This window comes from Afipia sp. GW822-FHT03D08 (genome assembly GCF_058801645.1).
This window is the reverse complement of sequence record NZ_JBXANK010000001.1, coordinates 2748107-2803222: the sequence shown is the minus strand read 5'-3', so window position 1 is coordinate 2803222 and position 55116 is coordinate 2748107. Positions and strand designations below refer to the sequence as shown.

Here is a 55116-nt window from a genome sequence, read left to right as displayed (position 1 = left end):
CGATCACACCGCCGATCAGGCCGGGGCCCGCGGCTGCGGCGACGGCGCTGAGATCGCTAAAGCTGACATTCGCCTCTTTCATCGCCGCACGGATAATTCCGTCGAGCATGTCGACATGGGCGCGGGCGGCGATCTCCGGCACGACGCCGCCGAACGGCGCATGTTCATCGATCTGCGAGCGCACGATGTTGGACAGAATCTTCCCCGACCCGTCGCGCTGCCGTTCGATCACGGCGGCGGCGGTTTCGTCGCAGGTGGTTTCGATCCCCAGCACCAGCTTGCCTGCCAATTTCAGTTCCTGCTTCTTCTGCTCTTGCTTTGATTGCCGATCCGGCGTTTCCCTTTACATAGGCATTGGCCTCGCGCAGGGCAAAACGTCATCCGCCACCTAGGTGTCATTCAAGGGGTTCATAACGTGGAATCGTCAGGCGGGCTATCGTGATTCAGCACAGCATCTGCCCGCGCGGAGCATCTTGAATGGCCATTCTTGTGACACGACCGGTCCCGGATAACGAGAGGACGGCGGCCGCCCTGCGGGCGCGGGGATATGACGCACTGTTGTCGCCGATGCTGCGGTTCGAGGAAATTCCGTTTCATGACGAAGACGACGCGGCCTATGACGCGGTGATCGTGACCAGCGCCAATGCGCTCCGTGCCATACTGGATCATCCCTCCCGGATGCATCTGTTCGGATTGCCGGCCTTCGCGGTCGGCGGACACACTGCGGATGCCGCACGGGAGGCGGGCTTTCGCGATGTCGCGAGTGCGCAGGGCAATGCGCAATCGCTTGTCGATCTCGTTATCAAGACGCTCAAACCAGGCGCCACACTTTGCTATCTCGCCGGCGCCGACCTCGCGCACGATCTCGCCGCCGATCTCGGGGGGCGGGGTTTCACGGTGGTGACGCATACGACCTACCGGATGATCCCTGTGACCGGGTTTGCTGCGAATATCGGCGACGCATTCCGCGCGGGCGGGATTGATGCGGTGCTGCATTATTCACGGCGCAGTGCGCGCGCCTATCTCGATGCGGCGCGGGCGGACGGTGTCGAGATTTCTGCCCTCGCGTTGCCACAATGCTGCATCTCCGAGACGGTGGCGAGCCTGCTTCGCGAAGCCGGCGCAATGCAGGTGGCGGTGGCGCGCACGCCGGATGAGAATGCCATCTTCGATGTGCTGGACAGGACGCTCAAAGCATCGTCCAACTAGCTTTCGGGTAACCGGCAGGTAACCTTCCAGAGTGCTTCTGGACGCAGCGGCGTTCGCAGAATCTGCTAGAGTCTGCGCGAGCGTGACAGGAGTGAGTTCCGATGGACGACGACAAGCAGGACAAGGCCGGCACTTCGCCCGGTAGCGATGCCGCCAAACGGCCCCCGCCGACCATCGAACTGACCGCTTCCGAGGTATCGGAAAGTCCATCTGCGCCGGAAACGCCGGACGCAGATGCCGGCGCGCCAAAGCCGGATCACTCCGAACAGCCGTCGCATCCGTCTGCTGAATCTGCTGCTGCGGCATCCTCGAATCCATCACGGGCGTCGTCGGTGTTTCTGTCCGCTGTGGCGGGTGCGGTGGCCGCGCTGCTTGCGATCGGTGCCGCCACGTTCGCGGGCTGGCCTCCGCAACCCGCACCCGTTTCAACCGCGCCGCTTACGGACGGGATCGCAGCGAACACGGCCGACATCACCGCTCTGGGCACACGGATCGCGAAGGTTGAATCGGATGCGGCAAAACGTGCGCCGCGTCCGGTTGCCGATCCTGCGATCATCGCGCGTATCGACGCAGTGGAGAAATCGCTGGCATCGTTGCGCAGCGATCTCGCCGCCGTGCGCGGACAGAACGAGAAGACGGCCGCCGCGATCAGCGAGCTCAGGTCCGCAGCGCCGCAAGGCGTCATGGGCGGCGAAGCGAAAGCACCCGCCGTCGACACCGCGGCCATCGAAGAGCGCATTGCCAGGATCGAACGCGCGACTGCGGCGCTGAGTGCGGCGGCTGCGGCACCGCCTGCCGAAGATCCGAAGGTGCGCAAGCTCGATGCGCTGATCCACCTCGATAAAGCCGTGACCCGTGGCTTGCCCTATGCCACCGAGCTTGCTGCCGCGCGTGCCGTTGCCGGTGATGCCGATGCGCTGAGGGCGCTTGATGGCTTCGCGACGGCGGGTCTCCCCACGGACGATGCGCTGAGCAAGGAACTGCTTGCGCTGTTGCCGCAACTCGCGCCGAAGCCCGAACCGCAGCCCGCGCCGTCCGGTATCGTGGAGCGTCTTCAGCAGAGTTTTGCAAAGCTGGTGCGCATTCAGCGCACCGACGCGCTGGCCAGCGGCCCGACAGGCATCGTCGCCCGGGCAACGGCCGCCGCGCAGCGCGGCGATCTCAACGAGGCGAAGCGGGAATTGCTGCAGTTGCCGCCGTCGGATCGCGTCCCGGCGCGGCCATGGATCGCAAAGGTCGAAGGCCGCGACAAGGCCCGGGCGGCATTTGAGCAGTTCACGATGGAAACATTGGCCTCGATCTCGAAATAGGCAGTTTCATGATCCGCATCATTCTCTTTCTGTTTCTGGTCGGTGTGGTCGCTCTCGGCGCTGCCGTGATTGCCGATCAGACCGGCGACGTCACGCTGTCGTGGAATGCCTGGCGCATCGACACGTCATTGCCCGTGCTTGTGCTGGCGCTGGTGCTTATCGTGTTCGCCGCGATGCTGGTCTGGGCGATCATCCGCAGCTTCCTGAATGCGCCCGAGCGCTTGCGGCGGCTCCGCCGCGAGCGGCGTCACGCCAAGGGACGCAACGCCATCACCCAGGGCCTGATCGCAATCGGCACCGGCGATCATTTCGCGGCGCGCCGCCATGCCGATGTCGCCAGGCGTCTGGCGCATCAGGATCCGCTGGCGATGCTGCTGCATGCGCAGTCGGCACAGCTCGATGGCGATCGCGAAGGCGCGCAGCGCGCGTTTCACGCCATGGCGGAACGCAAGGACACACGGCTGCTCGGCTTGCGCGGATTGTTCGTCGAGGCGCAGCGCCGTGACGATGCTTACGCCGCCGTGGCGCTGGCCGAAGAAGCCCTGAAGACCGCGCCGGCCTCGGCATGGGCGTCGCACGCCGTGCTCGGCTTCCGTTGCAGCAAAGGCGACTGGGACGGCGCGCTGAAGATTCTCGAAAACAATCTGGCGGCGGGGCTGATCGATCCTGCGCCCTACAAGCGGCAGCGCGGCGTTCTTTTGACCGCGCGGGCGCTCGATCTTGAAACTTCCGATCGCGACCGTGCGCGCGCCAGCATCACTGAAGCGGTGAAGCTCGCACCGACACTGGTGCCCGCCGCGACGCTCGCGGCAAAGTTTCTCAGCGAGAACAATCAGACCCGCCGCGCCATGCAGGTGATCGAGACGGCATGGACCGCGCAGCCGCATCCCGATCTTGCGGATGCTTACGCGCATGTGCGGCTCGGCGACTCCGCAGTGCAGCGCCTGGCGCGTGTTGAGAAACTCGCAGCCAGATCGCCCGGCAACATTGAAGGCGCGCTTGCGGTCGCGCGTGCCGCCATCGACTCCAGCGATTTCGCCCGTGCGCGGGAAGCGCTCGCGCCTTTCATCGAGGCGCCGACCCAGCGGGTCGCCATTCTCATGGCCGAGCTGGAGCGGGCCGAGCATGGCGACGGCGGCAGCGCGCGTGTCTGGATGCAGCGCGCGGTGCGCGCCGCGCTCGATCCGGCATGGACCGCCGATGGCTATGTATCCGAGCACTGGCGTCCGGTGTCGCCCGTCACCGGACGTCTCGACGCATTCCAGTGGCTCACTCCGGTCGCAGCTCTTCCTTCGGAGAAAGCGCCGGTGCTTGAGGCTGAGGTTGCCGATGAGCCTGCATTGCCGCTGGAAGCCGGTCCGGCGGTCAAGCTGCCGCCCCCGGCTGTCCCATTGCAGGATAACGAGCCCGCGCCTGTGCCTTCGGCTCCTGCGCCCGTGGAGCAGGCCGCTCCGCCGCCTGCCGCGCCGGTGATCGCCAATGTGCCGCCGCCGGTGTTTCGCCCCCGGCGCGAGATCGAGAAGCCGGATTCGCCGCGGATCCCGGCCGTCATCCCGATTGTGCGCGCTCCGGACGATCCTGGCGTCGCCGACGAGGCCAGGGACGAGGAATTCGACGATCCGGTACAGCCGGAACCGGCGCAGCGAGGCGGCTGGAAGGGATTTTTGTCCCGTCTTGTCAGTTGATTAGGAAGTCGATGGCATTTTCGTCACGGACCTGATCCAGCCTGACAAAAACGCCCCGCCATGTTGCAAAGCGGGGCGCTGGCCAGTATCAGGTGCGGATACCGATTTCGCGTTTTGCCGCCTTAGCTCAGCTGGTAGAGCACCTCATTCGTAATGAGGGGGTCGTAGGTTCGAATCCTATAGGCGGCACCACTCTTTCCAGCATCTTGCAGCACATTGGACTCGCTCGCGTGGGCGTTCGCCTGCCCGGCGCCCGTCTCTCACAGGAGGGGTCCGGCGCTATCCCGCAAACGAATTCGGCTGACCGCCATAACGGCGCAAGGGAACAACAATGACTGACAGAGAGAAGATTCTGGCCGCCCTTCGCGAGAAACCGCTGAAGATTTTCGACGTGATGAAGCGCGTCAACATCAAGAATCAGGAAGATTGCCAGTCGCTGCTGCTGAAGATGCGTGACGAGGGCCTCGTGCGCTTCGACATTCACAAGGGCGTCTGGCTCATTGGCTGATGCCGGCGTCAAGACAAGGCCGCTCGATTCTCAAATCAATCGCAGTCCGGACAATCGTCTGAGAGGCCGTCCAGCACCTCGTCGATTGCTTCCCGAGCCCGCCCCGCACTGATTCCAGGAAATGGCGAATGCTCGGCAAGCGCGTGCGCATAGTCGAGCGCCGCGTGATTGAACCGCAACCTCATATAGCCGTGGTCGGGACATGCCGCGATCAGGTTGGCGCGTAAGAGAGTATCGGTCGCCCAGTTTTCGATTTGAACTGCCTTGCGGCTTAATCTTGGGCCCATATCTCCTGCGGGAGAATCGTTGGGCGCCTCAAAGGTTCCGTGCGTCTTCGCGCGAAATGGCAGTTCGCTTACGAGAATTTCGTCCGCTCTCTTTTTGCCGCGTCATAAATCTCGATCTGCAGCATTTTGTACCGGCCTAGCAGTTCGGCCGCGGCCTTCTTGGCAGCCGCCTCATCATTATACTGCGTCTTGAAGTGGCCATCGACCACGAGCGTAAAGCCTTCGGCGGGTGCAATGTCTGCGCGCTGTATCTTCCGCGGCTCTTCTTCGGGGAGCGTGAGTGGTTTTTTCATGTTCTGCCTGTGTCTGGTTGTTTGGGTCAGTCTAGCACGACTGAACAGGTGTGTCGGATATTTCGATGACGGCTTAAACTTTCGTCAGCGGCTCCAGTTCAACGCGCGCAACACCGACCCCTAACCACCGGTCGTCTTCGCCCATGCCGAGATCGCAGGGACGGCGCGTCGCATCGACCTCAAGGGTGATCCCGAAATCGCGATCGGACGGCGGAAGATCCGTAACGCGTGCGACGGCCTCGATGACAAAACCGCCAGACAGTTTTTTCCTGATCTGGCTTTGCAGCGGCTTGTCCCGCAGCAGAACGCGAATGGTCTCGGGCGGCACCAGAGACTTGACGACAACGATACGGATCAGCAGGTCGGTCTCGAAACGCACCGGCAGGTCGATGGTGGAGCGGCGGCTCGGGCCGCTCCAGCGAAAGGTTTTGTAACGAAGATGCTTCTCGATGCCGTGCCACTCGAACGGCATGTTCTGGCGATCGAGATTGAATGCGACCTTTCGCTCGATGCGCTGCATCTCTGATGCAGCGAACCGGCTGTCGGATCCCTTGTTTCTGCGATTGAGGCGCACCGCCGAGCCGGGCTCGACGCTCTGTGTCGGCATTTCAATCTTCAGGAATTTGCCTTTGACCACGGCATCCATGATGTCGATGAATTCCCGGGACCGGAAATCGGGCTGCGACTGGATGCGTTCCAGCAGGCGCTGCTGCTCATCGGTTGACTTGATCTTGTAGGAGTCCCGCCGCCATGCGGCGTTGAACTTGAACGATGTCAGTTCGCGGGTGGAGGCGAAGCGCTTCGCGGCCATCGCCGCCTGGTTCATGAACAGCGCATCCATCGGCACTGTCACCGAGGCGGGATCCTGCCATTTGATGCCATCGCCGTAGATCGACCGCTTGTGGGCGAATGCGGACGGCGGCACGAAATCGCCGGCCGAGTAGCTGCCGGACGCGAACAGGCCGGCGATTCCGCGGACGCCCGACTCCGGCGGACCGTAAAGCGCCATCACGCTGGTGACGACTTCGGCGTCATGCTCCCGGGCCGCGCGCAGGATCGCTTCGAGATGTGTCGGATACCAGATGTCGTCGTGCCCGAGATACGCGATCCAGTCGGACGCCGCACGCTCGATCGCGTAATTGTTCGCGGCCCATTGCGAGCCGTAGTTGCGGTCGAGATTGTGCCAGCGGATGCGGCTATCGCCGAACGAGGCGACGACATCCGCCGAATCGTCGGTGCAGCCGTCGCCGACAACCATGATTTCGAAATTCTGCTCGGTTTGCAGCAGTACCGAACGGATGGCGCAGCGAAGCGCCGCGCTCCAGTTGTAGGTCGGGATGACGACGGTAATCGCGGGACGATTTACCAACGGTAAGGCACCGTCTCGGCAGCGTCCTCGGAATCCCATGGCAGGTCGAGGGCATCGGGACTTTCGTGATTGTACATTCTGTCCGGCATATTGATGATGACAGCTTCGGTCTCGCCGATGTTCTTCCAGCCGTGGTGCAGATCGGGTGCAATCGTCAGAAGGCCGGGATTGCGTTCACTAACCATGAATTCATTGAGCCTGCCGAATGTCGGAGAATCCTTCCGGCCGTCGAAGACGACGATCTTCACCAGGCCCGACACAACAAACAGCCGGTCGGTTGTTTGCCGATGCAGGCCCCAGGCACGGACGCGGCCGGGAAGCGTCGTGGTGAAGTGAACCTGGACGATCGGCGACTTGATGATGTCCCAGTTTGTCCGGGCGACCTCGCACATATAGCCGTCGTCATGCGGGACCGGACGGGATGGGCGAAATTCGACACCGCCGATCAGTGTGTCGCGCAATGCGCCCTGTGCATCGACGGCCGACTGCTTGGCCAGCATCAGGTCCATTCCGACTATCGCGTGTGTCATTGTCCACCGGCGCCGTTACTAAACGCTTTCCCGGTGGACATTATAGCGGACCGGCCGGCCCGCGCCATCAGTTGCGACAACACATCCGGGCTGACCACGATGTGATCAGCCCGTCGGGTTTAGCCTGCAATCTTGCTGAAGTCGGGCTTTCTGCGCTCGGCGAATGCGGTGAGCGCCTCGCGCGCTTCGGGGCCCTTGAGCCGTTCCTTGAGAATGGCGCCTTCACGATTGATCTGCGCGGTGATCAAGGCGGTATCGCGCATCAGCGCCTTGGTGTGCGACAGCGATCCGGCCGGCTGCCTGGCCAACTTGAGCGCGGCTTCGCGTGCCTTCTTGCGCAGTTCCTCGACAGGAACCACTGCGTTGACAAGGCCGAGCGAGACTGCGGTTTCGCCGCTCATCGGTTCGCCCAGAGCGAACATCTCGTAAGCGCGGGCATAACCGATTCGTCCCTGCAGGAGATGCGTCGAGGCCGCTTCGGGAACCAGCGCGATGTTCACGAACGGCGTGATCAGCCGGGCGGTCGGCGCGACATAAACAAGGTCGCAATGCAGCAGCATTGTTGTGCCGATTCCGACTGCGTTGCCCTGCACCGCAGCGATCAGCGGCTTGGTCGCGATGCCGAGGTTTGTGATGAACCGGGGTGAGTGGGCGACGATGCTGGGATCTTTCGATTGCGCGGCGAAATCGCCCATGTCGTTGCCGGCGGTGAAGTGATCGCCATCGCCCTGAAACACAACCGCGCGGATTGCACGATCCTTTTCGGCGGTTTCCAGCGCGTCCGCGAGAGCGGCATACATCGCGTTGGTGATGGCATTCATTTTGTCCGGACGCGCCAGGGTCAGCGTCAGCACGCCGTCCTCAAGTTCACTCTTTACGAATTCAGTCATGGTCTGCGTTTCCTTTCACATCGAATCTAGGAACTGTCCTTCGGGAATTTTGTCTGCAGGCTCGCGAGCCAGCGCGAAACCACGTCGATTTCCTTGTCCGTAAAACCGTCTGTCAGCGTGCTGTTGATGTCATGCGCGCGTGCCACCGCGCGTTTGCGAATCTTCTCTCCCGTCTCGGTCAGATAAACGCGCTGTGCGCGGCCATCTGCGCCGTCACGTTTCCTTTTGATCAGTCCCGCTCGCTCCATCCGGTCGGCAAGACCTGTGATGGCGGACGGCACGATATCGAGCGCAGCGGAGATCTCGCCGATCAGCGCGCCATCGTTCCGTCCGAGGAAGAACAGCACCCCGGATTGCGCCGAGGTCAGGCCGTCTTCCGCGAGCATGTGCTGTTCGATACCTCGCTGCAGTCTGCGATAACCCACGGTCATCAGAAAAATCAGCCGACGGTCGGTCGTCATGTCATCCCCTATATATTTCACATGTGAAATATCAAGTCTCGGCAAAGCCGGAAAGCACTTTTCATGACAGCTCTGCGCAAGCCGCGCGGGATTGCCCAACCCGCGGACTGCGCTCCGGCGGGTTCCGGCGGCATTGCGCTAGCCATCGGCCTGTGCCGAAATGGCGGCACAAAACAAGCGCGGTCAGGCAGCCGTCATCCGGCGTCATGAGCGCGCACTCAGGGAGAACCACCATGCGTTTTGCTGCCGCCGCGTTCGCGGCGTTTTGCCTTGTGCTCCAGACCGCCGCGCCTAGCCACGCCCAGGACGCCTGGCCGTCGCGCAACGTCACGATCATTGTGCCGTTCACCGCCGGCGGCACCGCCGATCTGTTCGCGCGGCTCATCGCCAGCCATATGCAGATCACATTCGGCCAGCCTTTCGTGGTTGAAAATCGCGGCGGCGCGGGCGGCAATATCGGCGCGGCGGCTGTCGCGAAGGCGCCGAACGACGGCTACACGCTGCTGCTCGGCACCGTCTCGACCCATGCGATCAATCCGACGCTCTATTCGAATCTGACGTTCGATGCCGCGAAGGATTTCCAGCCGGTCTCGCTGATCGCGCGGCTGCCGAACATGCTGGTTGTGAAAAACGCGTTGCCGGTGACGAACGTCGCCGAGTTCGTTGCCTATGCGAAAGCCAATCCCGACAAGCTGAACTACGGCTCGTCCGGCGTCGGCACCTCGATCCATCTTGCGGCGGAACTGTTCAAGATCGCGACCGGCACCCGGATGACCCATGTGCCGTATCGCTCATCCAACGAGATCATGCAAAACCTGACCGGCGGCCACATCGATCTCGCCTTCGACAACATCACGCTGGCGTGGCCGCAGGCGAAAGCCGGTACGGTGCGCGCGCTGGGCGTGACCAGTCTGCAGCGCTCCCCGACCGCGCCGGAAGTGCCGCCGATCGCCGATACGCTGAAGGGTTTCGATGCAACCTCGTGGCACGGACTGTTCGCGCCTGCCGGAACACCGCGGCCGGTGGTCGACAGGATGGCGGCGGAGGTGAAGCGCATTCTTGAAATGCCGGATACGGTGACCAGGCTCACCGACATCGGCGCGGTGCCGTCGCCAATGACGCCGGACCAGTTCACGGCGTTCATCGCGACCGAGCGCGCGAAGTGGGCGGAGGTGGTCAAGGCGTCGGGCGCAACGGCAAATTGAGTCTGAATTGATACCCGTTCTCTCCGCTCATTCCCGCGAACGCGGGAATCCAGACCTTCAGGAGCCTGGGTCCCCGCCTTCGCGGGGACGAGCGGGAATAATGACGCCCATTGATTGTGCCCGGAACGTGCCACAGTTCAGGCCGATGATCCGCCGAACGGAAGGTGACGGATGAGTATCGCCGAAGTCCTTGACGCACCGATGCAGCGGCCGCCGCTGGTCCCGCCGCGGCCTCCGCTCGCGCCGGACGATCTGTCGCCGCTCGGCCGTCTCGCCCTGATCCGGCAAAACGCCATCGCCAGTTGGGGACCGCGCGCCTACGAAGAGGATATCGTTCAAGGGCGGTTTTTCGGGCGCAGCAGTTTCATTCTCAACACGCCGGACGCGATCCGGCATGTGCTCGTTGAGAACTATGAAAACTATACCCGCACGCCCGCCGCCTTCCGCGTGCTGCGGCCGATCCTCGGCGAGGGCCTTTTGCTGGCCGAGGGCAAGGCCTGGAAAAACCAGCGCCGCACGCTGGCGCCGGCCTTCGCACCGCGGGCCATTCCGATGCTCATTCCGCACATGCTGGCGGCGACCGACGATGCCATCGACGTGTTACGGACGCAGACCGGTGTGCCGGTCGATCTGCGCGAGGCCATGCAGCGGCTGGCGCTCGATATTGCCGGGCGCACGATGTTCTCGTTTGAGATCGACAGGCACGGCCCGGCGCTGCGGGGCTTCGTCAACGACTACGGTGACCGCCTCGCGCAGCCGCGCTTCTTCGATCTGCTTCTGCCGCTGGGCTGGCCGAGTCCGAGCGATATTTCCCGCGCGCTGTTCCGGCGGCGGTGGACGCGCTTCATGCAGAAGCTGATCGCGGAGCGCCGCGCCAAAGGTGCAGGCGCGGACGTCGACGCGCCGCACGATCTGTTCGGCCTCATGGTGGCGGCGCGCGATCCGGAAACCGGCGAAGCCTTCACCGACGAACAACTCGGCGATCAGGTCTCCACCATGATCCTTGCCGGTCATGAAACCACGGCGACGGCGCTGTTCTGGTCGCTCTATCTGCTCGCGCTCGATCCGGCGACGCAGGATGAACTTGCGAACGAGGCGAAAGCCGCGCTGGCCTCCGGCGCGCTGGATGTGACGCGGCTGACCTTCACCCGCGCCGTGCTCGACGAGACCATGCGGCTTTATCCGCCGGCATTCCTGATCGTGCGGGCGGCCTCCGGCCCCGACACAGTGCCCGGCGCCGACATCGCCGCCAAAGACATCGTACTGATTTCGCCATGGCTGCTGCACCGGCATGAAAAGCTCTGGGACCAGCCGAATGCTTTCCGGCCGTCGCGCTTCCTGCCCGGCAGTCCGCCGCCGGACCGCTTCGCTTACCTGCCGTTCGGCGTCGGGCCGCGCGTCTGCATTGGCGCGCAGTTTGCGTTGACCGAGGCGACCCTGGCGTTGGCGAAACTGATCGGCACCTTCAAGGTCGAACTGCTCGACCGCGATCCGGTGACGCCGGTGGGCGTGGTGACGACGCAGCCGGACCGCTCGCCGATGTTCAGGATTGTGCGGCGCGATTGAAACGTCGGCTCGTTCGCGTGCGGTGAGGGGTGTGTTGCGGCGCGATGAATCCGGGCGCGGCATTAACAATCCACACGCGGCCTCATTCCAAAGTCGTAGATGGAATCACCAAGCGCCGCGTCGAAGAGTCGCATTCATCCGATCATTCTTGCCAAATCTCCCCGCAAGCCTTTGTCTTGCCATCAATCAAAAAAGGCCGGTTCAAAAAGAACGGGCTTAGCAGGGGAGAACGCCATGACGAAACGACACAAGGACAAGACTTCCAGCGAGAAGACCTCCAGCCGCCGCAACTTCCTGAAGGTTGCCGCCGCAGGCGCAGCCGCCACCGTTGCGACGCCCGCTCTCGCGCAGACCGGGCCGACCAACATGCGCTTCCAGAGCACATGGCCGGCCAAGGACATCTTCCACGAATACGCGCAGGACTACGCCAAGAAGGTCAACGACATGACCGGCGGCGATCTCAAGATTGAAGTGCTGCCCGCGGGCGCAGTCGTTCCGGCCTTCCAGTTGCTCGAAGCCGTGTCAAAGGGCACGCTCGACGGCGGCCACGGCGTGCTCGCCTATCACTACGGCAAGCAGAACGCCTTGGCGCTGTGGGGTTCGGGTCCGGGCTATGCGATGGACGCCAACATGCTGCTCGCCTGGCACAAGTACGGCGGCGGCAAGCAGCTGCTCGAAAAGCTCTACAATTCGATCGGCGCCAACGTCGTCTCGTTCCCGTATGGACCGATGCCGACCCAGCCGCTCGGCTGGTTCAAGAAGCCGGTGACCAAGGCCGACGACCTCAAGGGCGTCAAGTTCCGCACCGTCGGCATCTCGATTGACGTGTTCACCGGCATGGGTGCCGCGGTCAACGCGCTGCCCGGCGGCGAAATCGTCTCGGCGATGGATCGCGGCCTGCTCGACGCCGCGGAATTCAACAACGCCTCGTCGGACCGCGTGCTCGGCTTCCCGGACGTCTCCAAGGTCTGCATGCTGCAGAGCTATCACCAGAACGCCGAGCAGTTCGAGATCATGTTCAACAAGGACAAGTACAACGCGCTGCCTGCGAAGATCCGCGCGATCCTCGACAACGCCGCCGAAGCGGCCGGACAGGACATGGCCTGGAAGGCGATCGACCGCTACTCCAGGGACTACGAGGAGATGCAGTCGAAGGACAAGGTGAAGTTCTACAAGACACCGGATTCGGTTTTGCAAAAGCAGCTCGAAATCTTCGATCAGGTCGCCGAGAAAAAGTCGGCGGAAAACCCGCTGTTCAAGGAAATCGTTGAATCCCAGCTGGCGTTTGCCAAGCGCGCAACCCAGTGGGAGCAGGACACGGTCGTCAGCCGGCGTTTGGCTTACAACCATTACTTCGGGCCGAACGCCAAGAAGAAGACCTGACCCCATCATCAGCACGAGTACGGCATCATCCGGGAATGGCAACCCCGGATGATGCTTCGTATCGTTTCCACTGTTGCACTGACCTTCTTCATTACAGGTGACAGCCTCCCATGAGTGCGCAACGCGTTCTGCATACAATCGATGGCATCAGTACATGGACCGGCAAGGCCGCGGCGTGGCTGATTGTCGGACTTATGCTTCTTGTCTGTGCCGAAGTTTTCAAGCGCTACATTCTCAATATGCCGACGGCGTGGATCTTCGACGTTTCGAACATGCTGTATGGCACGCTGTTCATGATTGCCGGCGCCTACACGCTGGCGCAGAACGGCCACGTGCGCGGCGATTTTCTCTACAGTTCGATGAAGCCGCGCCGGCAGGCATCGCTCGATATCGTCCTTTATATCGTGTTCTTCCTGCCCGGCATCGCGGCGCTGGTTTATGCGGGCTGGGACTACGCGTCCGACTCCTGGCGCATCAACGAACACTCCAACGTCACCGCCGACGGGCCTCCGGTCTGGCAGTTCAAATTCATGATTCCGCTGGCGGGCGCGTTGCTGCTGCTGCAGGGCGCCGCCGAAATCATGCGCTGTGCCATCTGTCTGAAGACCGGCGAATGGCCGAGCCGTCTCAAGGACGTGTCGGAAATCGACGTCGTAGGCGAGCAGCTCGCCAACAGCGAATATGTCGACGAGGAGTCGCGGAAAATCGCGATCGAGAAGGCGCAGGACATTGAGGAAAGCGCGCGTCAGCGCGGCATGGGCGGAGACCTGTCGAAATGAGCGATCCCGCACTCGGTCTCCTGATGCTCGGCCTGATCGTGGTCGTCATCATCATGGGTTTCCCCACGGCCTTCACCCTGATGGGCCTCGGCATGTTCTTCGGCCTGTTCGCCTATCACCGGGCGGGCGAATCCTGGGCCGACAACCATATCTTCGACCTGATGGTCCAGCGCACCTACGGCGCGATGACCAACGACGTCCTGATCTCCATCCCGCTGTTCGTCCTCATGGGTTACGTGATGGAGCGCGGCGCGCTGGTGGACAAGATGTTCTACTCGATCCAGCTCGCGTTCCGCCGCGTGCCTGCCTCGCTCGCGGTGGCGACGCTGATCGTCTGCACGTTCTGGGGCATTGCCTCGGGTCTGGTCGGTGCGGTCGTGGTGCTGATGGGCGTCATCGCCTTCAATCCGATGCTGAAGGCCGGTTACGACGTGAAGCTTGCGTCCGGCGTTATCACGGCGGGCGGCACGCTCGGCATTCTGATTCCGCCGTCGGTCATGATCATCGTCTATGCCGCGGTCGCGGGCCAGTCGGTGGTCAAGCTCTATGCCGCGGCGATGTTTCCCGGCTTCTTCCTGGCGTTCCTGTATCTCGTCTACATCATCGGCTGGGCGCTGCTGAATCCGAAAATCGCGCCGAAGCTGCCGGAGGCGGAAACGCGCGTTCCGGTTCGGCCCTGGATCAGCGAGCTGCAAAAATCCTACTCGCACAAGATGTTGCCGGCGCTGCTGACCGCTGCCGTGTCCCCGGCAAGGGCGATGGCCATTACGGCGGATGGCGTGCGCGTCAGCTACAGCATGCTGCTCAGGAATCTCGGCTATGTGCTGGTGCCGCTGGTGCTCACGGCGGCGACGCTGTGGGCCGCATGGTGGTACGTCGTGATTCATCAGCAGCCGGATGCGCCCGCGCCATCGGCGGCGATCAGTCAGCAGCTTGGTTCGTCGGCGCCGTCCACCGCAGAGCCTGCGGAAGAAAAGTTGCAGGAACTCGGCGGCGCGTCTTCGGACGAGCGGAAGAGCGAGCCGGAAACCCTTCAGGAAATGGGCAATGCCGAACTGCGCGGCCAGGGCACTGCCGCGCCCGCGGAAGCCGGACCGCCGCAGGCGTTCTACACGTACTTCGCGTTCACTTGCGGCATCATGGGTCTGATCCTGCTCTACTACTACTGGACCATGGGGGCCGAGCAGTTCGAGGTTCTGCGGCTGCTGATCTCATCGGTGATGCCGCTCGGCATTCTGACCGCAGTGGTGCTCGCCGTGATTCTGCTCGGTATCACCACGGCGACGGAATCCGCGGCGGTGGGTGCGGCGGGCGCGTTCCTGCTCGCGTTCCAGGCGCGCACGCTCGACTGGAAGCGCACCAAGGAAGCGGTGTTCCTGACCGCGAAAACCACCTCGATGGTGTGCTGGCTGTTCGTCGGCTCGGCGCTGTTCTCGGCGGTGTTCGCGATCCTCGGCGGTCAGGCGCTGCTCGAGAGCTGGGTGCTGTCGCTGAATCTGACACCGGTTCAGTTCATGATCCTGTCGCAGGCCATCATCTTCATCCTCGGCTGGCCGCTGGAATGGACCGAGATCATCGTGATCTTCGTGCCCATCTTCCTGCCGATGCTGAAGCACTTCGGGATCGATCCGATCCTGTGGGGCGTGCTGGTGTTCGTGAACCTGCAGGCGGCGTTCCTGTCGCCGCCGGTGGCGATGTCGGCGTTCTATCTGAAGGGCGTCGCGCCATCGCATGTGACGCTCAACCAGATCTTCGGCGGCATGATGCCCTACATGCTGATCGTCATCATCTGCATGGTGCTGATGTATCTGTGGCCGGGCCTGACCCTGTGGCTGCCGAACTATCTCTACGGGAGCTGACGCGAAAACGTGATCGGCCGGGGCAAGTCCCCGGCCAGTCCATCGCAGGCATTACTTGGATACCCGGCCGATCTGCCGTAAACTGCGGCCATGACCGACTTCAATTCTCTGTACGCGACCCTGAAGCAGACCGCCGATCCGAAGGTGGCGGATGCGATCCAGACGCTGGTCGAGACCGGCGCCGATCATGAGCTGAACCGGATCAATCTGATCGAATTTGCCGCCAGAACAGGCCTCGCCGAAGAAAAGGTGATCTCGGGGTTCCTCCACGCCTCGCAGATCGGCATCTTCGATCTGACCTGGAACGTGCTGTGCCCCGGATGCAGCGGTGTGCTCGGCGCACATGACACCCTTAAGCAGCTTCAGCCCGAGGACTATCATTGCGGTCTGTGCGCCGCGGGCTATCAGGCGTCGATCGACGATCAGGTCGAGGTCGCATTCACCGTCAGCCCGCGGGTGCGCCGGATCGCGGCGCACGATCCGCACACGCTGCCGAGCTGGGATTACTGGCGGCAGATTTTCTGGAGTTCGGGGATCGACATCAACGAGGATTCGTTCGGCCGTCTTGTGAACGAGGCCACGCTGGAAGCGGTCGAACTCGCGCCGGGCGAAAAGGCCGTGCTGTCGCTGCAGTTGCCGGCGGAGTTCGTGATCGTGTTCGAGCCGGTGACCCATTCGGCGCTGTTCCTCGACGTCAAGGGCGAACCGACAAAGGACAAGCAGAATGCATCGCTGACATTCGACGGTGTGCACGCGCCGACCGGGACCGTGGAGATGCGTCCGGGGCCGTTGCGGCTGACGCTGGAAAACCAGTCCAGGAACCGCGTACTGCCTTCGGTGTGGGTCGCAGGCGAAGCGCTTCACGATCTGCTCGGCAAGCGCAAGCCGATCGTTACCGCGAAACGAATCCTGGCGAACCAGACCTTCCGCGATCTCTACAAGGCGGACAATCTCAGCATCGACCAGCGTCTCAAGATCACGTCGCTGACGTTCCTGTTCACCGATCTCAAGGGTTCGACCGCGCTCTATGAGCGGGTCGGCGATCTGGCGGCGTTCGATCTGGTGCGCGCGCATTTCCGTGCGCTGCTCGAGATCATTGCGTCTGAGGGAGGTGCGGTGGTGAAAACCATCGGTGATGCGGTGATGGCGACCTTCGTCCGCCCCGAGCAGGCGGTCGCGGCCGGCATCCGCATGCGCAAGGCCATGGATGAGCTGAACGAACAGCGCGGGACCAAGGATCTGCTGGTCAAGATCGGCATCCACGAAGGCGCGTGTCTGGCGGTAATGCTGAACGATCGCCAGGATTATTTCGGCCAGACCGTCAATATCGCGGCACGGGTGCAGGGTCAGGCGACCGAGCGGGCGATCAACGCCACCGGCCCGGTGGTAAAATCGGCCGCGGTCATGGAGCTGCTCGGCAAGGCGGGACTTACCCCGGCGGAAAAGAGCGTGGAACTGCGCGGAATCGCCGACAAAGTGGTGATTTACGAGATTCCATGACAGCTCTGTGTCGTAACCCGCCCGTTTCCGCGCAAGTCCCCATCTTTTGCGGGCAATTCGCGGTGAGCGCCGCCCGGGAACCCGGCCAAGATTGCCAGAGTTTCATTTTCAGGCCATAGAACCTGACGATTTTGTGCCTTAAAGTTTCATTCGGGCATGATCTCATCTGAAAACCGGTCCGGCTTTTTCGGGATCATGCTTTGATCAGGTCCCGTTTCGATAGCAGAGATTGATGCTCGACAAATTACGCCACTTCATTTCGGACGTCGTTTCCCCCGCCGGCCATGAGAATCGCACCTTCGCCGATAATGACTACCGTCTGGCGGCGACCGCGCTTCTGATCCACGTCATCTCCCTTGATGGCGAACCATCGGAGACCGAGAAGCGGAAGCTTCATGCGCTGCTCGAATACCGCTTCGATCTCGATCCCGGAACGGCCGACAAGCTGATCGCCGATGCAACTTTGGTCGAAGGGGAGGCGGTTGACCTCTATCACTTCACCAGCATCATCATGCGTTCGGTCAACGAGGAAGGCCGGCTTCGCATCATCGAGATGATGTGGGAGCTTGTCTTTGCCGATGGCCACGTTACCGAATTCGAGGACAATATTGTCTGGCGCGCCGCCGACCTGCTCGGCATTTCCCAGCGTGACCGTCTTAATCTCAAGCATCGTGTCGCCGACAGCCGGCTTACGCCCGACGAAGCGACATAGAATTTTTTCTCCGCACGATTTTTCTTCGCACTCTTTCCTTGTTGAAACTCAAGACAACTGAAATGCATTCATGACCAAACGCGTCACGTTGATCACGGGTGCCTCGTCTGGCATCGGCGCAGAGTTGGCGCGCATCTTTGCGTCAAATGGCCATGACACCGTACTGGTCGCGCGCCGCGACGATCGTCTCAAGCTTCTCGCGGACGAGATCGCTGCCGCCGGACATCCGCGGCCGGCCCTCATCACCAGCGATCTTTGCGTGACGGGAGCCTGCGAGCAGATCGCGTCGCAGTTGAAGGCGATGGATGTCGAGGTCGACACCGTCGTCAACAATGCCGGTTACGGTTTGTTCGGCGAAGCCCTCGATCTCGACCGCGAGCAGCAGCTTGCAATGGTCGATCTGAATGTCCGCGTTCTGACCGACCTGACGCTGCGTTTCGCTGACAGCCTCGTTCGTCATCGCGGCGGTATTCTCAACGTCGCCTCGATCGCCTCATTCCTGCCCGGCCCGCGAATGGCGGTCTATTACGCCACCAAGGCCTATGTGCTGTCGTTCACCGAGGCGATGCGCGGCGAGCTGGGTCCGAAGGGCGTCCGGGTCACGGCATTGTGTCCGGGGACCGTGCCGACCGAATTTCAGGGTGTGGCCGGTTTCAAGCCGGGGCTGGATTCGGCGGTCCTGAACGTTTCCGCCGCGGCGGTGGCGCGGGCCGGCTATCGCGGGCTGATGTCGAACAAGCGGCTGGTGCTTCCAGGCGTCGGGGTCCGGATGATCCCGTTCATGCTCCGTTTCGCGCCTCGCAGCCTGGTGCTGGCCTCGGTCGCGCGGGTGCAGCAGAAGCGCTGATCCACCCGCAAATCCCCTGCGCAGGGCACATCCGCGAAATCCCGGCTCGACGGGGCCGCGGCAACACAATATTTTCAATTTCGGCGTTCAATAGAGACGCGTCCTCCGCCGGGGATTGAAAAGACGAATCGATGCTACGGCCTGATGACGATCGACCAAGCGGTTTCGGCCTGACAACGTGCGGCCGGTTCACTGCGCTTCCGGTGCTCATCATTCTGCACGGGCCGATGTCCACTCCCGGACGGGTCGGTAACGCGCTGCGCGCCATGGGCCATCCCCTCGACGTCCGCCGCCCGGTGTTCGGCGATGCCTTGCCCGAAACTCTCGATCACTACGCCGGCGCGATCATGTTCGGCGGGCCGATGAGCGCCAACGACAACGAGGATTTCATCCGCCGCGAGATCGACTGGCTCGCGGTGCCGCTCAAAGAGAAGCGTCCGTATCTCGGAATTTGCCTGGGCGCGCAGATTCTCGCCAAGCATCTTGGCGCCAAGGTCGCGCCACATCCCGAAGGCCGGGCCGAGGTCGGCTATTATCCGATCCGTCCGACCGCCGCTGGCCGAAAGATCTGCTCGCACTGGCCCGATCATGTCTATCAATGGCACCGTGAAGGCTTCGAGCTTCCCGCAGGAACCGAACTGCTGGCCGAGGGCGATGATTTTCCGGTGCAGGCTTATCGCACCGGGCGATGCTTCGGCATTCAGTTTCATCCCGACGTGACCCACGCGATGCTGCATCGCTGGACCACGCGCGGACACGATCGCATGTCGCTTCCGGGAGCGCAGTCGCGCACCGAGCATTTCACCGGCCGTATGGTTCACGATCTTGCGGAGCGTGCGTGGCTGACGGCCTTCCTGGATGGCTGGCTGCACCGCCCGCCGCCTGTGCAATCGCCGATTGCGTCGCTCGCGGCCGAGTGACATGGATCACGACAGCTTCGCGCGGCTGCTGAACGATTTCACGCTGTCTGCGGAGTCCGGCGACGGCGCTCGTTTCGCCGCGCATTTCACCGAAGACGCCGTCTACCACGACTACATTTACGGCGCGCACAAAGGCCGCGCCGAGATCGCACACATGATGGAGCATCTGTTCCACCGCGATGCAGGCGACGACTATCGCTGGGAAATGTTCGATCCGGTCTGTCACGGCGACATGGGCTACGCGTGGTCGCTGTCGAGTTTCACCTCAACCGTGCCGCAGTTCGCCGGCCAGTTCGTGGTGATCGACGGCATGAGCCGGTTCATTGTGCGCGACGGCTTGATCGCGGAATACCGCGAGTCGGTGAACGGCGGCGTCGCCATGGCCCAGCTCGGCGTCGAGCCGGAGCGGATGGTGAAAATCCTCAAGCGCTGGTCCGGCTGGCTCAGGGAGCGGCCGGAAACCGTTGATTACCTGTCGCGGTCGCGGCGCGCGAAGGTGCCGTCGAAATAGCTCCTCACGCTTGGTTCATTACAGCTCAGCAGTTACCCCACCCGGCTGACCCAAGGTCAGCCACCCTCCCCATCGAAGGGAGGGATGGTGCACGCTGTCGACGCAGAGTGTCTTTTTCTCACTCCCCCTTCGGCGCATAGCGCCGGGGTGGGGGTTACCTCGATATAGATCGATGTGACGTGGCTTTACTCCACCGCGCTTGTCACGATCTTGATCTCGGACGTCAGCGTCCGGTGCACCGGACACTTGTCCGCGATTTCCATCAGCTTCTTGCGCTGCTCGGCGTCGAGATTGCCTTCCATCGCAATGGTCCGGTCGATCTTGCTGATCATGCCTTCCTTGGTTTCGCACTCTTCGCAGTCCTGGGCGTGGATGCGGCTGTGCTTCAGCGTCACCGTGGTACGCGTAAGCGGAATCGATTTGCGCTCGGCATAGAGCCGCATCGTCATCGATGTGCAGGCGCCAAGAGCCCCGAGCAGGAAGTCGTAAGGGCCGGGGCCGCTGTCCATGCCGCCCACATCCAGAGGCTCGTCCGCGATTACGCGGTGCCTGCCGGCCGCAATCACATTCTGAAGCTTGCCTGCGCCGGTTTCGCTGACCACGACGACGCCTGCGGGAGGATTTGCAGAGGCCCCCTCCGCCGAGGCTGCGGCGTCGAGATAGCGCGTCGCCCAGGCAGCGATCATGTCCGCGACATAGACCGCATCGCGCTTCTGCGACAGCAGATGATCCGCGCCGGGGAGCGAAATGAAACTCTTGGGATGTTTCGCTGCGACAAACAGATGGGTCGCGTTGTTGATGCCGACGGTGTCGTCGGTGGGCGAATGGAAGATCAGCAGCGGCTTGTGAAGTTTCGAGACGGTCTCTGTGAGCTTGTGCTCGGCGATATCATCGAGAAACTCGCGTTTGATGCGGAACGGCCGGCCCGCCAGCGAAACTTCGATCTCGCCCTTTTCGCGGATCTCCGGAATCTGATCCTTGAACCAGTGCGTGACATGCGAAGGGTCCGATGGCGCGGCAACGGTGGCGACGCATTTCGCCTCGGGGATCATCGACGTGGCGGCCAGAATGGCCGCGCCGCCGAGGCTGTGCCCGATCAGGATGGACGGCGCTTGCCGGGTCTTGCGCAGATGGTCCGCGGCCAGCACCAGATCGCCGATGTTCGACGAAAACGTCGTATTGGCGAATTCGCCCTCGCTGGCGCCGATCCCGGTGAAATCGAATCTGAGCGTGGCGATGCCGTGCTTCGCCAGCCCTTCGGCGATCCGCTTGGCCGCCAGCACGTTCTGACCGCAGGTGAAGCAATGCGCGAACAGGGCATAGGCGACCGGCACGCCGTCCGGCAGATCGAGGGAAGCGGCCAGCAACTGCCCGTCCGAGCCCGGAAACTGAAATTTTTCGGTTTTCATGTCGGCCCCATTCGTTGCGCGTGTTATCGGGGACACGCTTCATCTGAGGCGTAGTCTAACCCATTGGGCAGCAGGTTTGGGACAGCAGGTTTGAGGCAGCAGCTTTGGAATAACGGCTTGGGAATGTTGGTGGAGCCAGGCGGGATCGAACCGCCGACCTCGTCATTGCGAACGACGCGCTCTCCCAGCTGAGCTATGGCCCCTTGATCGGCCGGGCCGGTCACGGCGGCGGCGGACAAGAGCGGCCATTTACAATCCCGATCATGGCCAAGTCAAGAACGGCGAAAAGCGCTGTTTTCACGGGTTTTGGGCTGGAAACCTCCCTTGTTTGCGCCGCCGCGAACCGGTATTGAGGCGGAGGTCATTTCCAGCGAGCCGTATCCGACGTTTGCCCGGAAGGCGCTGCGGAATAAAGCAAACGCCGGATACGGGACACCAGCAACGCCATGCGCGCCATTCTCGACATCGTCATCATCGTCTTGGACCTGTACGTCTGGCTGCTGATCGCCTCGGCCATCCTGTCATGGCTGATCGCTTTCAATGTCGTGAACACCCGCAACCAGTTCGTCGCGTCGGTGGCGGAGTTCCTCTACAAGATCACCGAGCCGGTGCTGCGGCCGATCCGGAACATCATGCCGAATTTCGGCGGTCTCGATATTTCGCCGATCATCGTCATTCTCATCATCATGTTCATCCAGCGCGTGATTTCCTACTACATCTACCCGAACGTGATCTGACCGCGAGGCGTCCCCGTTCCATCTCTCGCATGAGCCTTCCTTGACTCTCCCCTGGCGTTTCTCGGTTCAAGGCGTCAGCATCTCATTGCGCGTCACCCCGCGCGGCGGACTGGACGCGATCGACGGCGTTGAAACACTGGCCAATGGCCGCAGCGTTGTGAAAGTCCGGGTGCGCGCCATCGCCGAGGGCGGCGAAGCCAATCGCGCAGTGACCGAACTGCTCGCCAAGGCGCTTCATGTGCCGAAAAGCCATGTGCGTGTGCTGTCCGGTGTGACCTCGCGTCTCAAGCAGGTCACGGTGGACGGCGATCCGAAAAAGCTGGGCGATGCCCTGCAGGTTCTGACGAAGACAACCGACTCCTGACGAAAGACACCGATGCCGGCCAAGATTATCGACGGAAAAGTCATCGCCGCAGACCTGCGCGCCCGTGTTGCGGACGAAGTAGGGCGCGTCAAACGCGATCATGGCCTCACACCGGGACTCGCCGTGGTTCTGGTCGGCAATGATCCCGCCTCCGAGGTCTATGTCCGCAACAAGGCCAAGCAGACCGAGGCCGCGGGCATGGCGTCGTTCGAACACAAGCTGCCGGCGGATACGCCGCAGAAGGATCTGCTGGCGCTGATCGCGAAGCTCAACGCAGACCCGGCCGTTCACGGCATTCTGGTGCAGCTTCCGCTGCCGAAAGGCCTCGATACGCAGACGGTGATTAACGCCATCGATCCGGCGAAGGATGTCGACGGCCTGCACCCGATCAATGCCGGGCGGCTGGCCAACGGTTTGCCCGCGCTGACGCCGTGCACGCCGCTGGGCTGCATCATTCTCGCCAAGACGGTTCATGCGTCGCTGCAAGGCATGAACGCCGTCATCATCGGGCGCTCAAATCTTGTGGGCCGTCCGCTGGTGCAGTTATTGCTCAACGAAAACGCCACGGTGACCATCGCGCATTCGCGCACGCGCGATCTCGCCGACATCTGCAAGCGCGCCGATCTGGTGCTCGCCGCGGTCGGACAGCCGGAGATGGTCAAGGGCAACTGGATCAAGCCGGGCGCAACGGTGATCGATGTCGGGATCAACCGCATTCCGGGCGCGGACGGCAAGAACAAGCTGGTCGGCGACGTCGCCTATCAGGAAGCGCTCGGTGTTGCCGGCGCGATCACGCCGGTGCCGGGCGGTGTCGGCCAGATGACGGTGGCGTGTCTGCTGGTGAACACGCTGCGCGCCGCCAGCGCGATCAAGGGTCTCAAGCCGCCGAGCGTGTAAGCGAGTTCGCCGTTATCCGCGATAAGCTTGCGAGAGCAGCTACCACCACATGCATGTGAGAAAGCCGAGGCGATTTTTCGTCCGCCAGCCGCGATAGGGAATGTGGACGCCATGGTTCGCCTTGGCACACATGCCGGCCTTCGAGACAGGCTCGCGCGGCATTCCGCTCATGGAGTTCAGTGCAAGCACGTGCGTTGAACCCAGACTGGCGATGACGGCGGCAGCAACAATCGCTCGCAGGCTATTCTTCACGGTGTTTCCCCCCGGGTTTGGATGGGATGATGCGAAGCAACTCCTCAGCGGTATCAGGGTAAACTATCCCAACCGCCCGCGGCGTCAACGCGTGCCGGGCGCCGGATTCCAAAATACCCGGTCAGCGGGAGGGCTATGGACTCGCGGTGTTCTGCATCAGCCGCCGGTAGAACCGGATCATGTCGGCGTAATTCTTCACGCTGAGCCGCTCGTCGGTGCCATGAAAACGCTTCAGGTCCTCCGCTGTCGCGCGCACCGGCGAGAACCGGAAGATGCTGTCGGTGACGTCGAGATAGTTGCGCGAATCCGTCGCCGCGACCATCAGGCCCGGCACCACAAGAACATCAGGAAAGATTTCGCGGATCGTCCGGTTCACGGCCTGATAGCTCGGACTGGCGGTGGATGTGACCGGCGGCGGGTTGGTGTTGCCGGGCTTCGGCGTCACCTTGACGCGATCGTCTGCGACGATCGATTTGACGTAGGCGATCACGCTCTCCTCGGTCTCGCCCGGCAGCAGCCGGAAATTCACCGTGGCCTCGGCGCGGCCCGGCAGTACGTTTTCCTTGTTGCCGGCATTGAAGATCGTGATCGCCGTGGTGGTGCGGATCGCGGCCGCGGTCTGCGCGGTCTTCTCCATCTGACGGCGCACGAGCGGTTCGAGCAGCCACAGATTCGACAGCGCGACGCGGCTGCCGAAATCCATTTCGGGTGCGGCGGTTTGCAGTGTCTCGCGCATCACGCCGCTGACGGAGGCAGGAAACGGTTTCTTCTCCAGCCGTGTCAGCGCCGCGCTCAGCTTGCCGATGGCGGTGTCGCGCGGCGGCAATGACGAATGGCCCGGCGTTGCGGTGGTGGACAGGTCGAGTGTGACGTAACCCTTTTCGGCGACGCCGATCAGCGCGACCGGCTTGTCGACGCCCTTGAGAATTCCCTCGGTGATCAGCAGGCCTTCGTCGAAAACGAAATCGAGACGCACGCCGCGCGATTGCAGCAGCTTCGACATCGCCATTGCGCCGCGCTTGCCGGAGACTTCCTCGTCATGTCCGAACGCGAGATAGACCGTTCGCTTCGGGCGGAAGTTTTCCTTCGCCAGTTGCTCGACCGCCTCGAGCATCGAAAACAGGTTGCCCTTGTCGTCCCAAGAGCCGCGGCCCCAGATGAAGCCGTCTTTCACCTCGCCGCTGAACGGCGGCACCTGCCAGTCGCCGTCCGTGCCGGGCGCGATCGGCACCACGTCCTGATGCGCCAGCAGCGCGATCGGCGCGGCCTTCGGATCGCTGCCCTCCCATGTGTAGAGCAGGCTGTAATTGGCGACGATCTCGCGTTTGGCGGCGGCATGAAACGCCGGAAAACTTGCCGCGATCAGATCATGCAGCGCGCGGAAAGCGTCCGCGCTTTGATCGGCATCGGTGACGCTGGCGATGGTCTGCAGCCGGACCGCCGCTCCGAGCCGCTGCGCCGCCGCCTGCTCGTCGATGGTGACGGGCGCAACCGGACTGACCGCGATCTGCTGCGAGGATTTTCGCCAGGCGTTCGCAACCAGAACGGCTGCGAGAATGACGACGGCCGCGATCAGGAGGAGAATGATGTTGCGGAGGATTCTGATTGCACGGCGCATCGTTTGAATCCCCCCGCTGCTAGTGATCCGGTTCTGACATTCGTACCACAATCTTTGCGGGCACTTTTACGAATGTCAGAACCAAAGGATCACTAGAATCATAGTTTTCCAGTGTCCTTTCGTATCCGACGTTCGCTCGGAAAGCGCTGCAGATTGAAGCGAACGTCGGATACGGGACACTGGCGCGCTTACTTCTTCTTGGCGCGCTCGATGCCTTCGACGATCAGCTTGCGGGCGTCGTCCGCATTGCCCCAGCGCAGCACCTTGACCCACTTGTTGGGTTCGAGATCCTTGTAATGTTCAAAGAAATGCTGGATTTGTTGCAGGGTGATGTCAGGCAGATCGCTGTAGTTCTGCACCTTGTCGTAGCGCTGGGTCAGCTTCGACGTCGGCACTGCGATGATCTTCTCGTCGCCGCCGGCCTCATCCTCCATGAACAGCACGCCGACCGGGCGCACCGCGATCACGGCGCCCGGCACGATGGCGCGGGTGTTGGCGACCAGCACGTCGCAGGGATCACCGTCGTCGGAAAGGGTGTGCGGAATGAAGCCGTAATTCCCCGGATAGCGCATCGCCGTGTAAAGGAAGCGGTCGACCACCAGCGTGCCGGCCTCCTTGTCCATCTCATACTTGATCGGCTCGCCGCCGACCGGCACTTCGATGATGACGTTCACTTCGTGGGGTGGGTTTTTACCGAGGGAAATCGCGTCGATACGCATGACAGGCCTTGGGTTGGATTCGGTCGAATTCGCTGGTTAGCCAATCGGGAGCGGGGCTGGAAGCCCGAAAAGACTAGCCAAAAGGATAAAAGGACCGGTCTCAGGACGTGGGGACGCGAATTACGCAGTCCAGGCAAACGCGACCTTGTCGAGCGACTTGCCGCCGAATCGCTCCGACGAGCGCGCGACCATGCGGCCGCCGAGGGTGCGGTAGAATTCGACCGCCGGCTCGTTGTCCGAAAGCGCCCAGATCACCATGCTTTTCAGCCCGCTCTGAACCAGATCGCGTTTGGCGGCGGTGAACAGGCGGCGGCCGAAGCCGAGGCCCTGGAATTCCGGGCGCAGGTAAAGCTCGTAGATTTCGCCTTCGAAATGCAGGCTGCGGGCGCGGTTGCGGCCGTAATTGGCGTAGCCCGCGACCTTGTCGCCGAACGACAACACGCTGACGCGGCTGCCCTTTCGGATCGCGGAATCCCACCATTGCGGGCCGCGGCGGTTGATCAGCTTTTCGAGTTCGGCACCGGGGATGATTCCCTGGTAGGCCGCGCGCCACGCCTCATCGTGCGTCGCAGCGACTGCTGACGCATCGGAGGCCTTGGCTGGCCGGACTTCGATAAGGATCGTGCTCATGGTGCAATCAAAGCAACTCGCGGCCCCGCCTTCAAGGTCCATCGTTAATTATCGGTTAATATGTGAGCTTTTTGCATCAGGTCCAAGGCGGGGTTGTACCGAAAGAGGACAGGACGATGCGGTAAACCGCTTGGCTTGGCTGTCGGCGACGGGCAATGATCGCCGCAGATGACAAAAAACGCATTGTTCAAGGTGGCCACCCTGCTTCTTGCGGTTGGTCTTTTGCCGCAAACACCCGTCTGGGGCGAGAATCAGCTGGGCGCGCGAGGCGGCGAAGCAGCGCCGAATCGGCGTCAGGAATGGCTGGTGCCGACGCAGGACCAGATCACACCTTCGCGAGCGGTTCTGTTTCGCCCCGCCGGCAAAGGCCCGTTTCGTCTCGCCGTGATCGCCCATGCCTCGACGCAAAACCGGCTGGCGCGTGCGCAGATGCCGCAGCCGGAATATCCGGCGCTGGCCGCGGCGCTGGTGGCGCGCGGCTTTGCCGTGCTGGTGCCGCAGCGGCTCGGTCACGGCAAGACCGGCGGCCCCTATCTCGAAGACCAGGAAGGCTGCGACAACGCCGAATATGCGATGTCCGCGCGCTCGACAGCCGAAGCGATCACAGCCGCGCTCAATTTCATGCGCACGCAGGCGTTCATCCGCAAGGACGCGTCGGTGATCGTCGGGCATTCGGCGGGAGGCTGGGGCGCGCTGGCGCTGGCGGATCAGAGTCCGAAAAGCATTTCGTCGATCGTCGTGTTCGCGCCGGGGCGCGGCGGACGCAAGGATGATCGCGCGAACAACATCTGCGCGCCGGAGAAACTCATCGCCGCAGCGAAGGAATTCGGCGAGGACGCCAAAGTGCCGGTGACATGGCTGGTGGCGGAAAACGATTCGTATTTTCCGCCGGAGTTCTCAAAAAAAATGGCCGATGCCTTCATCGAAGCCGGCGACGGCAAGGTGGATTTTCAGGTCCTGCCGCCGTTCGGCAAGGAAGGCCACTGGCTCGCGGAAGCGGGGGAGGAGGGGATGATTGAATCGATGCTCGCCAATGCCGCGGGGCTGAATTTGCCGGGGCCTGTCGTGCAGGGCGCGAGTGCGAAGAAGAAGCAATAATCGACGGGACAGGCTAACTTGCGTATTGAGTATACTTTCTGCGTAAATTCTGTTGGGTTCGATCGGGTCGATAGTTCATGGCAAAAGCAGTTTTTACCACCAAGGTGACGCCAAGCTACGACGATTTACCGGAGGTCCGGTATCACTTTCCGAAGACATACCTCAACTACGCCACACAAGCAGTCGGCGATCATGTTATTTACTACGAGCCGCGCCGATCAAGCGCAGATCTGTCGAGTGTTGGCGGACGCCAGTCGTACTTCGGCGTCGCACGCGTAGAATCAATTGTTGAGGACGAAAAGCAGCCGGATCATTACTATGCGCTCGTAGGCGATTACTTAGACTTCGATAGGCCGGTGCCGTTTTCCGAAGGCTCAGTCTACTATGAAAGTGCTTTGCAGAAGACAGATGGCAGCACCAACAAAGGGGCATTTGGACGCGCGGTACGCCTCGTCCCCGACGAAGAGTTTGATCGCATCCTGAAAGCGGGTTTCGCGCCAATCTTGGCGGAACAAACAGTCGCTTCAGAAAATCCGGCACAAGGTTTCTCCGAGCCACCCGAGCCATTTGTTAGGCCCATTGTTGAAATGACTGTCTCTCGTCCATTTCGAGAGAGGTCATTTATGCACAACGTCCGCGCGGCTTATGCAAATCGGTGTGCGATCACTGGTTTGCGATTGATAAATGGAGGCGGTCGGCCTGAAGTTCAGGCTGCTCACATCCAGCCTGTCGCATCAAATGGACCAGACTCTGTAAGGAATGGATTGGCTCTGTCCGGCACTGTTCATTGGATGTTTGACCGAGGACTAATATCGATTGGTGACGACTATCGTATTCTCATCGCCAAAAACCATGTTCCAGACGATGCGCTGCGCCTGATAAATCGAGATCGCACGCTAAATCTTCCGAACGATCAAACTCTTCACCCAAACGCGCATTTTCTGAAGTTTCACCGCGATAAAATCTTCAAAGGCGCTTGAACCTCAATCCACTTAGTCCTTGCGGTTAGATGGTATTTGGCCGCAAACCATTCGACTAAATTGTTGGAAGTTTCGTCTGATGCCCAATGGCTAACCAATTCGTCGCCGATGCCTGTATCGACGATTCTTGAGCATTAGATATCGTGAAGGGCGTGATCAACGGCGTCGCGCCAATCGCCAAAAGAGGAGAGTGGTTTGTTCAGAAACATGCCGCCTCAGACTATCAAGTAATCCTAATCCCCCGTCACCTCCCCCGCCGCCCGCACGCCGGTCTCCTGCGCGCCGTGGGCGGTGGTGAAGAAGTTCGGCGAGGTCGCTTCGCCCGCAAAGAACAGCCGGTCATCGACCGGGGCGGCGAGTACGGCGCGGTCATCGGCATGTCCGGGGAGCGCGTGGGAATACGATCCGAGCGCGAACGGATCGTGCGCCCAGCAGGTTTCCGCGAGCGGCCTCAGCTTGCGGCGATAGTCCGATCCCAGCAGCATGACGAGCTCATCGATGGCCTGCGCCGCGAGCGCGCCGCTTCCGGCATCCTCAAGTCCGCGTGCGAACGCGCCGCCGAAAAATCCCGAGATGCAGGGCTGGCCCATCGGGCGCAGGTGATAGCTGCCGGTGCCGACACGATCGAGCGCGCCATAGAGATGCCCGTCGCTCGGCAGCGATTCAGGATCGTCCAGCGCCAGCATCACCTTGTCCGCGAGGCCGAGCGGCAGTCCGGCCGCAGCGCTCACCTTGTCAGGCAGCGGGGGATGAAAGCGGATCGATTCATTGGCGATCAGGTCGGTCGGTGCGGTGACGATCACCTTGCGGGCGGAGATCGTTCCCTGCGAGGTCTCGATCCTGATCCGGGCGCCGGAATGATCAATCAGCGTCACCTTCGTATTCAGCGCCACCGGGCACGGCGCGCCATAGGCCGCGATCAGCGCGCCATAGCCGCGCCGCACCCGCCAGTTGATGCCGGTGTCTTCATACGCATCGAAGTCATAGGTCGAGACGCGATCAAGCTCGGTGCCGTTGATGTAGGTGCTGATCGCATTGATCTGCGCGTTCCAGGGATTGCCGGGTTCGAGCCATTTGCTGGCCGGCGTATCGTCCGGCAGATCGGACGCCGCGCTGACACGGGCATCGAAGGCGTCCATCGCCGCGAGGAATTCCTCGCGGGCCTGCGGCGGAAAGCCGGCGTTGAGACTCTGCTCGCGCCAGCGCGGACGCGTCTCGTTGATCTCGAAGCCGAGATCGCGCGCGATCGCCACGAACGGATTCTTGTCGGCGGAATGCAGCCACTCGCAGCCGACATCGAACACGATGTCGCCGGGCAGGATCACGGTCTGGCTGCGGCCGCCGATGCGCTCGCGCGCTTCGAGAACGAGAACGGACAGCCCCGAATTTTCCAGCGTGCGCGCGGCAGCAAGGCCGGCCGCACCGGCGCCGATGATCGCAACATCGATGTCGGAGGGAAGGGGCATTCGAGACCCGGGTCCGGTATTTCTGGCGGGCCTGTCCCGGCCATTCATGACTTCAGTCTAACCGACCTATAAGACGACAATGCCCGGCACAAGGCCGGGCATCATCAAGATTTGGAAAGAGGCGGGCCGTCTTAGCCGACCAGCGCTTCCTTGGACTTCTCGGCGCGCTTGCGCTCGTTCGGATCGAGATGGCGCTTGCGCAGGCGGATCGACTTCGGCGTGATTTCGACCAGCTCGTCGTCCTCGATATAGGCCAGTGCCTTTTCCAGCGTCATGCGGATCGGCGGCGTCAGGCGCACCGCTTCGTCCTTCGAGGTGGTGCGGATGTTGGTGAGCTGCTTGCCCTTGAGCACGTTGATCTCGAGGTCGTTCTCGCGGGTGTGCTCGCCGACGATCATGCCGCGGTAAACGCGCCAGCCCGGCTCGATCATCATCGGGCCGCGGTCTTCCAGCTTGAACATCGCGTAGGCAACGGCTTCGCCCTGCTCGTTGGAGATCAGCACGCCATTGCGGCGGCCCTGGATTTCGCCCTTGTACGGCAGGTAGTCGTGGAACAGGCGGTTCATGATCGCCGTGCCGCGCGTGTCGGTCATCAGTTCACCCTGATAGCCGATCAGGCCGCGGGTCGGCGCGTAGAACACCAGACGCAGGCGGTTGCCGCCGGACGGACGCATCTCGATCATCTCGGCCTTGCGCTCGCTCATCTTCTGAACGACCACGCCGGAGAATTCCTCGTCCACGTCGATGACGACTTCCTCGACAGGCTCCAGAATCTGGCCGTCCTCGTTCTTGGTGAGAACGACGCGCGGACGCGACACGGACAGTTCAAAGCCTTCGCGGCGCATGTTCTCGATCAGAATCGCGAGCTGCAATTCGCCGCGGCCCGAGACTTCCATCGAATCCTTGTCGGCGGCTTCGACCACGCGCAGCGCGACGTTGCCTTCGGCTTCGCGCAGCAAACGGTCGCGGATCAGGCGGCTGGTGACCTTGTCGCCTTCGGTTCCGGCGAGCGGCGAGTTGTTGACGATGAACGACATCGACACGGTCGGCGGATCGATCGGCTGCGCCTGGATCGGTGTCTCGACCGTGGGATCGCAGAACGTATCGGCGACGGTGCCCTTGGTGAGGCCTGCGATGGCGACGATGTCGCCGGCTTCGGCGAGTTCGACCGGTTGGCGCTCGAGACCGCGGAACGCGAGGATCTTGGTGATGCGGCCGGTTTCGACGACCTTGCCGTCACGCGACAGCACCTTCACCGACTGGTTCGGCTTCACCGAACCGGAGGCGACGCGGCCGGTGATGATGCGACCGAGATAGGGGTTGGCTTCGAGGATGGTGCCGAGCAGGCGGAACGGACCTTCTTCCACCACCGGCGGCGCGACATGCTTGATGACGAGATCGAACAGCGGCTTCATGCCCTTGTCGTTCTCGGTCTCGCTGTTGCCCATCCAGCCGTTCTTGCCGGAGCCGTACAGGATCGGGAAGTCGAGCTGTTCGTCGGTGGCATCCAGTGCAGCGAACAGGTCGAACACTTCGTTGACGACTTCGGTGACGCGCGCGTCGGGGCGGTCCACCTTGTTGATCGCGACGATCGGCTTGAGGCCGAGCTTGAGCGCCTTGCCGACCACGAACTTGGTCTGCGGCATCGGGCCTTCGGCGGCGTCGACGAGAACGATCACGCCGTCGACCATCGACAGGATGCGTTCGACCTCACCGCCGAAGTCGGCGTGGCCCGGCGTGTCGACGATGTTGATGCGGGTGTCTTCCCACTCGACCGAAGTGCACTTGGCCAGAATGGTGATGCCGCGTTCGCGTTCGATATCGTTGCTATCCATCGCGCGCTCGACCTGCCGCTGGTTCTCGCGGTAGGTGCCGGATTGCTGGAGCAGCTTGTCGACGAGCGTGGTCTTGCCGTGGTCGACGTGGGCGATGATGGCGATGTTTCGCAAATTCATGTGTCTTAAGTCTTCCAGCTATGGGGCGCGGCGCCGCAAAGGCGGCTGAGTGCAGGTCCGATGTCGTCGTGCGCGCTCGTGGTGCGGATTTGACATTCGCGACCCGTCGTGCGGCGGGTTCGTTCGGCGAATGTCAAATCCAAAGCTCCACGAGCATGTTATTTTTGCCGGTGGTTCTTTGATTCTGACATTTGCAAGAGAGTCGAGGGAACGGGATGCAAATGTCAGAATCGAACCACCCGCCCAAAAAACGCGGTGCCCGGTTCAAAAGAACCGGGCACACGGGCACTCATTGCGGCGCAATATAGTCAGAATTCGCCGAAAAACAACGGCCCGAACGGCATTTTATCGGGCCATTTTGGGGTCAAGGTTGATGCCCCAAAGGGCCGCATCGGCCCTATCCAGCAATGTTACAGAGCGATGACGGGCTCCATCGATCGGTCACGTCGCGTTCGTCTCGTCCGGATAGACCCCGCGCAGAACTTCGTCGAAATGAGCTTTGACGGCGTCGTTGCAAAGACATGACCGGGCCGCCAGGGCGTCCGGGTTGCGGATCAGGATGGCGCCGCGGCGGGTTTCCAGAATGCCTTCCGCCTTGAAGGCCTGGATGACGCGGCTGGTGTAGCTTCGTCCCACCCCGAGCATGGTCGATAACTGCTCGTGGGTGAGGGGAACAAGGTCCTCGCCGGTCCGCTCCCGCGCCGACAGGATCCACTTTGCCGTGCGCTGCTCGATCGAATGGATCGCATTGCAGGCGGTGGACTGAAAGATCTGCGCCAGCATGCAGTCGGCGTAGCGCGCGAAAAGATAACGCAGCGTTGGGGATTGGGTCTTGGCGGCATCGAGCTTTGCGACGCGCAGCCGGACGAAGGGGCCGGCGACCTTGACCGTGATGCGCGTGTAGGCCGGCAGATAGCCCAGGCTGACAATGCCGCCGACCGCACCCTCGCGTCCGACCAGAATGGTCTCGACATCGCGGCCGTCCTCGTTCGCCACGAGGAACGACACGAGGCTCGGCCCGCACGGAAAGTGCACGATCTGGACGTCGTCGCCCGGATTGTAGAGCAGGTCGTCCGCCTTGGCGTCCGCGGATTCCAGGAATGGTTCGATGAGCGCGAAATCTCCGGCGCTCAACCGCCGGAGCAGATTGTTGAATGGGCGGCCGTCGCTGACCGCTGCCAGTTGTCGTGTCATGGTCCCCTCGCCGAGCGTCACCGTAGCGCAGGTTCCGGCGCGCTTGTGTTCAAAAGTGCACAGACGTAACGGGTGATTATGTGTTCGGTTCCATCCGGGAACAGGAATGACGGCTTTCGAGCGCCATGACCGGGGTCCCAGCGGACGTATCTCAACCCATCCTCGGACGTGACTCATGAACTCGATCGACCCACCCGGGCCGGCGGCTGCAAGTCCTGCTGATCTGCCAAAATCCGATCTGCCAAGGGATGTTCTGCTGGTCGAAGACGATCCGCTGATCGCAATGGACTCCGCTGAAACCATCACCGGCTTTGGCGTTGCGTCGGTGCGGACCGCGCGCGACGTCGCCGGTGCGCTGAAGCTGATTGCCGAACGTGCGCCGGATTTTGCGCTGCTCGATGTCGGATTGAATCGAGAAAAGAGTTTTGTCGTCGCAGAACAGCTTAGACGGCAGATGATTCCGTTGGCATTCGTCACGGGATATTCCGGACCCGCCAGCATGCCGCCGATGTTCAAGCATTATCCGGTGCTCAGAAAGCCATATCTGCGCGAAGATTTGCTGGCGATATTGCGCAGGTGGCGCGACCCGGTGTAGCGCCGTTCAGGCCACGTGGCTGCGCACCGGCGGCGCGGTGTTTGACGCCATGTCGAGCAGGAACGTCTTGCGGTCCGCCACCGCGTTGTGGAATTGCTCCAGCGCGATGCTGAACGCCGTCAGCGATCCTTCCTCGATCGCGCCGTCCTCGAAACAGTGCAGGGTCTCGCGCATGATCTCGTCGGCTTCGGCCTGCATGCTATCAAGCTCGTCGATCGACGTGGTCTTGCGCGCTGTCGTCAGCATTTCCAGCAACCGCTCGCGCAGGTTGGAATTGGTGACGCGCTCGTCCTTGCGCCAGTAGCTCGCGAACCACGCGCCGGCGGAGCCCAGCGCGGACAGCGCCATCAGGCTGCCCCAGATGTAATCGCTGTACCTGTCGAGGAAGGTTTTTTCTTCGCCGTCGACATAGGCTGCTGCGCCGGGATGCGCGGGAATCGCGGCGTCCTTGTCGGTATCGGGCGTTTCGAGTTTCGCCGTCTGCGGGAATTCACCCTGAATGGTCTGGCGGACCGAGAACAACTGGCGTGTCAGCGCGCCGGCCGTGGCTTCCGACAGGGATTTCCGCGCCACGATGTGATGCGCGAACGTGATGGTATCGATCTTGTCGTCGGGCCGCGCGGGCTTTGTGCCGAACGATCCGGCAGGAATTTCGCCCGACTCATAGACCGGATACTTCTGCGCAATTGCATCCGCCGTTTCCACCGACAGGAAGGTGGGCTCCTTGCCACCCTTCGTCGTGGCGGCGATGGCGTCGGCGGTAATCTTGCTGTTCAGCGGGCCGACGGCGAGAAACGCATCGATCTTTTCATTCTTGATCGCGTCGGCAAAACCCGTCGTGGTGAACTGCACCACCTGGACCTTCTCCGGGTCGACGCCGGATTGCGTCAGGATCACCTTCAGCAGATTGACATTGGCCTGGGTGCGGCCGATCACGCCGATGCGCTTACCGGCAAGCTGCTCGATCTTCTTGATGGCGCCTCTTTTCCCGGGTCCGTTCAGCGCCCACAACACCGCGAAGTTCTTGCGGATGCTGGCGATCGCCTGCGCATCTTTCGGCAGCTCGATATCGCCGCGAATGACGGCGAGGTCGGTCGTGCCCGCGTTCAGGCTCGCCGCACTCGAGGACGTGCCGTCGGTGATGATCGGGCGCAGCCGGATATATTTCCGGTCCCGCGCGAAGATCTGTGAGAGCGACTGGATGACCTTGACGTCATCGCTGTACGGAGGCCCCACGGCGATCCGCAGATGAATGGGGCGATTGAGCCAGTAGGTCGCTCCGCCGACAGCGGCCACGATAGCAAGCACCGCAGCGACCACGATCAGCATGGCCTTCATCTTGTGCGGCCGGGGCGGCGTGGAGCCCGGCGACCGGGGTGCCTCCATAGCCATCGATCGGGTAAACATGTCGCTGAAGCCCATGGGTTACCGCGCCTCCAGGCGTCTGCCGCCATTATATCAGACTGCGGGCCTGTCCGCAGGTTCCATGTTCGGCATGGTTAGCGGCCCGAGAGCGGCTTTTCCGTGACCGGCGGACCCATTGTTGCGGGTATACGTTGGGTAGGCCGAGGCGGGTGCTTAAGGAACCGTAATATTCGGAAATGGGGAGGATCGCATGGTTGAACGGCTATCGGCAGAGGCGCGGCGGGCTGCGCTTGTGAAACTCAAGGGCTGGTCGGATGTCTCCGGGCGCGACGCCATTGCGAAGACGTTCACATTCAGGGATTTCAACGAGGCTTTCGGGTTCATGACCCGCGCCGCGCTGGTGGCCGAAAAAAGCGACCACCATCCGGAATGGCGCAATGTCTACAAGACCGTTGAGGTCGTGCTCTCGACCCACGATGCGGGCGGCGTGACCGCGCGCGACATCGCGCTCGCGGAAGCGATGGACCGGATTGCGGGCTGAGCCGTCATTGCGGGCCAATGGGTCCGGCTTCGCCGGCCCGATGATAAACTCCGCGAAGCAATCCAGAGAACAACCAAGAAAGCTGGATTGCTTCGTCGCAAGGGCTCCTCGCAATGACGTCTTGCGGGGGCGTATGCGGTTCTTATGTGATGCATGCTGGTTGCAGAGCGCAACCGTGAGGAACTGACCATGATCTCCGACGACACGGCGCATTTTGAACGGGCTGAAAAGCTCGCGAAAGATCCCGAGCGCGTGCGCCGGAATTTCTGGCTCAAGCTCAAGCGCGTTGCGACCAAATTGCCGTTCGCCGAGGATTTGCTCGCCGCCTATTACTGCGCGTTCGACCGCGAGACGCCGCGCCATGTGCAGGTCGCGCTGCTGGGCGCGATCGCGTATTTCGTGCTGCCGTTCGACTTCGTGCCCGACATGCTGCCGGTGCTCGGTTTTACCGACGATGCCGCGGTGCTGGCGACGACGATCCGGATGGTGGCGAGCCACATCACGCCGGAGCACCGCGAGGCCGCGCGCAAGGCGATGGCGCGCGGGCTGGAAGACCAAGAAGCGTGATTTAATCGCGAGACGTCATTGCCGGGCTTGACCCGGCAATCCATCCTTTGAAAATTTTCAATAAGAATGATGGATGCGCGGGTCAAGCCCGCGCATGACACGTCTTTGCGTTGAACCTACGGATGCAAAATCACCTTGCCCATGGCCTTGCGCTCGGCAAGCACCTTGAGCGCCTCGGTGGTCTTCTCCAGCGGGAAGGTGCTGTCGACGTGGGATGAAATCTTGCCCTCGGCCGCCCACGTCATCAGCTTCTCGAGCGCGGCGCGGCCCTGCTTCGGCTCGCGCTTCATGTGCGCGCCCCAGAACACGCCGCGAATGTCGCAGCCCTTGAGCAGCGCAAGATTGAGCGGAATCTTCGGAATGTCACCGGCGGCGAAACCGATCACCAGGAAGCGGCCCTTCCAGCCGAGCGAACGCACGCCGATTTCAGCATAGCTGCCGCCGACCGGATCGAACACGATGTCGATGCCCTTCTCGCCGCCGACCCGCTTGAGCGCTTCTTTCAGGTCTTCCTTGGCGTAGTTGATGGTGAGGTCGGCGCCGTGCTTTTTCGTGAATTCGAGTTTCTCGTCGCTTGAGGCGCAGGCGATCACCTTCAGGCCCAGCACCTTGCCGAGTTCGCAGGCCGCAAGGCCGACGCCGCCCGCCGCGCCGAACACCACAAGGGTTTCGCCCGGCTTCGGATCGGCGCGGTCTTCAAGTGCATGAAGCGCGGTGCCGTAGATCACGATGACGCCCGCGGCGCGGTCGAAGTCGAGATTGTCCGGAATCTTCACACACGAACTCGCAGGCAGCGCGATCTTCTGGCGCGCGCCGTTGTGTCCGCACGACGCAGCGATACGATCGCCGGCCTTGAGATCGGTGACGCCCGCGCCGACGCTCTCGACCACGCCGGCGATTTCCGCTGCCGGAGAAAACGGAAACGGCGGCTTGATCTGGTACTTGCCCTGAATCATCAGCAGGTCGAAGAAATTCAGCGCCGCTGCCTTGATCGCGATCACGACTTCGCCGGGACCCGCAACCGGATCGGGAATATCGCTCAGGACGAGATCGTCGGGGCCGCAGTATTCCGAACAGAGAATGGCTTTCATCGAGACACCTGAAGAGTTCGTAGGACGGGATCTTGCTCGACTTCTTGCCGGATTTGGCACGGCGCTACAATCGCAATTGCGGACTGGCGATGATGCTTGCGGGATGTAACTATGTTTGAAACACTGGGCTTTCGGAAAGACACCGCGGTCCGCCGCCCCGGTCTGTGGCCGAGAGGCTCAGGGCGGATGCGGCAAAGCGCAGCGGTGGCGGGTTAACTTTCCAACAAGCCGTTTGGGGTCTATTGCACGTCCCCGCGGAAGTGCGAGCCATCTTGCAGTCACAATATTGAAGGAACCAGTTTTGGTGATGTCCTTGCAGCGAGCGATGGTAATTCTGGTGGCGGCACTGCCGGTTGTCGGCTTTGCAAACTTTGCATCCGCCCAAACTCCGCAATCCAAAGCCGCCAAGCCCGCGCCGAAAGCGGCTGCCCCTGCGAAAGCTGCACCGAAGAGCGCCGCGCCCGCAAAACCCGCACCCGCCGCCGGAAATGCCGAGCCGTCGCTGATCGGCCAGTTCGGCACCTGGGGCGCCTACACCGCGACACCGAACGGCAAGAAAGTGTGCTTCGCGCTCGCCAAGCCATCGTCGTCGAAAACCAATCCGCCGAACCGTCCGCGCGATGCGTCCTACGCATTCATCTCGACCCGCCCTGCCGAGAAGGTGTCGAACGAAGTGTCGATCATGATCGGCTATACGCTGAAGCCGGGCTCCGAAGGTTCGGTCGAAGTCGGCGGCTCGCGCTTTGCGATGTACTCTCAGGGCGACGGGCTCTGGATCAAGAATGCGGCCGAGGAAGACCGGCTGGTGGACGCCCTGCGCAAGGGCGCGGACGCCGTCGTCAAGGGTGTCTCCGCCAAGGGCACCGAGACCATCGACACGTTCCCGCTCAAGGGGTTGGCCCAGGCGCTGGACAAGCTGGCGCAGGAGTGCCGGCGGTAGCCCGGCATACCGCAAAGACGGTCGCAATTGGCCAGTATTGCCTCTATATAGCGGGTCACGGGACCGCGGGTTCCGGTGCAAGCGGCCCTGTGCCGCGGCCATTTTCCCGAGACACGTATCGATATGACCATGACCGAAGCGCCAAGCATTCAGGAATCAGGCGTCCTCGAAAAAACCGCGCTGGAAACCTACGTGCCGCCGGCGAAGCCCTCGCTGGTGGGGCTGTCGCGCGAGGAACTGGCGCAGCGTCTCGGCGAGATCGGGGTGGCGGAAAAGCAGCGCAAGATGCGCGTGCAGCAGCTCTGGCACTGGATGTATGTGCGCGGCGCGCAAAGCTTCGCCGACATGACCAACGTGTCGAAGGATATGCGCGCGGAGCTTGAGCAGCATTTCACCGTCGACCGGCCTGAAGTCGTCGCCGAACAGATCTCCAACGACGGCACCCGCAAGTGGCTTCTGCGTTTGCCGAGCGGTCACGCGTCCGAGCGTCCGCACGAAGTCGAGTGCGTCTACATTCCCGAAACCGATCGCGGTACGCTTTGCGTCTCCTCGCAGGTCGGCTGCACGCTCAACTGTTCGTTCTGTCACACCGGCACCCAGCGTCTGGTGCGCAATCTCACCGCCGGCGAGATCGTCGGACAGGTCATGGTGGCGCGCGATCGCCTCAATGACTGGATCGACCGTGAGACGCCGAACGGCAACCGCCTCGTCACCAACGTGGTGATGATGGGCATGGGTGAGCCGCTGTACAATTTCGACGCCGTGCGCGATGCGCTGCTGATCGTCTCCGACAACGAAGGCATCGGCATTTCCCGCCGCCGCATCACGCTGTCGACCTCGGGCGTGGTGCCGAACATCGCGCGCACCGGCGACGAGATCGGCGTCATGCTCGCGATTTCGCTGCATGCGGTGCGCGACGAACTGCGCAACGAACTGGTGCCGCTGAACAAGAAGTATCCGATCAAGGAACTGCTGGACGCCTGCCGTGCCTATCCCGGCTCATCGAACTCGCGCCGCATCACGTTCGAGTATGTGATGCTGAAGGGCGTCAACGATTCGCTGGATGACGCCAAGCTGCTGGTGAAATTGCTGAAAGGCATTCCGGCCAAGATCAATCTCATTCCGTTCAATCCGTGGCCGGGCACCAGGTATGAATGCTCGGACTGGGAGCAGATCGAAAAATTCTCCGAGTATGTTTTCAACGCGGGCTATTCGTCGCCGGTGCGCACCCCGCGCGGCCGCGACATCCTCGCCGCCTGCGGACAGCTCAAGTCCGAGACCGAGAAACTGTCCGCACGCGAACGTCAGGCGCTGCGCGCCATGGCAATGACGGATTGATAATCAGGCTGCAACGGCCCCGATGTTCTCCCTCTCCCCGATGGGGAGAGGGTTGGGGTGAGGGGCTCTAAATGTCAGACGTAAGATCCGAACCCCCTCACCCGGCGCTACGCGCCGACCTCTCCCCCAAGGGGAGAGGTGGCAAACAAACCTTGCATCGCTCTCGGCGGGAAGGACGAGATTCATGGCAGTGATCGGGCGGCTGTTCGCGATCTTCTTCGGGTTTCTCGCCGCGTGCTTCGTGGCGGGCGCGGTGGTGATCTACGCGATCTTCTTTCCGGAGATGAGCGACGTATCGCTCGATTTCGATCAGGGCGCGATCAATCTCATTCTCGGATTCGGCTTCATCCTTGTCAGCGGATTCGCGCTGATGCCGGCCCTGATCATGGCGCTGGTCACCGAAGCGTTTTCGATCCGGCACATTCTTGCCTACGCTGTCGCAGGCGGCCTCGCGGGCCTGTGCTGCTATCTCGCCTTCATCCCGTTCGACACCGTGAACATGACCTTCAACGGCATCATCCGCCGGCATCTCGAAGTGATGGTCGGCGCGGGGATTCTCGGCGGCGTGATCTACTGGATGATCGCTGGCCGCAATGCCGGCGCGTGGCGCACGTCGCCGCCGGCTCCGCCACCGTTGCCGCCCCTGCCGCGGTAAGCCGGCTTCGTTCGTCATTGCGAGGAGCGCTTGCGACGAAGCAATCCATTCTCCTTAAAGGTGGATTGCTTCGCTTCGCTCGCAATGACGGGAATTATTTCTTCGCCCAGCGCAGCGCCTGCTCGAGGCGATCGTTGCCCCAGAACAGTTCACCGTCCTGCGTGGTGAATGTCGGCGCACCGAAGACCTCGCGCCTCTGGGCTTCCGCCGTCAGCTCGCGCAGCTCGGTCTTGATCTCGTCGGCCTGCGCGCTGGCGAAGGTCGCATCCACCGGCACTTTCAGTTTTGTCAGGATATCGGCGATCACGGTTGGCTCGGAGATGACGCGGTTCTCGGCGTATTCGGCGTGAAACACCGCGCGGCTGAAATCCTCGCCCCAGGTGTCTTTCAATCCCACCAGTGCGACCCGGCTCGCCAGCACCGCCGATTGCGGAAATACACTCGGCCACTGAAAGCCGACGCCGATCTCGTCCGCGCTGCGCTTCACGTCGCGGATCATGTGCTTGCCGCGCAACGGAAACAGATTGAACGGCGAATCCGTCATGCCTTGAGTCGCGAAAATCGGCCCGAGCAGAAACGGCCGCCACCGCACCTGAACACCTGCGGCATCGGCCAGCGGCGCGATGCGTGTCGCGGACAGGAACGAATAGACCGAGGCGAAATCGAACCAGAAATCCAGAACGGGCTTGGGCATGGTCCTGGGAGGCTCCCGCTTTGAAGGCATGTTTTTGCCGTGCTGTTTTAGAGCTTAACACGGATCGGGAAAGGCCGCCGGAATGCGGCGTGTGGCCACTTTTATTCCCCTGCCGGCTCGGCTAAACCCCCCGCCATGAACCGGACCGGACTCTACATCGCGCTCGCGATCTCGGTGGTTTTCGGATTGCTGTTCGGCCTCTATCCCGAACTCGATCTGAAAGTTGCCGCATTCTTCTACGACGCGACGACCAAAAGCTTTCCGCTGAAATCCAGCACGTGGGCCGCGATCGCCCGCGACGGCGCGATGTGGATTGCGTGGGGTCTGGTGATGCCCGCGCTGGTGTCGCTGGTCGTCAAGCTGATCCGTCCGGTGAAGCCGCTGATGATCTCCGGCCGCGCCATGGTGTTTCTGATCGTGACGATGTTGCTCTCGGCGATCGTGCTGTCGAACATCGTGTTCAAGGGCTACTGGGGCCGTCCGCGTCCGGTGGTGGTGACGGAGTTCAACGGGCCGCTTGAATTCAAGGCGTGGTGGGACCCGCGCGGTGCATGCCCGAAGAACTGTTCGTTCTTCTCCGGTGAGGGCGCGACTGCATTCTGGACCTATGCGCCCGCCGCGCTGACGCCGCCGCAGTGGCGTCCGCTGGCCTATGTCGCGGCCACTGCGTTCGGTGTGTTCACCGGCGGTCTTCGCATGTCCTTTGGCGGCCACTTTCTGACCGACGTGCTGTTCTCCGGCACGGTTTCGTTCATCGTGATCTGGCTGGCTTATGCCTTCATCTACCGCTGGCCGTCGACGCGGCTGACCGACTACGGCATCGACGCGTGGCTGACGCGCTTCGCATGGCCGGGCTATCGCTGGCGGCAGAAGCGCCTCGGCCGCGACGTCGGCGAGACCCCGCGCATCAGGCCGGGTGCGGAGACCGCTGCGGACGGCGGAGCGCCTGTTCTGCGGCCCTAGCGGAGCGTCAGAGGCCGGTCAAGCGTGATGCTCCCTGAGTGTCATTGCCGGGCTTGACCCGGCAATCCATCTTTTTGAATAAGTTCACGTTTTGATGGATCACCGGGTCAAGCCCGGTGATGACGATTGTGTTTGTTGAGGCCCTGTGCCTCATCTTCCCATCGTCCGCCAATCTTTCTATAGAAAGCCGGTCTGGTGAGGCTTGCCAGCCGTGCATCCAAACCGCCCAAATGAAATCTCCCGAAGGGAAGTCCCATGAGTACGATTCTGAAAAACCTTCCCAAGGGGGAAAATGTCGGCATCGCTTTCTCCGGCGGGCTCGATACCAGCGCCGCGCTGCTCTGGATGAAGCAGAAGGGCGCGCGCGTCTTCGCCTACACCGCCAATCTGGGCCAGCCGGACGAGGCCGACTACGACGAGATCCCGCGCAAGGCGATGGAGTTCGGCGCCGAGAAAGCGCGCCTCGTCGATTGCCGCACGCAACTGGTTCACGAAGGCATCGCCGCGATTCAATCGGGTGCGTTCCACGTCTCGACCGGCGGCATCGCGTATTTCAACACCACGCCGCTCGGCCGTGCCGTCACCGGCACGATGCTCGTCTCCGCGATGAAGGAAGACGGCGTCAACATCTGGGGCGACGGCTCGACCTACAAGGGCAACGATATCGAGCGGTTCTACCGCTACGGACTGCTGACCAATCCGGACCTCAAGATCTACAAGCCATGGCTCGACCAGCAGTTCATCGACGAACTGGGCGGGCGGGCGGAAATGTCGGCCTTCATGAAGGCCGCCGGCTTCGCCTACAAGATGAGCGCGGAGAAGGCGTACTCGACCGACAGCAATCTGCTCGGTGCGACGCACGAGGCCAAGGATCTCGAACATCTCGACAGCGGCATCACAATCGTCAATCCGATCATGGGCGTTCCGTTCTGGCGGGACGACTGCGCGGTCCAGGCGGAGAAAGTTTCGGTGCGCTTTGTGGAAGGCCAGCCGGTGGCGTTGAACGGCAAGACGTTCACTGACGCTGTCGCGCTGTTCTATGAGGCCAATGCCATCGGCGGGCGTCATGGTCTCGGCATGAGCGACCAGATCGAGAACCGCATCATCGAGGCGAAGAGCCGCGGCATCTACGAGGCGCCGGGCATGGCGCTGCTCCACATCGCCTATGAGCGTCTCGTCACCGGCATCCACAACGAAGACACCATCGAGCAATACCGGATCAGCGGCATGCGGCTTGGCCGGTTGCTGTATCAGGGGCGGTGGTTCGATTCGCAGGCCCTGATGCTGCGCGAAACCGCGCAGCGCTGGGTGGCGCGCGCGATCACCGGCGAGGTGACGCTCGAACTGCGCCGCGGCAACGACTACTCGATCCTGAACACCGAAAGTCCGAACCTCACCTATGCGCCGGAACGGCTCAGCATGGAGAAGGTCGAGGATGCGGCGTTCACGCCGGGCGACCGCATCGGCCAGTTGACCATGCGCAACCTCGATATTTCCGACACGCGCCGCAAGCTCGATCTCTACACCAGGACCGGCCTGCTCTCGGCCGGCGAGGGCTCGAATATTCCGAAGCTCGACAGCGACAAGAGCTGAGACGCAGCTCATCTGCATGAATTTTGCGAGGGCGGGCCGTTCGGTCCGCCTTTTCATTTTGCCGCACCCTGTAGTCAAGCCGTCATCTTGCGCTCATAATTTCCGCGCTCGCGCGCCCGACCCTCACGTGGACATCGTTATGAGACATCTGATTATCGCGGCTGTCGCCGCAGTGGCCTGCAACACCGGCGCAATCGCGCAAACGATCTATCCGATCAACCGCGCGGACATCCTGTCGGGTGCGCGGTTCGATCTGAAGGTGGAGTTCGCCGCGAAAGTGGATCAGGACAAGGTGCGCGTCACCATCAACGGTCAGGATGCGGCGGCGGCGCTCAAGGCTTCGCCCAATTTTATCGAGCGCGAAGACAACAAGGACCAGTCGGCGCTGGTGCTGCGCGGCGCAACGCTGGATACGCCTGGCGCGTACACCGTGGTTGCGAGCGATGGCGTCAATTCCCGCACCGTGACCTGGAATGTGTTCGGCACCGGCGCGCGCAAGGCGAAGAACGTGATCCTCTTTATCGGCGACGGCCTGTCGCCGGCGCATCGCGTGGCTGCACGGTTGCTGGCGAAGGGCATCTCGCAGGGCAAGAGCCTCGGCAAGCTCGCCATGGACGACATGCCGCAGATGGCGCTGGTGGCGACGGCAGGCTCGGACTCGATCATCACAGACTCGGCCAATGCGGCCAGCGCATTCGCCACCGGTCACAAGGCGGTGGTCAATGCCATGGGTGTCTATGCCGACCGGACAGCTAGTCCGTTCGACGATCCGCGTGTGGAAACCATCACCAGCCTCGCGCGGCGCAAGCTCGATCTGGCCATCGGCATCGTCACCAACACCGAAGTCGAGGATGCGACCCCCGCTGCGATGGTCGCGCACACGCGCCGCCGCAACACCTATAACGACATTGTCGAACAGTTCTTTGCGGCAGGTCCTGACGTGCTGATGGGCGGCGGGCTTGCGAATTTCCTGCCGAAGGGCGCTCCGGGTTCGAAGCGCGCGGACGAGACCGACTATGTCGCAAGATTCAAGGAGGCCGGCTACGCCTATGCGGCGACCGCCACCGAACTCGCCGCGGCGGCGAACAACGCCGATACGCGCAAGCTGCTCGGCCTGTTTGCGCTGGGCAACATGGACGGCGTGCTGGATCGCAAATTCCTCAAGGGCGGCGGCGTTGCGAAATCGCCGGACCAGCCCGACCTGACGCAGCAGATGCAGGCCGCGCTCGATATCCTGTCGAAGAACGGCAACGGCTTCTTCCTGATGGTGGAGTCCGGGCTGATCGACAAGTATGCCCACGCGCTCGATTTCGATCGCGCGGTCTACGACACGATCATGCTCGACAATGCGGTGCGGCTTGCACGCGAGTGGTCGGCGAAGCGCGGCGACGACACGCTGATCCTCGTGGTTGCCGACCACAATCATCCCAATGCGCTGGTCGGCACCATCAACGACGACATGTCCACGCTGCCGAACGCGCCGCTGCGCGAGCGGGTCGGCGTCTACGACAAGGCGGGCTTCCCGAACTATCCCGCGCCGGATGCGGAGGGTTATCCGGCGCGGATCGATGTCAGCCGGCGTCTGGCGATCTTCTCCGCCAGCCTGCCCGATCACTACGAGACGTTGCGCCCGAAGCTCGATCATCCCAACGAGCCGACCGTGAAGGGCGACGAGGCCAATACGTTCAAGGCCAACGACAAGCACAAGGAGTTGCCCGGCGCGATGCTGCGCCTCGGCAATCTTCCGGCGATGATGGGCGCCAGCGTTCACTCCGGCGAGGACGTCATTCTCACAGCGACGGGTCCGGGCAGCGAGCGTGTGCGCGGCTCGATGGACAACACCGAGGTCTTTCGCGTGATTGCCGATGCGCTGGGGCTTGGGCAACCGAAACAGTAAACATGCACCACAAACAAAAACGGCCGGGATTTCTCCCGGCCGTTTTCATTTTCAGATCCCTGTCTCAGCGGCCGCCCGGTCCGACGCCCGGAGGAGGCGCCGGCAGCGAGGCCTGACCGCCATTGAGCAGCGGCGTGATGTTGCGGATGGTGACGCGGCGGTTGCGCCGCTCCGGTCCGTCCGTCGGCACCTTCAGGTACTGCTCGCCGTAGCCCTGCGACGTGAGGTTTTCCGCAGGCACGTTGAACTGCTGGGTCAGCAGTGTGGCCGCCGATTCAGCGCGGCGATCCGACAGCGACAGGTTGTCAACATCGCTTCCGACCGCGTCGGTATGTCCTTCGATCAGGAACACCGTCTGCGGATTGCGCTGGATCGCGCGGTTGATGCCGTCGGCGATGGCCTGCAGCTTCGCAGCCTGATCCGGCGGAATTTCCCACGACCCCGTCTCGAAGTTGATGCTGTCGACATCGATGCTCGGCATGCGCTGACGCACCGACGGGCTGTAGCGGATTTCATCGAGCGAGTACGGCCGTTCGATGCGCTCCACGGGAGGCGCTATCAGCGTGTCGTAGATCAGCTCGGGCGGCGCATCTTCCGCCTCGACGATGTAGCGGTTCTCCGGAATGCGAAGGACCGGCGGCGGCAGTGAGACGAAGTAGCCGCCGATGGCGCCGGCAACCACACCGGCGGCGAGGCCGGCGCCGAAGCCGGGTCCGCGCCGGTTGTCGATGATGATCACCTCGCGGCCGCGTTCGTCGCGGCGGATGCGCCTGAGCAACCTGCCGTCGCGGTCGTTGACCGTGATGATCTGCGTGCCGTCGGGCCGCACCACGACGGTGCGGGTATCGTTGCCGTCACGTGTCACGCGCACATCGCGCGCGCCGTAGCGGAAACGATCGACGTCGTTGTGACGGACGAAGGACTGTCCGTTCGGATCCTGAACGATGACGCGTCCCGGCTCGCGGATGATGGTGCGTCCGCCTTCCGTGGTCTGCTGACGCTGGCTGCGGAAGTCATCGATACGTCCGACCGGACGCGTGCCCGGCTGCTGGACCGGAATCGGCGTGGCCTGAACCGCGGGGGCCGGCGGCAGCGGTGCGGCAACGGGGGCCGTCGCCGGTGCTGTAGGCGTGCCGGGGGGAAGACCCGGAGGCGGGCCCTGACGCTGGCCGCGGCGATCACCGAAGCCCGGTTGTCCCGGCGCTGGCGGTGTCGCGCCGGGCGCTGCTCCCGGCGCCGCAGGAGGCGTTGCACCCGGAGTTGTCGGAGGCGTCGCTCCTGGAGCCGGAGGAGTCGTTGCACCCGGCGGGGTCGCAGGCGTTGGCGCAGCGCCATTTGGTGCAGGCGGACGCGCGCCGTCAGGACGCGGTGGTGTCACATCACGCACGCCAGGCGCGACCGGAGGCGCACCCGGTGGACGCTGTTGCGCGGGCGCGGCCGATGGCGCACCGGCCGGCGGTGTTGCTCCGCCCGAAGGTGCGGCGCCTGGAGCTGGCGGCGGAGGTGTTGCCGGGCGTGCAGCGGGAGGAGCTGCCGGTGCAGGTGGTGGTGTCGGAGCGGCCTTCGGAGCTGCTGCTGGTGGAGCAGGTGGCGGTGGCGGAGGTGCCTTGGGCGCAGCAGCCGGTGGCTGCGGAGGCGCAGCCTTGGGTGCAGCCGGAGGAGGAGGCGGCGGTGGAGCTGCTTTCGGAGGTGCGGGTGGTGGAGGCGGAGCTGCCTTCGGTGGAGCGGGCGGCGGCGGAGGCGCAGCGCGCGGCGGTGCCGGCGGCGGAGGAGGAGCGGCTCGTGGCGGAGCGGGTGGCGGAGGCGGTGCAGCCCTCGGCGGGGCAGGCGGCGGTGCCGGTGCAGCTTTTGGAGGCGCGGGCGGAGCTGCCTTCGGCGGAGCCTTCGGTGCGTTCGGATCGGCCGGCGCGGGTGCGGCTTGTGCGATGACGATCGACGACGTCTCGGCATGAGCCGGGATGTGCGAAAGCTGAATCGCAGCGATCGCTGTTGTCGTCATCAGAATAAGTCGAATGTTCTTCATGAGGCCTCTGGGGTGTGAAGAAAGTGAAGCAGCGATGAAGCTGCCGCCCGTCGCAACGAAGTGAGTAACGAACAGTGATGAGTGATTAGGCGGTAATGTGGCGAAGCCAGAACGCTTGGAACTATTTCACATCGCACGGCGAATCGGCTCGCCGAGAATGAATGGACGTTAAGATACGCTTCGAATCTATCGCTGCAAAATGCGGATCTGCCAAGCACAGTTGCGCTGCACCACAAGCTGTGCCGCAGATCATCGCTGCGGCGTTTTCACCGGCGCCTCGTCCGGCGCGTCGGGAGGAAGCTCGCGCGGCGCATCCGGCTCGACCGGATCATGCATCGGCGGCGGGACTTCGGGGCGCGGATTGCCGGGCGGACTTTCCACCGGCGGCTCGGTGGGCATCCCCGGCGTCGCGGGCGGAATCTCCTGCGGCTCGCCGGGGATCTGAGAAAATCGTTTTGTCACATTGCGACCTTGCGGTTTTCGCCGATGTCGGGACGGCTGCCTGTCGCGGCGGCGACCGCCATCTTGATCGAACTGATCACCTTGCCGGGCGTATCCCAGTATTCGGCCTCCGTCGGGACGACTTTCAGCACGCAGACATTCGGATCGTCAGGGGAATCCCACCACGCTTTCGCCCACGCGCTCCATAACTCCTTGATCTTGGCGCGATCGCTGGAGACCGAAGCTTCACCTGAAATGGATACATACTTGTGGTCGCTGGCGTCGGCGAAGGCGAGGCACACGGTCGGGAATTTCCTGATGTCCTCGTCCTTGTGGTGACGTTTGTCCGCCAGAAAATAGAACGCGTTCTCGTCGCGCGCGATATGCGCGCTCATCGGACGCGCATGCGGGTTTCTGCCGTCCCATGTCGCCAGCATGGCAACCGAAATTTTCTCCGCAAGATCCCATACGCGGGCCGTGTCGTCTGTCGCTGCCATTCCTGAAACTCCCTGACTCGCAAGCTGTTCAGCGGAGGCAACGAACGGAGCAAAGCTATGTTCCGTTGCGGACAATGCGACGACAGCGGGTTCCCGCGTATTGACAGCGAGCGGTGAAGCCACGGAGATAGAGGGAACAGATATTCGGGGGACTTTCGATGCCGCTCGCCTATTGGTGCATTCTGATCGCCGCGCTGATGCCGTATGCGCTGGGCAAATACGCCAGGTTCGGGGTCGAGAGCGACAACCGCTATCCGCGCGAGGACTACGACAATCTGCCGCCGAAGAAGCGGCGGGCCTATGCCGCGCATCAGAATGCGCTCGAAACGTTTCCGTTCTTCGCGGTCTCGGTGGTGATTGCGCTGACCATGGGCGCGCCGGTCTATACCGTGAATGTGCTCGCGGTGCTCTATATCGTGCTGCGGATCGCACACGCGCTGCTGTACATCTTCAACAAGCCCACCGCGCGCTCGATGGTATTCGCCGTCGCGATGGCGGTCAGTGTCGCGATCTTCGTGTTGCCCGCGTTCAAATAGGAAGCGAAGCCATCCGTGCTTTGAAACAGCAGTAACGGGATTGCTTCGCCGCAAGCGCTCCTCGCAATGAGGTGTGATTGTGGCTATTGCTTCCGCACCAGCAGCGTATTGCTGCGCGTCTTGCCGGCGATGCCATAGCCGAGGCCGGTCATGTCCTTGATGCAGTCGTGCAGCCAGTCCTTGTGCTCGAGATGTTCGATGGCGACCGCGCGCGGCCAGAGCGACTCGGGCGCCTCGCGGAAGAACGGCGTCAGCACACGGTCTTCATAGCCTTCCACGTCGATCTTGAGCGCGTCGACATGCGTGACACCGGCGTCACGCAGGATCGTCAGCAGCCGATGCGCCGGCACGGTGATGCCGCCGGTGGTGGAGATGTGACTGGCACCGAGATTGTCGCCATCGGTCTCGATCATCAGCTCGCCTTCGGTGTCACCCGCAGCGGCCTTGACCAGCGTGAGGTTTGTCAGCTTCGAGGCGGCGGCATTGAAGGCAAGACGAGCGTTTGACACCGGATGCGGCTCGATGGCGATGACGCGGCCGCGCTCGCCGACATGCTTTGCCAGCGCCACCGCGTAGGTGCCGACATTGGCGCCGACATCGACGAAGGTGCCGCCCGGTGGCGCGTGCTCGCGCAGAAAATCCAGCTCCGGCAGATTGTAGTCCGGGTTGAACAGCGCGCCGCGTTCGGTGCCGCTCGCCAGATGATGCAGCCGGAACGATGCGCCCTGATAGGTCGCATCGATTGGGCCTGAGCCGCACAGATGCACGAGGCGCGACAGCCAGGGCCGGAATGCGCCGCGCTTGAGGCCGGAGCCGTGTGCGGCGGCGATCACCGCGCGCTGCAGGGCATTGGGGGCGTAAGCGCCGAAGGGCTTCTGGTCGTCGGGCGAGCTGTTCATGGGCCTGTCATCGCGCACCTGCTCCGCCGTTTCAAGGCCGGCGCGGGGCGATGATCGGGGCCATCCGGGCATCCGGCCGCTATTCCAGGCTTTTCAGGAACGACATCAGATCGTTGATCTGATCGGGCTCGAGGGTAAACATCGGCATGGTGGGATGGCCGGTATCGATGCCTTCGGCGAGCGCCTCGGCCAGCGTGTCGAGCGGATACTTAGTGTGCAGTGTCCGGAACGGCGGCGCGATGGCCAGCGGACTGGGCGAATGGCGGTCGATCGAATGACAGCGTGCGCAATTGGTTTGCGCGTAGGTCCGCCCGCGCAGTTCGGCGGCCGAGATCGCCTTTGCCGGGTTCATGGCCGAACTCGCCATGGCAAGAGTGAACAGGGCAAAGCCCAAAATCAGGGAGACATGCATGCACCCATGGTGCCGCATCTCGGCGAGAATGCGTTGACCTGCATCAACCGAGAAGCGCCGGATCAAAAATTCTATCCGCGATCCTGCAGATACCGCTCGAACCGGCTGGCCGCCTGTCCATCGGCCCTGATTCCGGGGTCGATGGTGTACAATTCCTGAGCCCGTCCGATGCCGCGCAGCGCATAGCGCCCGGTCGAGACGAAGTGTCCATTGCCGGGCGCGTCGAGGCCGTCAAAAAAAGCCGAGGACACCAGCAGTTCCCGTTCGACGGAGCGGCACATCGAGGCGATGCGGCTGACCTCGTTGACTGCGGGACCGACCACGGTGAAGTCGAGCCGCTCTTCGCTGCCGATGTTGCCGTAGAACACCTCGCCGACATGCAGGCCGACATAGGCCGAGGTCACCGGCCTGTTTTCAGACGCGCGCCGCTTGTTGAGGACCTGAATGTTCTTTCTGAACTGGTTCTCCGCACGCAATGCCGCGCGCCGCGCCGCGCCCATGTCGTCCTCATTGAAGATCGCCAGCACGCCGTCGCCGATCAGTTTGAGAACGTCGCCGCCCTCGTCATGGATCGCGCCGATTGCAGCGTCGGCATAGTCGTTGAGAAACGGAATGAACTCGGCGGGGTCCATCCCTTCGCCGATGCGGGTCGAGCCTCGCAGGTCCGAAAACCACAGCACCGCGTTGATGCGGTCGGCGACGCCGCGGGAAATGCGTCCGCTCAGCACACGCTCGGCGGCATCGCGGCCGAGATAGACATGTCCGATGGTGCGGGCGATGCGGGCATGCGCGGCCGACTTCACCGCCAGCCCGAGCAGCGGCACGAGATCGCGCATCGCGCCAAGCGCGTCCTCATCGAACCCGTTCTCGCGGCGCATGCACCAGAGCGAATAGACGCAGTCCATTTCGCCGATGATTCCGGCATCGCCGAACCGGTGAATGAACGTCGCGAAGTGCTTGTGGCCGTCGCCAACAAGCTTCGTCGTCATCCTGAAATGCTCGTCATTGTCGTCGATGCAGAGCTCGTTCTGGCCGTTCTGAAGCATGGTGTAGAACGGCGAGCGCCGCCAGTTCTCGGCAGCTTCGCCTTCGCTGGTCGACTGGTATTCGAACAGATCGCTCTCGTTCGATTCGACGTCGCTCCAGCGAAAGCCCCGGCCTTCAAAAACCGGATGGAGAGTGTCGATGAACACGATGCCGCGCGACAGCTCCAGCCCTGCGGCCCTGCTGCGCTCACAGAAGCCGCGGACAAGGTCTGTTTCAGCAACGCCGGCGAGACCCGCGCCGGTCAGCCATTTCATGATTTCGAGCCGTGACGATACGTCCATACGGATTCATCGCGCGGGATTGGCGTTGTTTCAAGGCAATATCCGGCGAAAGGCGCTACTTTGCCGCGCCCTTGGTGCTCTTGATCAGATTGCTGCGCAGCGCGACCACGGCCTTTTGCAGTTTTGCGAAATCGTCGGGGGCCAGCGCCGATTCCTTCACCAGATTCATCGGCAGGGCTTTCTCCCGCAGACGGCGGCCGGCATCGGTCAGGCTAATCAGGACCTGGCGCTCGTCCCTGGGATCGCGCTGGCGGCGGACATAACCCATCGCTTCGAGATTCTTCAGGATCGGCGTCAGCGTGTTGGATTCCAGAAACAGCTTCTCGCCGAGACTGCTGACGGTCTGGTTGTCGTCTTCCCACAAGGCGACGACTGCAATGTATTGCGTATAGGTCAGGCCAAGCTCGTCGAGGATCGGCTTGTAGGCCCGCCCGTAGGCGAGGTTGGCCGAATAGATCGCAAAGCACAGGAAATCCTGCAGCCTCGGGTCCGGCTTTGGATCGGCTTTCGGGGCTGCGGCTCTGGAAGCCGCCTGTTTGGCTTTTGCGACGGTCATGGCCGGTCTCCTGGACACGGGAACGTGATCCTTCGGACCCATATATATCGGATGCGATTAAATCGGAAGGGTTGACTTCGAGGCCGGGTGGGATATTTACACCGCATCCGATTAGATCGGATACGATCTATCAACACCTCAACCGAAGGACCTAGCCATGACGACCCAGATCGACCAGGTGCTCTACACCGGCAAGACCCACACCACCGGCGGCCGCGACGGCGCTGCCCGTTCGGCCGACGGCCAGCTTGACCTCAAGCTGTCGCCTCCCGGCTCCAACCGCCCCGGCACCAATCCCGAGCAGCTTTTCGCGGCGGGCTGGTCGGCCTGTTTCATCGGCGCGATGAACCGCGCGGCCGGCGGCCTCAAGGTCAAGCTGCCTGCCGATCTCGCTGTCGATGCCGAGGTCGATCTCGGCAAGACGGGAGAAGAGTTTTTCCTGCAGGCGCGGCTCAATGTCAGCCTGCCGGGTCTCGATCGGGAGGTCGCCCGCGCGGTGGTGGATGGCGCTCATCAGATTTGCCCATACTCCAAGCTCACGCGCGGCAACATCAACGTCGAACTGAATCTGGTCTGAACCGGACCGTCACATCATCGGAGCGGCCCGCCCGCGCGACCGGCGGGCCACTCCGGCGAAAAGCCATCATTGACCGCTTCACTCAGACAGCGATGTAACAGGAGACTTCCATGTCCGGCCTCGTCAACGCGAACCGACGCAATTTCCTTCAGGCCGCAGGCACCGGCGCAGCCGCACTCGCCGCATCAAGGCTTGGATTGATCCAGTCCGCCCACGCACAAGCCGTAGCGGCGTCCACCTCGTCCGCTTCTTCGGCGCCGATGGGACCGATCAGGCAGATCAACACCGGGACATTGAACACCGGCTACTTCGAAGCCGGTCCCGCCACCGGCCCTGTCGTGATGCTTCTTCACGGCTGGCCCTACGACATTCACAGCTTCGCGGAGGTCGCACCGCTGCTGGCGGCGAAGGGCTACCGCGTCATCGTTCCGCATCTGCGCGGCTACGGCACCACCACGTTTCTCTCCGCCGACACGCCGCGCAACGGCCAGCAGGCGGTGCTGGCGATGGACATCATTGAGTTGATGAATGCGCTCAGGATCGAGAAAGCCGTTGTCGCCGGCTATGACTGGGGCGCACGCACCGCCAACATCCTCGCGGCGCTCTGGCCGGAGCGGGTCAAGGCGATGGTGTCTGTCAGCGGCTACCTGATCGGCTCTCGCGAGGTGAACAAGAAGCCGCTGCCGCCGAAGGCTGAACTGCTGTGGTGGTACCAGTTCTACTTCACTACGGAACGCGGCCGCCTCGGCTATCAGCAATACACGCATGACTTCGCCAAATTGATCTGGCAACTCGCCTCGCCGAAATGGAATTTTAGCGACGAGACCTTCGCGCGCAGCGCCAGGTCGCTGGACAATCCCGATCATGTCGCGATCTCGATCCATAACTATCGCTGGCGGCTCGGCCTTGCGGAGGGCGAAGCGAAGTACGACGATCTGGAAAAGCGGCTGGAGCAGGGGCCGGTGATCGCCGTGCCGACCATCACCATCGAAGGCGACGCCAACGGCGCGCCGCATCCCGAACCCGCAGCCTATGCGAAGAAATTCACCGGCAAGTATCAGCACCGGCTGCTGACCGGCGGCGTCGGCCACAATCCGCCGCAGGAAGCGCCGAAGGACTTTGCGCAAGCGGTGATCGATGTTGATGGGTTTTGATCGGCGTTATCGCATGTGAAAGGAGAGCTGCCTGACCGGCTGTCCGGACAGGCCGCTTTTCCTCAGCAATGATGCGGCGGCTTCTGCTCAATCCAGTTTCGCCAATGAACCTTTCAGCGTTTCGAGACGCTGGATGACGGCGGCCTTTACCGACTGATGAATCGCGCCCGGAAAACCTTTAGGCAATTCGTTTTCCACCCGATCCAGTGCCTCGGCGGCGCCGGCGATCATGGTCTCAACGCAGTTGCGCATCACGGATTTCGGCAGGTCTGCGGCTTCTCCCGTCTGCACGAAATGACGTCCGGCGATCTCGTCGATCCGGTAGTGGCGCTTGTTGCCGACGGACATCGCAAGCTTCATCTGCTTGCGCTGAATCTGACCGGAATAGAGGCTGGGCTGCGCCGTCAGGATATCGTAGAGCGGCGTCAGGCGGTAACGCCCGCCCGGGCCGAGAAAGATGCTGAAGTTCTTGGCGTGCCCGTCGGTGGCGCCGATCAGCCAGAACAGGATCTGCGCCTTGAAAAGTGTGGCGCGATCGGCGGCGGAATCGTCGCTGCCCTTGAGCAGATCGAGCAGGGCGGTAAGGTCCGGGCCTCCATCGCTCTGGTATTTTCGGGTCGGAGGAACAGACAGCGCCTGACAGCAATCTTCCTGCGGCAAGCGGAGCAGCCGTCCATCGCTCGTCCAACGCCGGTCGAAGCGTTCGATCACGAGAGCCTTTTTTCCGCCGAATGTTTCGATCGTCGCTTTGTTAACATCGAGGCCGAACGCGGCTGCCAGCCTGAGGCAGTAGAATTCGTTCTCGACACTGTTGGAGAGATCGATGCCGTTGGGTAACTCGCCTATCTGCGGCTTCAGGATGTGGGTGGTGGGTGTGGTGCCGTGCGGCTTGAGCCATTTTCCTTCGTGATAGAGCAGCGCGGTCTTTTCCTGCGCGCCGGCAACGGAAATCCGGAAGTCGTCGTCGCGGGAAAGGCCGAGTGGTGCCTGAACGAGCCCCTTCAGCAGCTTCTCGATGGCACTATCATCTACGTGTTCGCCGGTGAGGTTGGCGCCGGGCTTTGCGGAATCCAGTTCGTCGTCGCTCGCGACGAACTGCAGCGCGCCGACGCAATCATGGCCGATGGCGGCGAGCAGGCTGTAGGCATCCATTCCGGCCGCGCCGACTTTTTCGGCGACGCGTTTGCGGATGGCATCTGAATCCGGCAGCAGGTTGTCGAACACGGCGGCGACTCTCGCGCCGCGAAAGCTGTCCTCGCGCAATTGCATGGAGAGTGAGATCGGCAGCGCATGCTCCCAGTTCAGCCAGCT

Annotated in this window: 56 protein-coding genes and 2 tRNA genes (2 of these 58 only partly in view); 32 read left to right on the top strand and 26 right to left on the bottom strand. The window is 62.5% G+C overall.

Annotated features, from left to right (window positions below):
* Positions 1-289 carry the start of a tRNA (adenosine(37)-N6)-threonylcarbamoyltransferase complex transferase subunit TsaD gene (tsaD, locus tag AC1RM7_RS13850; RefSeq protein ID WP_034460594.1) on the bottom strand. It extends 794 nt beyond the left edge of the window, so 289 of the gene's 1083 nt are visible here — the first part of the coding sequence; it begins with the start codon at positions 287-289; its stop codon lies beyond the left edge, outside the window.
* 188 nt (positions 290-477) lie between these two features.
* Between tsaD and AC1RM7_RS13845 the strand changes: the two genes are divergently transcribed.
* From AC1RM7_RS13845 to AC1RM7_RS13825, 5 genes are all read left to right on the top strand, one after another.
* On the top strand, positions 478-1209 hold the full coding sequence (locus AC1RM7_RS13845) for a uroporphyrinogen-III synthase (RefSeq protein ID WP_024921099.1): 732 nt from the start codon (positions 478-480) through the stop codon (positions 1207-1209).
* Between the two features lie 101 nt (positions 1210-1310).
* Positions 1311-2519 (top strand): COG4223 family protein, encoded by a 1209-nt coding sequence (locus tag AC1RM7_RS13840; protein WP_492837600.1) that lies wholly within the window; start codon positions 1311-1313, stop codon positions 2517-2519.
* An 8-nt stretch (positions 2520-2527) separates the two neighbouring features.
* Positions 2528-4204 carry a heme biosynthesis protein HemY gene (locus AC1RM7_RS13835; RefSeq protein ID WP_024921101.1) on the top strand — a complete coding sequence of 559 codons (1677 nt, stop codon included), beginning with the start codon at positions 2528-2530 and terminating at the stop codon, positions 4202-4204.
* A gap of 116 nt (positions 4205-4320) precedes the next feature.
* Positions 4321-4396 (top strand) — tRNA-Thr (locus tag AC1RM7_RS13830).
* Positions 4397-4535: 139 nt separating this feature from the next.
* Positions 4536-4712 (top strand): hypothetical protein, encoded by a 177-nt coding sequence (locus AC1RM7_RS13825; protein WP_006023395.1) that lies wholly within the window; start codon positions 4536-4538, stop codon positions 4710-4712.
* 355 nt (positions 4713-5067) lie between these two features.
* Here AC1RM7_RS13825 and AC1RM7_RS13820 read toward each other — a convergent pair whose 3' ends face one another.
* The 5 genes from AC1RM7_RS13820 to AC1RM7_RS13800 form a co-directional block, all read right to left on the bottom strand.
* A complete protein-coding gene (locus AC1RM7_RS13820; protein WP_006023397.1) occupies positions 5068-5292 on the bottom strand; it encodes a hypothetical protein in 225 nt (74 codons plus the stop codon).
* A 73-nt stretch (positions 5293-5365) separates the two neighbouring features.
* Positions 5366-6661 (bottom strand): glycosyltransferase family 2 protein, encoded by a 1296-nt coding sequence (locus AC1RM7_RS13815; RefSeq protein WP_024921102.1) that lies wholly within the window; start codon positions 6659-6661, stop codon positions 5366-5368.
* Positions 6655-7191: a dTDP-4-dehydrorhamnose 3,5-epimerase family protein gene (locus AC1RM7_RS13810; RefSeq protein WP_081758699.1), complete on the bottom strand. Its 537-nt coding sequence runs from the start codon at positions 7189-7191 to the stop codon at positions 6655-6657. Before AC1RM7_RS13810 ends, AC1RM7_RS13815 begins: the two co-directional genes overlap by 7 nt.
* 119 nt (positions 7192-7310) lie before the next feature.
* Positions 7311-8081, bottom strand: a complete 771-nt coding sequence (locus AC1RM7_RS13805; RefSeq protein ID WP_024921104.1) for an enoyl-CoA hydratase — start codon at positions 8079-8081, stop codon at positions 7311-7313.
* 26 nt (positions 8082-8107) lie between these two features.
* Positions 8108-8542, bottom strand: coding sequence for a MarR family winged helix-turn-helix transcriptional regulator (locus tag AC1RM7_RS13800; protein WP_024921105.1), 435 nt, complete (start codon positions 8540-8542; stop codon positions 8108-8110).
* 233 nt (positions 8543-8775) lie between these two features.
* On the opposite strand from AC1RM7_RS13800, the gene AC1RM7_RS13795 reads away from it, so the two are divergent.
* The 10 genes from AC1RM7_RS13795 (at position 8776) to AC1RM7_RS13750 (ending at position 19824) form a co-directional block, all read left to right on the top strand.
* Entirely contained in the window at positions 8776-9747 is a 972-nt protein-coding gene (locus AC1RM7_RS13795; RefSeq protein WP_024921106.1) for a Bug family tripartite tricarboxylate transporter substrate binding protein, read from the top strand.
* Positions 9748-9918: 171 nt separating this feature from the next.
* Positions 9919-11313: a cytochrome P450 gene (locus tag AC1RM7_RS13790; protein WP_024921107.1), complete on the top strand. Its 1395-nt coding sequence runs from the start codon at positions 9919-9921 to the stop codon at positions 11311-11313.
* A 234-nt stretch (positions 11314-11547) separates the two neighbouring features.
* Positions 11548-12696, top strand: a complete 1149-nt coding sequence (locus tag AC1RM7_RS13785) for a TRAP transporter substrate-binding protein (protein ID WP_024921108.1) — start codon at positions 11548-11550, stop codon at positions 12694-12696.
* Positions 12697-12806: 110 nt separating this feature from the next.
* On the top strand, positions 12807-13475 hold the full coding sequence (locus AC1RM7_RS13780; protein WP_024921109.1) for a TRAP transporter small permease subunit: 669 nt from the start codon (positions 12807-12809) through the stop codon (positions 13473-13475).
* Positions 13472-15334 (top strand): TRAP transporter large permease, encoded by a 1863-nt coding sequence (locus AC1RM7_RS13775; RefSeq protein WP_024921110.1) that lies wholly within the window; start codon positions 13472-13474, stop codon positions 15332-15334. Before AC1RM7_RS13780 ends, AC1RM7_RS13775 begins: the two co-directional genes overlap by 4 nt.
* A 90-nt stretch (positions 15335-15424) precedes the next feature.
* Positions 15425-16834 (top strand): adenylate/guanylate cyclase domain-containing protein, encoded by a 1410-nt coding sequence (locus tag AC1RM7_RS13770; protein WP_006023407.1) that lies wholly within the window; start codon positions 15425-15427, stop codon positions 16832-16834.
* Between the two features lie 232 nt (positions 16835-17066).
* Positions 17067-17546 carry a tellurite resistance TerB family protein gene (locus AC1RM7_RS13765; protein ID WP_006023408.1) on the top strand — a complete coding sequence of 160 codons (480 nt, stop codon included), beginning with the start codon at positions 17067-17069 and terminating at the stop codon, positions 17544-17546.
* A 70-nt stretch (positions 17547-17616) separates the two neighbouring features.
* Entirely contained in the window at positions 17617-18393 is a 777-nt protein-coding gene (locus tag AC1RM7_RS13760) for an SDR family NAD(P)-dependent oxidoreductase (protein ID WP_006023409.1), read from the top strand.
* A 131-nt stretch (positions 18394-18524) separates the two neighbouring features.
* Entirely contained in the window at positions 18525-19313 is a 789-nt protein-coding gene (locus tag AC1RM7_RS13755; protein ID WP_024921111.1) for a glutamine amidotransferase, read from the top strand.
* Position 19314: 1 nt separating this feature from the next.
* The gene (locus AC1RM7_RS13750; RefSeq protein WP_024921112.1) at positions 19315-19824 is read left to right on the top strand and encodes a nuclear transport factor 2 family protein; all 510 of its coding nucleotides are present in this window, start codon (positions 19315-19317) and stop codon (positions 19822-19824) included.
* 185 nt (positions 19825-20009) lie between these two features.
* Here AC1RM7_RS13750 and AC1RM7_RS13745 read toward each other — a convergent pair whose 3' ends face one another.
* Positions 20010-21233: a bifunctional alpha/beta hydrolase/OsmC family protein gene (locus AC1RM7_RS13745; RefSeq protein ID WP_024921113.1), complete on the bottom strand. Its 1224-nt coding sequence runs from the start codon at positions 21231-21233 to the stop codon at positions 20010-20012.
* A gap of 127 nt (positions 21234-21360) precedes the next feature.
* A tRNA-Ala gene (locus tag AC1RM7_RS13740) sits at positions 21361-21436 on the bottom strand.
* 243 nt (positions 21437-21679) lie between these two features.
* Between AC1RM7_RS13740 and AC1RM7_RS13735 the strand changes: the two genes are divergently transcribed.
* From AC1RM7_RS13735 to folD, 3 genes are read left to right on the top strand one after another with little or no spacing between them, the layout of a single operon-like run.
* Complete coding sequence (locus AC1RM7_RS13735) at positions 21680-21970, top strand: YggT family protein (protein ID WP_006023413.1); 291 nt, start codon at positions 21680-21682, stop codon at positions 21968-21970.
* A gap of 40 nt (positions 21971-22010) precedes the next feature.
* Positions 22011-22334, top strand: a complete 324-nt coding sequence (locus AC1RM7_RS13730) for a DUF167 domain-containing protein (protein WP_024921114.1) — start codon at positions 22011-22013, stop codon at positions 22332-22334.
* Positions 22335-22346: 12 nt separating this feature from the next.
* Complete coding sequence (folD, locus tag AC1RM7_RS13725) at positions 22347-23231, top strand: bifunctional methylenetetrahydrofolate dehydrogenase/methenyltetrahydrofolate cyclohydrolase FolD (protein WP_024921115.1); 885 nt, start codon at positions 22347-22349, stop codon at positions 23229-23231.
* 39 nt (positions 23232-23270) lie between these two features.
* On the opposite strand, the gene AC1RM7_RS13720 is transcribed toward folD, so the two are convergent.
* The 4 genes from AC1RM7_RS13720 to AC1RM7_RS13705 form a co-directional block, all read right to left on the bottom strand.
* Positions 23271-23483 (bottom strand): hypothetical protein, encoded by a 213-nt coding sequence (locus tag AC1RM7_RS13720; RefSeq protein ID WP_024921116.1) that lies wholly within the window; start codon positions 23481-23483, stop codon positions 23271-23273.
* A 133-nt stretch (positions 23484-23616) separates the two neighbouring features.
* The gene (locus tag AC1RM7_RS13715; protein WP_024921117.1) at positions 23617-25101 is read right to left on the bottom strand and encodes a M20 family peptidase; all 1485 of its coding nucleotides are present in this window, start codon (positions 25099-25101) and stop codon (positions 23617-23619) included.
* A 188-nt stretch (positions 25102-25289) separates the two neighbouring features.
* Complete coding sequence (ppa, locus tag AC1RM7_RS13710) at positions 25290-25820, bottom strand: inorganic diphosphatase (protein WP_006023418.1); 531 nt, start codon at positions 25818-25820, stop codon at positions 25290-25292.
* A gap of 120 nt (positions 25821-25940) precedes the next feature.
* Complete coding sequence (locus AC1RM7_RS13705) at positions 25941-26450, bottom strand: GNAT family N-acetyltransferase (RefSeq protein ID WP_024921118.1); 510 nt, start codon at positions 26448-26450, stop codon at positions 25941-25943.
* Positions 26451-26618: 168 nt separating this feature from the next.
* Here AC1RM7_RS13705 and AC1RM7_RS13700 point away from each other — a divergent pair, with 168 nt between their 5' ends.
* Together AC1RM7_RS13700 and AC1RM7_RS13695 are read left to right on the top strand one after the other, a co-directional pair.
* Complete coding sequence (locus AC1RM7_RS13700) at positions 26619-27548, top strand: alpha/beta hydrolase family protein (protein ID WP_024921119.1); 930 nt, start codon at positions 26619-26621, stop codon at positions 27546-27548.
* A 77-nt stretch (positions 27549-27625) separates the two neighbouring features.
* On the top strand, positions 27626-28528 hold the full coding sequence (locus AC1RM7_RS13695; protein WP_081758700.1) for an HNH endonuclease: 903 nt from the start codon (positions 27626-27628) through the stop codon (positions 28526-28528).
* A gap of 233 nt (positions 28529-28761) precedes the next feature.
* Here the strand turns inward: AC1RM7_RS13695 and AC1RM7_RS13690 are convergent, their stop codons facing one another.
* The 3 genes from AC1RM7_RS13690 to AC1RM7_RS13680 form a co-directional block, all read right to left on the bottom strand.
* A complete protein-coding gene (locus AC1RM7_RS13690) occupies positions 28762-29994 on the bottom strand; it encodes a flavin monoamine oxidase family protein (RefSeq protein ID WP_024921120.1) in 1233 nt (410 codons plus the stop codon).
* 131 nt (positions 29995-30125) lie between these two features.
* On the bottom strand, positions 30126-31949 hold the full coding sequence (gene typA / locus AC1RM7_RS13685; RefSeq protein ID WP_006023422.1) for a translational GTPase TypA: 1824 nt from the start codon (positions 31947-31949) through the stop codon (positions 30126-30128).
* Positions 31950-32390: 441 nt separating this feature from the next.
* Positions 32391-33143 (bottom strand): Crp/Fnr family transcriptional regulator, encoded by a 753-nt coding sequence (locus tag AC1RM7_RS13680; RefSeq protein WP_024921121.1) that lies wholly within the window; start codon positions 33141-33143, stop codon positions 32391-32393.
* A 175-nt stretch (positions 33144-33318) separates the two neighbouring features.
* Between AC1RM7_RS13680 and AC1RM7_RS13675 the strand changes: the two genes are divergently transcribed.
* Complete coding sequence (locus AC1RM7_RS13675) at positions 33319-33738, top strand: response regulator (RefSeq protein ID WP_024921122.1); 420 nt, start codon at positions 33319-33321, stop codon at positions 33736-33738.
* Positions 33739-33744: 6 nt separating this feature from the next.
* On the opposite strand, the gene AC1RM7_RS13670 is transcribed toward AC1RM7_RS13675, so the two are convergent.
* On the bottom strand, positions 33745-35160 hold the full coding sequence (locus AC1RM7_RS13670; protein ID WP_024921123.1) for a TAXI family TRAP transporter solute-binding subunit: 1416 nt from the start codon (positions 35158-35160) through the stop codon (positions 33745-33747).
* Positions 35161-35353: 193 nt separating this feature from the next.
* Here AC1RM7_RS13670 and AC1RM7_RS13665 point away from each other — a divergent pair, with 193 nt between their 5' ends.
* Both AC1RM7_RS13665 and AC1RM7_RS13660 read left to right on the top strand, forming a co-directional pair.
* Entirely contained in the window at positions 35354-35644 is a 291-nt protein-coding gene (locus tag AC1RM7_RS13665) for a 4a-hydroxytetrahydrobiopterin dehydratase (protein WP_006023426.1), read from the top strand.
* A gap of 189 nt (positions 35645-35833) precedes the next feature.
* The gene (locus AC1RM7_RS13660) at positions 35834-36211 is read left to right on the top strand and encodes a YkvA family protein (RefSeq protein ID WP_024921124.1); all 378 of its coding nucleotides are present in this window, start codon (positions 35834-35836) and stop codon (positions 36209-36211) included.
* Between the two features lie 116 nt (positions 36212-36327).
* On the opposite strand, the gene AC1RM7_RS13655 is transcribed toward AC1RM7_RS13660, so the two are convergent.
* Positions 36328-37302 (bottom strand): NADPH:quinone oxidoreductase family protein, encoded by a 975-nt coding sequence (locus AC1RM7_RS13655; RefSeq protein ID WP_024921125.1) that lies wholly within the window; start codon positions 37300-37302, stop codon positions 36328-36330.
* A 325-nt stretch (positions 37303-37627) separates the two neighbouring features.
* Between AC1RM7_RS13655 and AC1RM7_RS13650 the strand changes: the two genes are divergently transcribed.
* From AC1RM7_RS13650 to AC1RM7_RS13640, 3 genes are all read left to right on the top strand, one after another.
* Positions 37628-38242 carry an invasion associated locus B family protein gene (locus tag AC1RM7_RS13650; RefSeq protein ID WP_152544189.1) on the top strand — a complete coding sequence of 205 codons (615 nt, stop codon included), beginning with the start codon at positions 37628-37630 and terminating at the stop codon, positions 38240-38242.
* 123 nt (positions 38243-38365) lie between these two features.
* Complete coding sequence (rlmN, locus tag AC1RM7_RS13645) at positions 38366-39580, top strand: dual-specificity RNA methyltransferase RlmN (RefSeq protein WP_006023430.1); 1215 nt, start codon at positions 38366-38368, stop codon at positions 39578-39580.
* Between the two features lie 184 nt (positions 39581-39764).
* The gene (locus tag AC1RM7_RS13640; RefSeq protein WP_006023432.1) at positions 39765-40235 is read left to right on the top strand and encodes a hypothetical protein; all 471 of its coding nucleotides are present in this window, start codon (positions 39765-39767) and stop codon (positions 40233-40235) included.
* A 94-nt stretch (positions 40236-40329) separates the two neighbouring features.
* Here AC1RM7_RS13640 and AC1RM7_RS13635 read toward each other — a convergent pair whose 3' ends face one another.
* Positions 40330-40929: a 2-hydroxychromene-2-carboxylate isomerase gene (locus AC1RM7_RS13635; protein ID WP_024921128.1), complete on the bottom strand. Its 600-nt coding sequence runs from the start codon at positions 40927-40929 to the stop codon at positions 40330-40332.
* Positions 40930-41064: 135 nt separating this feature from the next.
* On the opposite strand from AC1RM7_RS13635, the gene AC1RM7_RS13630 reads away from it, so the two are divergent.
* From AC1RM7_RS13630 to AC1RM7_RS13620, 3 genes are all read left to right on the top strand, one after another.
* Positions 41065-41892 carry a phosphatase PAP2 family protein gene (locus tag AC1RM7_RS13630; protein ID WP_024921129.1) on the top strand — a complete coding sequence of 276 codons (828 nt, stop codon included), beginning with the start codon at positions 41065-41067 and terminating at the stop codon, positions 41890-41892.
* 255 nt (positions 41893-42147) lie between these two features.
* Positions 42148-43485, top strand: coding sequence for an argininosuccinate synthase (gene argG, locus AC1RM7_RS13625; protein WP_024921131.1), 1338 nt, complete (start codon positions 42148-42150; stop codon positions 43483-43485).
* Positions 43486-43624: 139 nt separating this feature from the next.
* Positions 43625-45382 (top strand): alkaline phosphatase, encoded by a 1758-nt coding sequence (locus AC1RM7_RS13620; RefSeq protein ID WP_024921132.1) that lies wholly within the window; start codon positions 43625-43627, stop codon positions 45380-45382.
* 64 nt (positions 45383-45446) lie between these two features.
* Here the strand turns inward: AC1RM7_RS13620 and AC1RM7_RS13615 are convergent, their stop codons facing one another.
* The 3 genes from AC1RM7_RS13615 to AC1RM7_RS13605 all read right to left on the bottom strand — a co-directional run bounded on the left by AC1RM7_RS13615 (position 45447) and on the right by AC1RM7_RS13605 (position 48343).
* Positions 45447-47405, bottom strand: a complete 1959-nt coding sequence (locus tag AC1RM7_RS13615; protein ID WP_081758701.1) for an OmpA family protein — start codon at positions 47403-47405, stop codon at positions 45447-45449.
* A 249-nt stretch (positions 47406-47654) separates the two neighbouring features.
* Entirely contained in the window at positions 47655-47867 is a 213-nt protein-coding gene (locus tag AC1RM7_RS13610) for a hypothetical protein (RefSeq protein WP_024921135.1), read from the bottom strand.
* On the bottom strand, positions 47864-48343 hold the full coding sequence (locus tag AC1RM7_RS13605; protein ID WP_006023440.1) for a pyridoxamine 5'-phosphate oxidase family protein: 480 nt from the start codon (positions 48341-48343) through the stop codon (positions 47864-47866). The genes AC1RM7_RS13610 and AC1RM7_RS13605 overlap by 4 nt, the downstream gene beginning before the upstream one ends.
* A 158-nt stretch (positions 48344-48501) precedes the next feature.
* Here AC1RM7_RS13605 and AC1RM7_RS13600 point away from each other — a divergent pair, with 158 nt between their 5' ends.
* Positions 48502-48879 carry an MAPEG family protein gene (locus AC1RM7_RS13600; RefSeq protein WP_024921136.1) on the top strand — a complete coding sequence of 126 codons (378 nt, stop codon included), beginning with the start codon at positions 48502-48504 and terminating at the stop codon, positions 48877-48879.
* Positions 48880-48962: 83 nt separating this feature from the next.
* On the opposite strand, the gene AC1RM7_RS13595 is transcribed toward AC1RM7_RS13600, so the two are convergent.
* The 4 genes from AC1RM7_RS13595 to AC1RM7_RS13580 all read right to left on the bottom strand — a co-directional run bounded on the left by AC1RM7_RS13595 (position 48963) and on the right by AC1RM7_RS13580 (position 52074).
* Positions 48963-49778 (bottom strand): FkbM family methyltransferase, encoded by an 816-nt coding sequence (locus AC1RM7_RS13595; RefSeq protein ID WP_492837603.1) that lies wholly within the window; start codon positions 49776-49778, stop codon positions 48963-48965.
* Between the two features lie 79 nt (positions 49779-49857).
* Positions 49858-50190: a c-type cytochrome gene (locus tag AC1RM7_RS13590; protein ID WP_492838063.1), complete on the bottom strand. Its 333-nt coding sequence runs from the start codon at positions 50188-50190 to the stop codon at positions 49858-49860.
* 71 nt (positions 50191-50261) lie between these two features.
* A complete protein-coding gene (locus AC1RM7_RS13585) occupies positions 50262-51518 on the bottom strand; it encodes an adenylate/guanylate cyclase domain-containing protein (protein ID WP_492837604.1) in 1257 nt (418 codons plus the stop codon).
* A 55-nt stretch (positions 51519-51573) separates the two neighbouring features.
* Positions 51574-52074: a MarR family winged helix-turn-helix transcriptional regulator gene (locus tag AC1RM7_RS13580; RefSeq protein ID WP_006023445.1), complete on the bottom strand. Its 501-nt coding sequence runs from the start codon at positions 52072-52074 to the stop codon at positions 51574-51576.
* Positions 52075-52231: 157 nt separating this feature from the next.
* On the opposite strand from AC1RM7_RS13580, the gene AC1RM7_RS13575 reads away from it, so the two are divergent.
* Both AC1RM7_RS13575 and AC1RM7_RS13570 read left to right on the top strand, forming a co-directional pair.
* On the top strand, positions 52232-52651 hold the full coding sequence (locus AC1RM7_RS13575; RefSeq protein WP_024921140.1) for an organic hydroperoxide resistance protein: 420 nt from the start codon (positions 52232-52234) through the stop codon (positions 52649-52651).
* A gap of 110 nt (positions 52652-52761) precedes the next feature.
* A complete protein-coding gene (locus AC1RM7_RS13570) occupies positions 52762-53805 on the top strand; it encodes an alpha/beta fold hydrolase (RefSeq protein WP_492837606.1) in 1044 nt (347 codons plus the stop codon).
* 87 nt (positions 53806-53892) lie between these two features.
* Here the strand turns inward: AC1RM7_RS13570 and AC1RM7_RS13565 are convergent, their stop codons facing one another.
* A protein-coding gene (locus AC1RM7_RS13565) for a type II toxin-antitoxin system HipA family toxin (protein WP_024921142.1) crosses the window boundary here: on the bottom strand, positions 53893-55116 show its 3' portion. The gene runs 108 nt beyond the window's last position; the window shows 1224 of its 1332 coding nt (coding positions 109-1332); its start codon lies beyond the right edge, outside the window; its stop codon occupies positions 53893-53895.

Coding starts and splice junctions, on each gene's coding strand:
- AC1RM7_RS13680 (WP_024921121.1), bottom strand. CDS start 33,143: ATGACACGACAACTGGCAGCGGTCAGCGACGGCCGCCCATTCAACAAT.
- AC1RM7_RS13790 (WP_024921107.1), top strand. CDS start 9,919: ATGAGTATCGCCGAAGTCCTTGACGCACCGATGCAGCGGCCGCCGCTG.
- ppa (WP_006023418.1), bottom strand. CDS start 25,820: ATGCGTATCGACGCGATTTCCCTCGGTAAAAACCCACCCCACGAAGTG.
- AC1RM7_RS13835 (WP_024921101.1), top strand. CDS start 2,528: ATGATCCGCATCATTCTCTTTCTGTTTCTGGTCGGTGTGGTCGCTCTC.
- AC1RM7_RS13590 (WP_492838063.1), bottom strand. CDS start 50,190: ATGCATGTCTCCCTGATTTTGGGCTTTGCCCTGTTCACTCTTGCCATG.
- AC1RM7_RS13820 (WP_006023397.1), bottom strand. CDS start 5,292: ATGAAAAAACCACTCACGCTCCCCGAAGAAGAGCCGCGGAAGATACAG.
- AC1RM7_RS13770 (WP_006023407.1), top strand. CDS start 15,425: ATGACCGACTTCAATTCTCTGTACGCGACCCTGAAGCAGACCGCCGAT.
- AC1RM7_RS13635 (WP_024921128.1), bottom strand. CDS start 40,929: ATGCCCAAGCCCGTTCTGGATTTCTGGTTCGATTTCGCCTCGGTCTAT.
- AC1RM7_RS13795 (WP_024921106.1), top strand. CDS start 8,776: ATGCGTTTTGCTGCCGCCGCGTTCGCGGCGTTTTGCCTTGTGCTCCAG.
- argG (WP_024921131.1), top strand. CDS start 42,148: ATGAGTACGATTCTGAAAAACCTTCCCAAGGGGGAAAATGTCGGCATC.
- AC1RM7_RS13695 (WP_081758700.1), top strand. CDS start 27,626: ATGGCAAAAGCAGTTTTTACCACCAAGGTGACGCCAAGCTACGACGAT.
- AC1RM7_RS13760 (WP_006023409.1), top strand. CDS start 17,617: ATGACCAAACGCGTCACGTTGATCACGGGTGCCTCGTCTGGCATCGGC.
- AC1RM7_RS13670 (WP_024921123.1), bottom strand. CDS start 35,160: ATGGGCTTCAGCGACATGTTTACCCGATCGATGGCTATGGAGGCACCC.
- AC1RM7_RS13600 (WP_024921136.1), top strand. CDS start 48,502: ATGCCGCTCGCCTATTGGTGCATTCTGATCGCCGCGCTGATGCCGTAT.
- AC1RM7_RS13780 (WP_024921109.1), top strand. CDS start 12,807: ATGAGTGCGCAACGCGTTCTGCATACAATCGATGGCATCAGTACATGG.
- AC1RM7_RS13765 (WP_006023408.1), top strand. CDS start 17,067: ATGCTCGACAAATTACGCCACTTCATTTCGGACGTCGTTTCCCCCGCC.
- AC1RM7_RS13665 (WP_006023426.1), top strand. CDS start 35,354: ATGGTTGAACGGCTATCGGCAGAGGCGCGGCGGGCTGCGCTTGTGAAA.
- AC1RM7_RS13605 (WP_006023440.1), bottom strand. CDS start 48,343: ATGGCAGCGACAGACGACACGGCCCGCGTATGGGATCTTGCGGAGAAA.
- AC1RM7_RS13620 (WP_024921132.1), top strand. CDS start 43,625: ATGAGACATCTGATTATCGCGGCTGTCGCCGCAGTGGCCTGCAACACC.
- AC1RM7_RS13585 (WP_492837604.1), bottom strand. CDS start 51,518: ATGGACGTATCGTCACGGCTCGAAATCATGAAATGGCTGACCGGCGCG.
- AC1RM7_RS13755 (WP_024921111.1), top strand. CDS start 18,525: ATGCTACGGCCTGATGACGATCGACCAAGCGGTTTCGGCCTGACAACG.
- AC1RM7_RS13840 (WP_492837600.1), top strand. CDS start 1,311: ATGGACGACGACAAGCAGGACAAGGCCGGCACTTCGCCCGGTAGCGAT.
- AC1RM7_RS13735 (WP_006023413.1), top strand. CDS start 21,680: ATGCGCGCCATTCTCGACATCGTCATCATCGTCTTGGACCTGTACGTC.
- AC1RM7_RS13810 (WP_081758699.1), bottom strand. CDS start 7,191: ATGACACACGCGATAGTCGGAATGGACCTGATGCTGGCCAAGCAGTCG.
- AC1RM7_RS13570 (WP_492837606.1), top strand. CDS start 52,762: ATGTCCGGCCTCGTCAACGCGAACCGACGCAATTTCCTTCAGGCCGCA.
- folD (WP_024921115.1), top strand. CDS start 22,347: ATGCCGGCCAAGATTATCGACGGAAAAGTCATCGCCGCAGACCTGCGC.
- AC1RM7_RS13805 (WP_024921104.1), bottom strand. CDS start 8,081: ATGACTGAATTCGTAAAGAGTGAACTTGAGGACGGCGTGCTGACGCTG.
- AC1RM7_RS13675 (WP_024921122.1), top strand. CDS start 33,319: ATGAACTCGATCGACCCACCCGGGCCGGCGGCTGCAAGTCCTGCTGAT.
- AC1RM7_RS13630 (WP_024921129.1), top strand. CDS start 41,065: ATGAACCGGACCGGACTCTACATCGCGCTCGCGATCTCGGTGGTTTTC.
- AC1RM7_RS13655 (WP_024921125.1), bottom strand. CDS start 37,302: ATGAAAGCCATTCTCTGTTCGGAATACTGCGGCCCCGACGATCTCGTC.
- AC1RM7_RS13615 (WP_081758701.1), bottom strand. CDS start 47,405: ATGAAGAACATTCGACTTATTCTGATGACGACAACAGCGATCGCTGCG.
- AC1RM7_RS13825 (WP_006023395.1), top strand. CDS start 4,536: ATGACTGACAGAGAGAAGATTCTGGCCGCCCTTCGCGAGAAACCGCTG.
- AC1RM7_RS13705 (WP_024921118.1), bottom strand. CDS start 26,450: ATGAGCACGATCCTTATCGAAGTCCGGCCAGCCAAGGCCTCCGATGCG.
- AC1RM7_RS13750 (WP_024921112.1), top strand. CDS start 19,315: ATGGATCACGACAGCTTCGCGCGGCTGCTGAACGATTTCACGCTGTCT.
- AC1RM7_RS13660 (WP_024921124.1), top strand. CDS start 35,834: ATGATCTCCGACGACACGGCGCATTTTGAACGGGCTGAAAAGCTCGCG.
- AC1RM7_RS13595 (WP_492837603.1), bottom strand. CDS start 49,778: ATGAACAGCTCGCCCGACGACCAGAAGCCCTTCGGCGCTTACGCCCCC.
- rlmN (WP_006023430.1), top strand. CDS start 38,366: ATGACCATGACCGAAGCGCCAAGCATTCAGGAATCAGGCGTCCTCGAA.
- AC1RM7_RS13700 (WP_024921119.1), top strand. CDS start 26,619: ATGACAAAAAACGCATTGTTCAAGGTGGCCACCCTGCTTCTTGCGGTT.
- AC1RM7_RS13800 (WP_024921105.1), bottom strand. CDS start 8,542: ATGACGACCGACCGTCGGCTGATTTTTCTGATGACCGTGGGTTATCGC.
- AC1RM7_RS13715 (WP_024921117.1), bottom strand. CDS start 25,101: ATGCGCCGTGCAATCAGAATCCTCCGCAACATCATTCTCCTCCTGATC.
- AC1RM7_RS13785 (WP_024921108.1), top strand. CDS start 11,548: ATGACGAAACGACACAAGGACAAGACTTCCAGCGAGAAGACCTCCAGC.
- AC1RM7_RS13650 (WP_152544189.1), top strand. CDS start 37,628: ATGGTAATTCTGGTGGCGGCACTGCCGGTTGTCGGCTTTGCAAACTTT.
- AC1RM7_RS13575 (WP_024921140.1), top strand. CDS start 52,232: ATGACGACCCAGATCGACCAGGTGCTCTACACCGGCAAGACCCACACC.
- AC1RM7_RS13745 (WP_024921113.1), bottom strand. CDS start 21,233: ATGAAAACCGAAAAATTTCAGTTTCCGGGCTCGGACGGGCAGTTGCTG.
- AC1RM7_RS13580 (WP_006023445.1), bottom strand. CDS start 52,074: ATGACCGTCGCAAAAGCCAAACAGGCGGCTTCCAGAGCCGCAGCCCCG.
- AC1RM7_RS13845 (WP_024921099.1), top strand. CDS start 478: ATGGCCATTCTTGTGACACGACCGGTCCCGGATAACGAGAGGACGGCG.
- typA (WP_006023422.1), bottom strand. CDS start 31,949: ATGAATTTGCGAAACATCGCCATCATCGCCCACGTCGACCACGGCAAG.
- AC1RM7_RS13775 (WP_024921110.1), top strand. CDS start 13,472: ATGAGCGATCCCGCACTCGGTCTCCTGATGCTCGGCCTGATCGTGGTC.
- AC1RM7_RS13690 (WP_024921120.1), bottom strand. CDS start 29,994: ATGCCCCTTCCCTCCGACATCGATGTTGCGATCATCGGCGCCGGTGCG.
- AC1RM7_RS13640 (WP_006023432.1), top strand. CDS start 39,765: ATGGCAGTGATCGGGCGGCTGTTCGCGATCTTCTTCGGGTTTCTCGCC.